Source organism: Pseudomonas sp. XP1 (assembly GCF_053557675.1).
The window spans coordinates 43,180-91,690 of the sequence record NZ_JBNRIJ010000012.1 but is presented as its reverse complement, the minus strand read 5'-3'; the positions used below and the strand labels follow the sequence as shown (position 1 = coordinate 91,690).

Genomic DNA, 48,511 nt, shown 5'->3' with positions numbered 1-48,511 from the left:
GGGGGTGGGGTTTTACCCGCGAATGGGCCGCAAAGCGGCCCCGTCCGGTGGATCAGGCTGGCTCTGCTTCCAGCTCCAGCATGGCCTCACGGTACCGCGCCAGTTCCTCGATGGTCAGCACCGGCAGATCGTACTGCCGCGCATACACCGCCACCTGCTCGCCACGGGCCATCGTGCCATCGGGGTTCATCAGTTCGCACAGCACTGCCGCCGGTCGCAACCCGGCCAGGCGTGCCAGGTCTACCGAGCCTTCGGTGTGGCCACGGCGGGTCAGCACCCCGCCATTGCGGGCGCGCAGCGGGAACACATGCCCCGGGCTGACGATATGGCGCTGGTCGGCGGTGGAGCGCAGTGCCGCGCCAATGGTGGTGATGCGGTCCTGGGCGGACACCCCTGTGGTAATGCCTTCCGCCGCCTCGATGGTGACGGTGAAGCCGGTGCCGTGGCGGGCCTGGTTGTTCTGCACCATGGGTGCCAGTTGCAGTTCGTCGACGGTGGCCTCGTCCAGGCACAGGCAGACGATGCCGCTGCAATCGCGAATCATCATGGCCATGGTCTGCAGCGAGATGTTCTCGGCGGCGGCGATGATGTCCGCTTCGTCCTCGCGGTCGTCGTCGTCGAGCAGCAGCACCGGGCGACCGGCCTGGAAGGCGGCGATGGCGGCGCTGACATTGGGGAATTGCGGGTGGTGCCTGGTGAACATGAAACGCTCCTCGTGAATGATCGATGAACGTCTCGGGGCGAACAAAATGCGCGCGCAGGGGCGCCTGGATGGCCCCTGCCTGACGCCTTCTTTCATCCGGACTATGACCGTCGGCTCTGGAGTCTCACCAGATCTGCTGACCCCCGGCATGGCCGGGGCGCTCGCGGGCTCATCTTTCGATTTACCGCCGGTGGGGACTTTCACCCCGCCCTGAAGACCCGCCAAGCATACAGCACATTGCCACCTCGCTGGCAACCCACGGCCCTACGACCTTTGGCGGTATCATGCCGGTATGCATTCGAGGAACAGCCCCATGGACATTCTCCAGGTCGCCGGCGGCAAGCCGGTCAAGTTGTGGACCGACGGCGTACCGGTCGAAGACGATGCCCGCAAGCAACTGCTCAACACGGCCAAGATGCCGTTCATCTTCAAGCACCTGGCAGTTATGCCGGACGTGCACTTGGGCAAGGGCTCTACCATCGGCAGCGTCATTCCCACGGTTGGCGCAATCATTCCCGCTGCGGTGGGTGTGGATATCGGCTGCGGCATGATCGCCGCGCGCACGTCGCTGCACGCCCGCGACCTGCCGGACAACCTGCATGGCCTGCGCAATGCCATCGAGCACGCCGTGCCGCATGGCAAGACCTTCGGCAAACGTGACCAGGGCGCCTGGGCCGATGTGCCAGCCAAGGCGGACAAGGCCTGGGCGCAGCTGGCCGGGCGCTTCAAGGCCATCACCGACAAGTACCCGCGGCTGGAGAAGACCAATAACCGTCATCACCTGGGGACGCTGGGCGGCGGCAACCATTTCATCGAGGTGTGCCTGGACGAGGCCGACCGCGTCTGGTTCATGCTGCACAGCGGCTCCCGGGGCGTGGGCAATGCCATTGGCAACCTGTTCATCGAACTGGCCCAGGCAGACATGCGCCAGCACCTGGCCAACCTGCCGGACAAGGACCTTGCGTATTTCGAGGAGGGCAGCCGCCATTTCGCCGACTACGTCGAAGCGGTGGAGTGGGCGCAGGACTACGCCAGGCAGAACCGCGAGCTGATGATGCTGGCAGTGGTCGGTGCGGCTCGCAAGGCGCTGGGCAAACCGTTTGAAGCCAGCCTGGAAGCGGTGAACTGCCACCACAACTATGTGCAGCGCGAGCAGCATTTTGGGCGAGAAGTGCTGGTGACGCGCAAAGGGGCGGTGTCGGCGCAGAAAGGGCAGTTGGGCATCATTCCCGGCTCGATGGGCGCCAAGAGCTTCATCGTGCGAGGGCTGGGCAACGAGGAATCGTTCTGTTCCTGCAGCCATGGTGCCGGCCGGGTGATGAGCCGGACCAAGGCCAAGAGCCGATTCACCGTGGAAGACCAGCGGCGGGCCACGGCTCATGTGGAATGCCGCAAAGACAAGGAGGTGATCGACGAGATCCCCATGGCCTACAAGGACATCGATGCGGTGATGCGCGCGCAGCAGGAGCTGGTGGAGGTGGTGCATACCTTGCGGCAGGTGGTGTGTGTGAAGGGCTGACGGGGAGACTGCCTGTGTCGGCCTCTTCGCGGGTAAACCCGCTCCCCAGAAATCGAGTGAACCTGTGGGGCACAGGTTGCCACGAAAAGATGAAGCCTGTGATGGCACAGGTTGCTACTGAAGGTGAAGCCTGTGGTGGCTCTGTGGGAGCGGGTTTACCCGCGAAGAGGCCAGTGCAGGTTATCGGGACATCCCTTCAATCACCCGCTTCAGCGAGGCCGGTAACATCGGCCCATGCCCCAGCCCGTCAATCCGCTCGAACCGTACCTGCAACCCCGGCACCTTGGCCAGGTCTGCCACCAGCTCCCGCGCCGGCCGTTCTTCATCCCCTTGCACCGGCATGCGCGGGTTAGCCGGCTCCTCACTCCCACGCATCAGCAACAACCTAGGCTGGCTGCTACCCAAGCGCTGGCCAAGCCCCTGCGCCTCACGCACGATCGCACCGTCATGCCACCACAGCGAAGGGCTGGCCGCCACATAGGCACTGAAAGCCCCAGGCCGTGTGAACAGCGCATGCAGCACGGCCAGCCCACCATAGGAATGCCCCCACAACGTCTGCCGCTGCAGGTCGATCGGTGCCACACCCGCCACCAGCGGCCGCATGCGCTCGCTCAGCAGATCGAGGAACTCGTCCACGCCACCGCTCGGTTGCCCGGTCAACGCGTCCAACTGCTCAGCCTGCCCAGGCAACGCCGGAGTGTAGTCATAGGTACGCCCGACCCGATCGATCCGCTGATCGGTCTGGTACCCCACGGCTACCAGCAATGGCGCCTGGCCGGCGGCAAGCTTGCTCAACAGCGGGCTGTCCAGCGCCCCCAGCGCGGCGTTGCCATCGAGCATCCACAGCACCGGGTAACCTGCTGCTGGCGCCGGGCGGTCTGGTTTGCCGACCCACAAGCGGTAATGACGCTGGCCATCGGCCGAGTCCAGGTCGAGCTGGCTGAAGCGGTACTCCAGGTCCTGGCGCTGCAGCAGCGAGGTATCCATCCTCTGTTGATGCTCGGGCTGCGCCAGGGCAGCAGGGGCCGCAAGGGCCAGCACCAAAGCCAGCGTCAGGGTCATCTTGCTCATCAGGTTTCTCATCAGGGCTTTGCAAGGAGCGCAAGGCAGGAATACCCAGATGATAATCAGTCTTGATTGAGCGTAAAGCGCATTAACTTTCTAAACAGTCCTGGGCCATCGGCAAAGTCATGTGCAGGCATAGGCCCGGGTGACCGTTGCTGGCCCACAAGCGGCCGCCTTGCAGTTCGATGGCGCGGCGGGCGATGGCCAGGCCCAGGCCGAAGCCCGCGCCGCTGTCGGCCAGCCGCTGGTAGGGTTTGAAGATGCGTTCGAGCTCGGCGTGCGGCACCCCGGGGCCTTGGTCACTCAGGCGCAGGTGCCAGCAGTCGCCCTCCAGCCAGCCATCCAGGCTGACCCGGCCCTCGGCCGGCGAGTGGCGGATGGCATTGCGCATCAGGTTTTCCAAGGCTTGGGCCAGGCTATCCAGGTGGGCTTGCACCACGCAGTCGGTGCCTAGTGAGCAGGGCAGGCGGGCGCGGTCCCAGCCGCTTTCGAAACAGATGTCCTGGCACAAGGCCTCCCACACCGAAACCATCAACACCGGTTCGGTCGGCAAGCTGGGCTGTTCGGTGTCCATCCAGGCCAGGTCCAGCGTGTCCTCCAGAAGCTTTTGCATGTCGGTGACCTCGCGGTCCAGGCGCTCGCGCAACTGGGCCGGCGGCAAGCTGCTGTCATGGGCGATGCGCAACCGCGCCAGCGGGGTGCGCAGTTCGTGAGACAGCGTGCGTAGCAGCAGGCGCTGCTGTTCCAGGCTCTGGCGCAGGCGCCCGGCCATGTGCTCGAAGGCCTGCGCCAGTTCACCAAGCTCATCGCGCCGCTCCTGCAGGGGAAGGGCCGGGCTGTCGAGGTCGTCGGCACGCAGGGCGTCGGCGCGGTCGCGCAGGCGGTTCAGTGGCACCACAAGGTGGCGGTACAGTGCCAGAACCAGCAGCAGGGCGAGCAGTGTGGGGGCAACGCCATGGGTGATCACATGGGTCCATGGGGTCAGGCCGGTAGGCAACAGGTGCTCGGGCAGTTGGATTACCAGGCGACCGTGCTCGGGATGCTGCGGGAACTCGATGCTGACGTAGGGCAGTTCATCCTGCAGGCGTCGGCTCATAGGCCAGTCGAGCTTGCGCATGAAGGTCAGGTGGCTGGCTTCCTCAGCGCTCAGTGGGGTGCTGCCAAGGCTCTGCAGATGCGGCCCGACCAGCGCCACCCAAGTGCCCTCGGCCTTTTCCAGTTGCCTGCGCCAGGCTTCGGCACCCGCCGCGCCGCCTTGCTCCCAGGCCTGTTCGGCTTGCTGTGCAAAGCGCGCCAGGTAGTCCTGGTCGGCTTGGGACAGGAAGTAGGTACTGCGCTCCACCGACAGGCCCCAGGTCCAGATCAGCCAGGTCAGCAACAGGCAGAAGCCGACCTGCAGTACGGCCAGTTTCCATAGCAAGGGATGACGGCGCATCAGGCTTGTTCCGTGTCGACCAGGATGTACCCTTGGCCGCGTATGGCCTGGATCTGCAGGTGCTGGGCCGCGATGTCGGACAGCTTGCGGCGCAGGTTGCATACATGCACATCCAGGCCGCGGTCCAGGCGGGTGTAGGCCCGGTGCAGCACGGTCTGGTAGAGAAACGGTTTGCTCAAGGCCTCGCCGGGGTGGGCCCACAGGGTGGCCAGCAAGCGGAATTCGGACGCGGTCAGGCCGGCAGCCTTGCCATTGTGGATAACGTCCTGGCGGTCGTGATCGAGCATCACCTCGCCGACGTCGGCACGCAGCACCATACCGCGATCGAACGCCACACGCCGCAGCAATGCATCGACTCGGGCGTCCAGCTCGGCCAGGCTGAAGGGCTTGGGCAGGTAATCGTCCGCGCCCCGGGTAAAGCCACTGATGCGATCCTGCTCGGCCCCCAGTGCCGACATCAGCATGACCGGCACCGCCTGCTGCCGGCGCAACTCGTCGAGCAGGCTGAGGCCATCGACGCCCGGCAGCATGATGTCCAGCAGCACCAGCTCGAACCGTGATTGCTGTATGGCAGCCAGGGCCTGGCCGCCGGTGGCGCATGCGTGCACCCGGAAACCCCGGTTGAGGAAATGGCGTTCCAGGTCCTGACGCAGGCGTGCGTCGTCTTCGGCTAGGAGGAGTGAGGTGGGCACGGCGAGCCTTGAATGAGAATTCGTATCAGTTACGAATCATCCCATTGCCGGCAGGGCGAGGGCAACGGCTGGATGTGTTAAGAAGGTTAATCCTGCTGCACCCCCGATTTCCCTTCGGTATCGTTCGCAAAAAGCAACTTGTTTCGTTTGCGAATCACTACCATTTGGGGGAAGGTGTGTCATGAGCAGTTTCAAAAGTTTGGGGGACTCGCGACGGGTTCGGGGCTGGCTGGTGCTGGGGTTGCTTGCGCCGTTTTCGTTGTCGGCACTGGCCGAATCGGTAGCGACCCAGGTGTCTGCCGATGACAGCGCACTTGACCTGCCGGCATTGACCATCGAAGGCAACCGCCTGTACGACATGCTGCCGTCGGAAGAAACCGGCGGCTACAGCGTGGACGCCGCCACCGTGGGTACCAAGACCCCCGCAGCGCTCAAGGACATCCCGCAATCGATCACCGTCTACACCCAGGACTACGTCAAGGACCGCCAGTTCGTGCACCTCGATGACCTGGCCAAGTACACCGCCGGGCTGCGAACCCTGACCAACGATAGTGGCCGATCGTCGATCTATGCCCGTGGCTACGAGTACAGCGAGTTCAATATCGACGGCCTGCCGGCACCCATGGCCAGCATCTTCGGTACAGTACCGTCGCTGGCGGCATTCGACCGTATCGAGATCATGCGTGGCCCGGCCGGGTTGTTCAGCAGTACCAGCGAACTGGGCGGCATCGTCAACATGGTGCGCAAGCGCCCGACCGCCGAGTTCCAGGGGCACGTCGAAGGCAGCTATGGCACCTGGGACACCAACCACGAAGAAATCGACCTGAGCGGGCCGCTGGATGATGCCGGCCGCGTGCGCGGGCGCTTCATCGCCTCGCGTGACGACACCAATGGCGAAGTCGACTACAACGCCAACACCAGCAACAGCTACTACGGTGCGCTGGACGTCGACCTGGACGACGCCACCACCCTGTCGTTCGGCCTGATTCATGAAGTGAAGAACATCACACCGCACAACGGCTATCCGGCAACGCTGTCCGGCGAAGTACCCGACTTCAGCCATTCGAAGTTCCTGGGTGCTGACTGGAATTACTTCGACGGCAAGACCACCGACCTGGTCGCCGAGCTGACCCACCGCTTCGATAACGGCGGCTATGGCCGTGTCGCTGCCCGTGGCTCGCACCGGGACACCAATTACCTGTACGCCTTCACCGCGACCAACGCCACCACTGGCGCCAACTCCGAGCGCGCCAGCGCCCGCGATTTCACCCAGGACACCTACTCGCTGGACGCCAGCTACAGCCAGCCGTTCGAAACCTTCGGCCAGGTCAGCGAATTCGTGGTCGGCAGCGACTACAAGAACTACGACACCGAGTACCTCAACGGCACTACCAACCTGGGCGCCATCAACGTCAACACATACTCGCCGAAGCAGTTCGCCAAGCCATCGCCCAACTACAGCACCGAGACCGGTATGCAGGAAGAGGAATACGGCCTGTACTCCAAGGTCACCTTCCGCCCGGTCGAGCGGCTGGCGCTGATCGCCGGCGGCCGCTTCAGCTGGTATCGCGGTGACTTCTACACCACCACCCTCAGCAGCGGCGCCACCACCAACGACAGCAAACGCGTGGATGGCCACTTCACCCCGTATGGCGGCCTGGTCTACGACCTGAACGAGAACCACGCGCTGTACGCTAGCTATTCGCAGGTGTTCAAGCCGCAGCCCGACACCGACAGCAATGGCCGGGTGCTCAAGCCGCGTGAGGGCGAGCAGTACGAGTTCGGCCTCAAGAGCAGCTACTTCGGCGGCGACCTGAATACTCGCTTCTCGGTGTTCCGCCTGACCGACAAGAACCGCGCGACCACCGTGTATGACGCCGACGGCGTGGCTACCACTGACTCTGTTGCATCCGGCAAGACCCGTGTGAAAGGCGCCGAAGTGGAAGTGAGCGGCAAGCTGACGCCGAACTGGGAAGTGCTGGCCGGCTACACATGGATGGAAACCGAAACCCTCAAGGGAGATGCCGAAACCACCTTCTTCATCATGCCGCGCAACCAGGCATCGCTGTGGAGCAAGTACACCATCAGCCAAGGGCCGCTGAACGGCCTGGCCATTGGTGGCGGTATTTCGGCGATGAGCAACTTCTATTCCGAGAACGGCGGTGTGCGCATCGACGCGCCAGGCTATGCGACTGTGGATGCAATGCTGTCGTATCCGGTTACTTCGAAGCTGACGGCCACCTTCAATATCAACAACCTGTTCGACCGAGACTACCTGTCGCGGGTGGGGTCAACCTCGACGTTCAACTTCTACGGGCCGTCGCGGAGCATGATGGTTGGGGCGCGGTATGACTTCTGATAATCAGATTTTTCCCGTTGCGCGTAGGCCATTTCTGAAATAGCTTCCTAGCGCCCTTGAGCCATTGCGGTGGTGCTCCTGGCGGCCTAGTGTGGCCCAGTCGTTGCCAAATCAGCGACCGGGCCTGCAAGCCTGTCCAGAGCAAAATGCCGATCACCGATGCCAATGGCATGCCATTGCGCGCGCTTAATGGTGGCTGCGTACGGGAGGTTTTCGAACCTGCCGGATTTTGCTCTCTGCCGGTCTTGCAGACCCGTACGTGGCTGCCACCCATCACACTGCAAGTCATGAGTGGCAGCTCTAGCCAACCTATAGAGAGTGTCACCATGCTTAAGATTGTCCCCGATCCACCCCACGATATTCATTCCCTTGAAGACACCCTGGCCCAGGCCACGGACTACGCGCTGTGCGCTGCGACCGTTGTGCATCAGGCCATGCAGCTGCAGCCCAAGTCGCCGGCGTCGGTTTTGATGATGACGTCGATGCATGAACTGGAGACGCTGCGGGCTTTGCTGGAATCGGCATTGATTCAGGTGCAGATGCCCACTGGGCCCAGGACTTTGCACTGAGGCTTGATTGATGTGTCGCCTGGGCCGGCCCTTTCGCGGGTAAACCCGCTCCCACAGGGTCACCACAGTACTCAAGAGTTGCACAGTACCTGTGGGAGCGGGTTCACCCGCGAAAGGGCCTGTCCAGGCAGTCGAGAATTTTCAGGGGATTCAACAATGACCACAGAAGACACCCAATTCACCGTCGGCAAAACCACCTTCTACCAGGGCGAAAACAGCACCCACCCATTGTTCCGCATCGAGTCCGGCATCCCGTGCAGAGACGCCCGCGAACAGTCCTCAGAGTTGATGGGCTATGTCCGCGAACTGACCATCACCGGCCTGATGGATGAGAAGCCGATGATGATCTGGGCTGCGCACTACCTGAGTGCGATGGCCAAGGCGCTGATGGATGATGCTGAGTTGGGCATGAAGCAGTGAGTGCTTGCCTTCAGTTCTTGTGGATGTGCGCCTTGCCATCGCGATGAGTATGCGCCTTTGAATGCCCCTCATCATGCTGGGCTGCGCCCGAGGCCTGCTCACCATGGTGGCCAGGCACGTTGCCGCGGTGCTGGCCTTCATGGTTGTGCATTTCACTCTCGCCGCCACCATGCTGGTGGCCGCCACTGGCCGCGACCATCGTTTTGTACTGCTGGGCGTTCAACTGGGGTAGCTGGTCCAGGAAGGCGACGATGCCCCAGATGTATTCATCGCCCATGCTCTTGCCCCAGGCCGGCATGCCGGAGGCCTTGATGCCGTGCTTGATGATCCAGAACGCCGCAGCGGGGTCGCCACCAATCCCGCTTTTGGCCAGGTTGGGGGGCGATGGATACAGCGCCTGGCTGAGCTCGGTCTTCTCGACGCCAGGGGCGAGGTGGCAACCGATGCACATGGCATTGTAGTTACCGGCGCCGGTACGGATCAGCGCTTCATCTTTGAGGTCTGGCACCTCGATGTCCCTGGCCCGCACTGCGATCGAGCGCTCCCGTGCCATGGCCAGAAAGGCATGCACGGCGGGGAAATGGGGATCATCGGCTCCGACGTTGACCAGACCGGAGTACGCAGCACCTAGCACGGCCACGCTGGCCACCGCGCCTGCTGCAACAAGCGTTGTTATTGTTCTTTTCATGTCTGGTTCTCAAAACCACATGCGGATACCGGCCACGAAACGCGCTTCATCCACATCACCACCCTCGTCGCGGATGAAATCGGCGGTTTTGCCGTAGGAACGGTTCCAGGTAATGCCGATGTAGGGGGCGAACTGGCGGACGATTTCATAGCGCAGGCGCAGTCCGACTTCGGTATTTGCCAGGCCCGAACCCACACCGCGCCCAGGGTCGTTCTTGCCATAGAAATTGGCTTCAGCGGTCGGCTGCAGGATCAGGCGGTTTGTCAGCAGAATGTCGTAGTCGCCTTCCAGGCGCGCGGCAGTCTGGCCGTTCTCGCCAATGAACGCGGTGGCTTCGGCTTCGAAGTCGTAAAGCGCCATGCCCTGGATACCGAACGCCGCCCAGGTCTGGGGGGATTCAGGCTTGAAATCCTGGCGCACCCCGGCAACCACATCCCACCATGGGCTGATCGAGCGGCCGTACAGCAGCTGCAATTCGGCATCCTCGGTGACACCGTTGGTGCGTTCACCTTCGGAGCGGATCCACAGCCGGTTGATATCGCCGCCTACCCAGCCAGAAGCATCCCAGGCCAGCGTGCTACCTTCATCGGCATCCTGATACTCGAGCTGGTCCAGCAGGAAAAAGCTGTTGATCGCACTGTCGTGCACCTGATGCCCACCCAATGGGGGGAAGGCTGCCTGGCGGTCGGCATCTGTCAGCACCGGGATCGGGGTACGGCTGGTTGTTGGCGTATCCGCCGAGCCGTGGTTCATTTTCGAATGGTCCATCGCTCCATGGTTCATAGTTCCATGGTTCATAGCGCCATGATCCATGGCGCCATGGTCCATGCCCTGCATGCTGCCATGATCCATCTTGCCGTGGTCCATCGTCGAATGGTCCATTTCTTCAGCGGCGAAGCTGGGCGCAGCACCCAGCACACCGAGCGAAACGGTCAATGCCAGCAGCGATGGTCGTGCCAGGCTATTGAGCATCTTTCCCTGCCTCAGCTTTATCGCCACCATGCGATTCCATCATCTTGCCGTGGTCCATGCCTTGCATCGAACCATGGTCCATTCCTTTCATGGCGTCATGGTCCATACCCTTCATCGAGCCGTGGTCCATGCCCTTCATGGCGCCATGATCCATGCCCTTCATCGAACCATGGTCCATGCCTTGAGCACCCTTGGCTTTTGCGCCATCTGCAGGTTGCTGGTTGTCGCCGGACCACGACGGCGGGGCATACACGGCAAACAGGCCGGCCATCACGGCAGAAAGGAAAAACGCGCTTCGTTTGGTTGGTTTGCTCATCTCGATTCTCCAGTTCATTCGTCCACACGGACTTCGCGGAACATGCCCATTTCCATGTGGAACAGCAGGTGACAGTGATAGGCCCAACGCCCCAGGGCATCTGCCGTGACGCGATAGCTTCGTTTTGAGCCAGGCGGCATGTCGATCGTATGTTTGCGCACCATGAAGTTGCCGTTCTCATCCTCCAGGTCGCTCCACATGCCATGCAGGTGGATGGGATGGGTCATCATGGTGTCGTTGACCAGGGTGATGCGCAGGCGCTCGCCATACTTGAGGCGTAGTGGCTCGGCATCGGAGAACTTGATGCCGTCGAAGGACCAGGCGAACTTTTCCATGTGGCCGGTGAGGTGCAGCTCGATTGTGCGACCAGGCGCGCGGCCGTCCGGGTCCGGGAAAGTGCTGCGCAGGTCGGCATAGGTCAGCACACGGCGGCCGTTGTCACGCAGGCCGATGCCCGGATCGCCCAGTTTTGGCGTCGGGGTCATCGTTTGCATGTCGACCAGGGGGTTGTTGGTCTCGGACTCTGGGTGGCTCTGCATGGGCGCGCTGGTGTCAGCCATGTCGCCATGGTCCATGCCGGCCATGCTGCCGTGGTCCATGCCAGCCATGTCGCCGTGATCCATGCCGGCCATGCTGTCGTGGTTCATGCCGCCATGGTCCATGCCCATATCGCTCATGGAAATGATCGGCCGTGGATCGACAGCTGGGACAGGGGCGTGCAAGCCTTCGCGAACAGCGAGGGTGCCCCTGGAATACCCGGTACGGTCCATGGCTTGGGCGAAGATGGTGTAAGCCTGCTCGCTTTCGGGCTCGACGATGACATCGTAGGTTTCGGCAACGGCGATGCGGAACTCGTCGACCGCAACGGGTTTGACATGTTGCCCATCCGCCGCGACAACGGTCATCTTCAGGCCGGGAATTCGTACATCGAAATACGTCATGGCCGAGCCGTTGATGAAGCGCAGGCGGATTTTCTCGCCCGGCTTGAACACGCCCGTCCAGTTACCGTCCGGGGCCTGGCCGTTCATCAGGTAGGTGTAGGTGTAGCCGCTGACATCAGCGAGATCGGTGGGGCTCATTTTCATCTCGGCCCACATCTTGCGGTCGGCTACCGCGGCGGACCAGCCCATCTCGCTCACATCGTTTACGAAATCACCCACCGTGCGCTTGTGGTAGTTGTAATAGTCGGACTGCTTCTTGAGCTTGGACAGCACCCGTGCAGGGTCTTCGTCCGTCCAGTCGCTGAGCATGACCACGTAGTCTCGGTCATAGGTGAATGGCTCAGGCTCCTTCGCATCGATGACCAAGGCGCCATAAACCCCGACCTGCTCCTGGAAACCGGAGTGGCTGTGGTACCAGTAGGTGCCGTTTTGCTGGACCTTGAATTTGTACTCATACATGCCGTCGGGGGCGATGCCATGGAAGCTCAGGCCCGGCACGCCGTCCATGTTCGCCGGCAGGATGATGCCGTGCCAGTGGATGGAGGTGTCCTGCTGCAAGCGGTTGCGCACACGTAGCGTGACGGTATCGCCTTCGCGCCAGCGCAGGATCGGCCCTGGGATGGAGCCGTTGATGGCCATCGCTGTACGCGCAGTGCCGGTAATGTTGACCGGCAGCTCACCGATGTAGAGGTCGAAGTCGGTGCCGCTCAGCACAGTCGGGTGGCCGGGGCTGGTCACGGCCCAGACCGGCGCGCGCCACATGCCCAGCCCGCCAAGCAGTCCGGTAGCGGCCAGGCCTTTGACGAAGGAGCGTCTGGTGGTTTTGCTTTGCATGCCGTTGCGTCCAGTCAGTCGAAAAGTTGCTGGTATTCAGGCGGTTGAACGCCCCAGCCGTGGGTCGAGAAGCCCCACAATCTTCCTTAACGCTAGCGGACCTGCGCTGTCAGCTGGCTGAGCTTCAGATTACTTTTCTGTCAGCTTGTGGTGGGTATGACTGATGAAGCGCATGGCATGCAGAATCTGTGGCCGCCTTGCAGCCCCATCAGGGGATTCTTTGGCCTGGCCGCTACTCGATGCGCAGCGCCGCCACCGGATGCAAGCGGGCCGCCCGCACGGCCGGGGCCAGGCCGGCGAGAATGCCGAGTACCGCCGCCAGCAGCAGCGCCAGCAACAGAAACAGCGGTTGCAGCGCCAAAGGCAGGCTCGGCATGGCCAGGTGCAATAGCCCCAGCAGCAGGCCCATCAACAGCAGGCCAAGCACGCCACCGGCCAGGGACAGCAGCGTCGCTTCAGCGAGAAACAACCCAAGTACCTGCCGCGGACTGGCGCCAATCGCCCGCAACAGGCCGATTTCTGCCGTGCGCTCGCCCACAGTGGTCGTCATGATGGTGAGAATGCCGACGGCGCCTACCAGCAGCGAAATGCCCCCCAAGGCACCAATGGCCAGGCTCAGTGTGCCAAGAACGCGGTTGAAGCTGCGCAGCATGTCGTCCTGGGTGGTCAGGCTGAAGTCCTCCGCACCGTGTCGTTCGCCGAGCACCTCGCGAATCTGCCGGCTCAATGCCCGTGAAGTGGTACCTGCGCCAAACACCACATGGGCTTTGACCACACCGGTGCGGTTGAACAGGCTTTCCGCCCAATCCACCGGGATGTAGGCGATATCGTCGAGGTTGAAGCCGAGCAACTGGCCTTTCTCCGCCATCACGCCGATCACCCGGAAACGCACGCCGCCGACACGGATCAGCTCACCCAGCGGGTTGCGAGCCCCGAACAGTTCAGTGCGCAGCTGATGGCCGAGCACCACATAGGGCGGCGAACGGCCGTGACGCGCCGGCGGCAGGAACTCGCCCAGGCTCAGTTGCATGCGCCAGGCCCGCGCCATCTGATGGCCGCCACCGAGAATGTCGCTGCGCCGGCTCAGTTGGCCGAACTGGATATTCCCGCTGCCCTGAATGATCGGCACCGCCGCCTCGACATGCGGCAAGCGCCGCAGGGCGTCGGTGTCACTGATGGTCAGTGGCCGCACGCTGCCGAGCAGGCCGCCGAGGCCGCTGGTCTGGGTCTTGCCGGGGCGCACGGTGATGATCCGTGTACCAAACTGCGAGAAGTTCTCCAGCACGTAGCCGCGCACGCCTTCGCCTATGGCAGTGAGCAGCGCCACGGCGGCTATGCCGATCGCTACCCCGAGCAGGGTCAGCAGGCTGCGCAGCGGGCGGCAGGTCAGCGCCGAGCTGGTCAGCCGGAAACCATCTTGCCAGCGCATCAGTGCGCTCCCGGCGGGTGTAGCGCCGCCACCGGCTCCAGCGCCGAGGCCCGAGCGGCCGGCAGCCAGGCGAACAGCAGCGTCGTGCCGAGTGCCAGCAGTACTGCGCCAGCCCGTGCCCACCAGGGTGCATGCAGCGGCAGATCGAATGCCAGGCGCCCCAGCCAGAGCAAGGTTTCGGCCAGTAGCAGCCCCGCCAGCGCCCCCGTCAGGGCCAGCAGCGCCGCTTCGCCGAGGAACAGCAGGCGCAGCTGCGCCGCCGTCACGCCTATGGCTTTGAGCAGGCCGATCTCGGCGCTGCGCTGGCTGACCGCAATCCAGGTCACGTTCATGATCAGGATGCCTGCCACCAATAGGCTGATCGCGGCAATCCCGGCCACCGCCAGGGTCAGCACCGCGAGTATCTGGTCGAAGGCGCTGAGCAGGCTGTCCTGGCTGACCAGGGTGACGTCTTCCTCACCCTCGTGGCGCTCCTTTAGCGCGGCGAGTATCAGCTGCTTGCCACGTTCGAGAAAGCTCGGACCATGCACCTCGACAAATACCCGCGACAACCCCTCGCTATTGAACAATGCCTGGGCACTGGCTACCGGGATGATCAACATCTCGGCGAAATCCATCCCCAGCGATTCGCCCCGCTCACCGAGAATGCCGACCACCCGGAAGCGCCGGTCGCCAGCGCGCAACCATTCACCCAAGGCCGGGCGAGCCCCGAACAGCTCGCGCCGGAGTTTGCCGCCGATCACGCAGACGGCCTCGGCCTGCTCAGGGTCCAGCGTGGGCAGGGGCTGGCCTTGTATGACCGTCAGTTGGCGAATGGCGAAGAAGTCCCGGGTGGTGCCCAGCGTCAGCACTTCACGATTGCGGTTGCCGACTATCACCTCCATCTGCCCGGCCTGCTGCGGCGCGACCCGGCGGATGCCCGGCAACCGGGTGATGGCCTGGACATCCTGCAAGGTCAACTCGTGTGGCGTCAGGCCGGTGAGTGGCGGCATTCGCCCGGTGGTCTCCTTGCGCCCCGGGAAAACGATGAGGATGTCGCGCCCGAGCAGCGAGAACTCATTCAGGACGAAGGCCCGCGCTCCCGCACCAAGACCGGTGAGAAGATTGACCGCAACCACCCCGATAGCGATGGCCAGCAGCAGCATCAAGCTGCGCGAGCGATGCCCGCGCAAGGCTCCTAGCCAGAAGCCCAGGGCATCGGCAGCGCGCATCAGGCCAGCGCCCGCTGCGGCGCAGTACTGTGGATCCGCCCGTCACGCATGTGCAACTGGCGCTGTGCGCGGGCGCCCAGGTTGGCATCATGGGTCACCACTATCAGGGTCAGGCCCTCGCCGTTGAGCTCCTCCAGCAGGCTGAAGACCTCGGCGCCAGCCTGGCTATCGAGATTGCCGGTGGGCTCGTCGGCCAACAGCAGCGCCGGTTGCATGACCATCGCCCGGGCGATCGCCACGCGCTGGCGTTGGCCACCGGACAGTTCGGCCGGGCGGTGGGCGATGCGCTCGCCCAGCCCCAGGCGGGCCACCAATTGGCTGCTGCGCTTGTGCCGTTGCGCCGCACCGATGCCGGCGAGGACCATCGGCAGCTCGATGTTTTCCAGCACCGTCAGCCGTGCGATCAGGTGGTAGGACTGGAAAACGAAGCCTATCAGTCGGCTGCGCAACTGGGCGCGGCGCGCCTCGCTCAGCGCCGCCGTGGCCTCGCCCTGCAGCCAGTATTCGCCTGCGCTGGGCGCATCGAGCAGGCCGAGGATGTTCAGCAAGGTCGACTTGCCCGAGCCCGACGGGCCCATCACCGCCATGTAGTCACCGGCGGCGATGTCCAGGTCCAGGCCATCCAGCCCCATCACCTGCTGCTCGCCCAGCTGGAAGCTGCGGCTGCCGCCGCGCAAGCGGATCATTTCTCGGTCTCCGCGGCATCCACCGGGATCACAGCCACAGTATCCTTGAGGCCTTCCTGCTCGTGGCTGGCGACTATGCGTGCGTCTTCGTCCAGCCCTGCAAGCACCTCCGTCCAGCGCCAGTTGCTCAACCCGGTTTGTACCTGCACCTCGCGCAACACCCGGGCGCTCGGGTCATATCGCAGCACACGCTGCCCCTCCAGCAGTGTCTCGGTAGGGATGCGCAAGGCACCCGCATGCTGCTCCAGGAGTATCTCGACATCGGCGCTATAGCCGGTGAGCAGGGCCAGGTCTGCCGGCGGCTGGTCGAAGTGCACCTCGACATCGACGGTGCGCGCCTGCTTCTCCAGTTCGCGCACGTAGGGCGCGATGCGGCTGACGCGGCCGGTGAAATGCTGACCACGGAAAGCATCCAGGCTGATCCGTACGGCGGTTCCTGGGTGAACCCGGGCAGCGTCCACCTCATCGATCGGTGCCTCGACATAAAGGCAGCTGTCGTCGATCAGGTCGACTGCCGGCGGCGTGGGAATACCTGGCGGCGAAGGGGTGACGAACTCGCCGAGTTCGCCGTTGATTTCTGCAACGATGCCGGCAAATGGTGCGCGCAGGGTTGTCTGTTCGAGCAGTGAACGCTGCAGCTGCAGGCTGGCGTCGGCCTTGCGGATCAGCACGGAACTGGCGCTGCACATCAGCTTCGCCAGGTTGGCCTTGGTCGCGGCCTGATCGAGGCGATCGGCGGCAATCAACTTGCGGTCGGCCAATTGGCCCAGGCGATCAAGGTCGCGTCGGTCCAGCAGAGCTTGCTGGCAGCGCTGTTCGCGGTTATTGCGCTGGGCTTCCAGCCGCGCCTCGGCCTCCTGCAGCCTGGCCTGTTGCTCGTCCTGCCGAAGGCGCATGAGCACCTGACCCGGCTGGACCCGCTGGCCCTCACTGACCAGCAGCTCGGCAACCTGGCCGCCGACATTGAAAGACAGGTGCGAGCGTCGACAGGACTTCAGCGTACCCGCGCGCGTGTTGGCCACCACCGTCTCAACCGGCCCCCGCTCAACTTCCAGCAGCCTGACCTGCACCGGCTGCGGACGACTCAACCAGCCACCCAACACCACGAGACAAGCCAGGATCGACGAGCCAATCAATAATTTGCGCATGGACTACACCTCCTCCCATATGGCTTGAGCCTAGAACAGGAGGGTGAAAGCTCCATGCAAAACGCCATTTATCCGACGATTTTCGGATGAGCGTTATCGATGTGTCAGATAAATGGCGAATGAGATTTTTTTCGCTCTCGTAGCGCCGATTCCCCGGCCATGGGAAGGCTGCAGAAAGTTTCAGAGGATGAGAATGGCGGGCATTAAAAAGCCGGCTTGTGGCCGGCTTCTCGGGGACGCTTCCGACTAATTTATGGTAAGCCGCAATCGCCTTAACTGTGTGGCCATCGAGGGCCTGAAAGAGATGGCAGATGCCCGTGTGGGATATCGCCGAGCCCTCTGGACCGCGGCTCGCGCCGGTCGGGGCTGAATGTGCGGCGTAGCATACAAGGGCGCGCGCAGGATGCCCAGCAAAAAATGGCACAGGTTGTTTCAGTCGGGCCGTTGCTGGCGGAAATGCGACCAGTGGAACACCCAGCCCAAAATCTCCAGCCCTTGAGTCTGGCGCTGAACGGTAGTGTAGCGTTCGACCGCATAGTTGCGTCGATCATGGCTGTGCAGGTACAGCGTGCCGTGCTGGCCGAGGCTGAGGTTGTTAACCCTGAGCACGCCGTTGTGCAACAGGGCATAGGTTTCGCCTTCGACCACCCGAGTCATGCCCAGGTCGATGGCCAGGGTAGCCTGCAGCGGAATCAGCGGGGTCATGTTGCTGGCGGGCATGGCCAGGCAGATGGCGTTGTCGGCATGCACTCCCAATTCTTTCACGGCTTTTGCGGGCAGGTACAGGTGCTTGCCCGCCACGGGCGACAGCAGGCCGTTGTTCAGTTCGTAAAAAGGCACCTTCAGCGCCCGGCCGCCTTGCGCCGACAGCGGCGTGTGCGGGGTGGCGGGCGCCGGCCCTGGCGGGCAGCTGCGCAGGATCGGGTTGTGGTGTTTGGGGCCTTCGCCCGTGCGCAACCAGCGACGATGCACGCAGAACAGGTCGGCCATTTCGTCCAGCCGGGCCAGGGGCACGCCGCGCTTGAGCCAGTTGTTGACGTGCTGGGGGGTGACGCTGCGCTGGGCGGCGAAATCGGAAGGGGTCAGGCCACATTCGTGGAGGAGGGCTTTGAGTCGGTCGCCAGATGTGTTCATGGCGGCGAGTGTAGCGGCGGGGTGCCAGCAAGGATATGAACCGGATGTTGATGAGGCTTGTGTGAAAGGCGCCTGTTTGTAGGGCGTTGGAGTAGGACTGCGTAGGATTTTTTACTGTCCCAAGCAAGTGCGCGGTTCCTGTGGGAGCGGGCGAGCCCGCGAAGAAGCCAACGCGGTGGCTGGCACCGGCTGCGCCGGTGTTCGCGGGCACGCCCGCTCCCACAGGGATCGCGCCAGCAATTAGAATTTGAGCAAGGCAGTTGCTTCTGCGCAGGCAAGTCATCCAGTGCCAGGGCGACCAGCCATCCATCAGGCAAAAAAAACCCCGCCTGGGCGGGGTTCTTCATGCAACCGGCATCAGCCCTTGTAGGCAGCAACCGATTTGGTGATCGCAGCACGGGCGGCGTCAGCGCCTTCCCAGCCTTCGATCTTGACCCACTTGCCCTTCTCGAGATCTTTGTAGTTGGCAAAGAAGTGCTCGATCTGCTGGATCAGCAGGGCTGGCAGGTCGGTGTATTCCTTCACGTCGACGTACAGCTGCGACAGCTTGTCGTGAGGAACAGCGATGACCTTGGCGTCGCCGCCGCCGTCGTCGGTCATGTTCAGCACGCCGACCGGACGGGCGCGGATAACCGAACCTGGGGCTACCGGGTAAGGGGTAACGACCAGCACGTCCAACGGATCACCGTCATCGGCCAGCGTGTTCGGAATGAAGCCGTAGTTGGCTGGGTAGAACATCGGGGTAGCCATGAAACGGTCGACGAACAGGGTATCGCTGTCCTTGTCGATCTCGTATTTGATCGGCGCGTGGTTGGCCGGGATCTCGATGGCGACGTAGATGTCGTTCGGCAGGTCTTTGCCCGCCGGAATCTTGCTGTAGCTCATTGGGCAGTGCCCCCGTGTTTGACCAAAAAAGTGGCGGCGATTATAGGCACATTCTGCATGGGCATGCCACGCCTGGCCTGATGTGCGGCCCCGTCAGGCGTGGCTTTCGCGGTATTCCGGGTGTTCGGCCTGCAGCTGGCGCAGGCGCGCCAGCGGGTCCTGGCGGTAGAACAGCGACAACTGGCGGTAGACCTGTGGATAAGCCTGTTGCAGCAGGTCGGGGGCACTAAAGAAGTACTCGCTGGTGACGGCAAAGAACTCTGCGGGGTTCTCTGCGGCATACGGGTCGATGGCGGTTTCGGCGTCGGGGTTGGCGTCCAGTTGGCGGTTGAGGTCGTCATAGGCCTGTTGCATGGCGGATGCCCATTCATCTACGGGCATGCCGCTGTGCAGCGGCGGCAGGCCGTTGGCATCGCCATTGAGCATGTCGAGCTTGTGCGCCAGTTCATGGATGACCAGGTTGTAGGCCTCCCAGCCACCGCTGGCCAGCACGCCGTTCCAGGCGAGGATGATCGGGCCCTGCTGCCACGCCTCGCCGCTGTGCTCGCCGTCCCATACGTGCTCCACGCCACTGGCATCGCGGTGGCGCTGAGGGCTCTTGAAGTCGTCGGGGTAGAGGATGATTTCGTGGAAACCCTGGTACCAGTTCAGCTCGCCCAGGTGCAGCAGCGGCAGTTGTGCCTGAGCGGCCAGTAACAAGCGTTGCTCGTCGTCCGGCTCGACGCCGGGCAGGCAGGTGAGATGCTTGTCGAGCAGGAACAGGATGCAGGCTTCACGCAGCCAGCGATCTTCTTCGTCCGTGATGCCGTCCAGCATCGGCAGGCGCTCGCGCACGGCTTGCCATTGCTGGGCGGTGATGGGGTAGCGCGCCAAGGTGCGCTTGCGCCGCCAGGCGCTGAACGACCACATCGGCAGGTTTCAGTGCGCCTTGGCCGCGCGGCCCAGGCGGCCACGCAGCAGGCCGAGGATCATCGGCACCAGCGACAGGATGATGATGCCCACCACCATCAGCGACAGGTGCTGCTTGATGAATGGCACGTTGCCGAAGAAGTAACCCAGGGTCACCAGGCCGCCGACCCACAGCAGCGAACCGGCGATGCTGAAGCCGAGGAAGCGAGGGTAATGCATGTGGGCGATGCCGGCGACGAAAGGCGCAAAGGTACGCAGAATGGGCAGGAAGCGCGCCATGGTCACGGTCTTGCCGCCGTGGCGTTCATAGAAGTCGTGGGTACGCTGCAGGTAGTCGCGGCGGAAGATCTTCGAGTTTGGGTTGTTGAACAACCGTTCGCCGGCCGTGCGGCCGATCACGTAGTTGGTGCTGTCGCCGAGGATCGCGGCTGCCATCAGCAGGCCGGCCAGCAGCAACGGGTCCATGCCGCCACCGGCGGCCACGGCACCGGCAATGAACAGCAGCGAATCGCCGGGCAGGAAGGGCATGACCACCAGCCCGGTTTCACAGAAGATCACGGTGAAGAGGATGGCGTAGATCCAGGGACCGTAGTTGGTGACCAGCAGATCGAGGTAGGCATCGAGATGCAGGATAAGGTCCAGCGGGTTGAAATCCATGTACAGCACCTGTGTTCTTGGGCGTAGGCTCGGTTACCTGGGAATGGGTAAATTTTCACACATGACAGGTGGGCCATTATACGGCTAAGTCAGGATCATGCCCGGGGAGTTTGTAGCGGGGGGTTACGGCAGGGGGTATTCCTGTACCGGCCCTTTCGCGGGCATGCCCGCTCCCACAGGGATATCACTGCTTGCTAAGGCTGTGCTGTACCTGTGGGAGCGGGCGAGCCCGCGAAGAGGCCGGTGCAGGTCAATCCTGGCTGATCGGCAGGATGTAGCTCTTGAACTCGTTATCCTCACGAAACCCGATGGATTCGTAAGTCTTGTGCGCTACCTCATTGTCCGCACTGGTCGACACCCGCATGCGCACGGCGTTGGTTTCCTTGGCCATTTTCTTGGCCTCGCGCATCAGGTGGTCGGCCACCAGCATGCGCCGTGAATCCTCGGCCACATAGATATCGTTGAGAATCCATACCCGCTTCAACGACAGCGATGAATAGCTTGGGTACAGCTGGCAGAAACCCAGCAGTTTGCCGTCATCATCATCGGGTAGCGCCAGGTAGATCACCGATTCATCCCGCTTCAGGCGTTTTTCCAGGAAGCTGCGCGAGCTGTCGGGGTAGGGTAGCTGCCCATAGAACTCACGGTATTTGACGAACATCGGCGTAAGCAGATCGAGGTGTTCCAGGGTTGCCTTGATGATGCGCATGTGCGGCCCTCAGAGTCCGTTAGGGGAAACAGCGGATTGCCATCAGCCTTCAAGGGCATGCTGCCCAATGCGCGGTGCAAGTGCAATCCGCCTTCCATGACGTGTTTTTTACCCTTTTCCGAGCAGGAAGTTACCTTTCTGGCTGGTGCTGTGTTCGCTCTCCAGGCTATGGACCTCGGCTTCGTCCTTCAGATTCACCCCGGAAAGCTGGCGCCGGCACGCTTCGCGCATCAGGTACAGCAAGCGGTGCGCCGCCATGCCATAACTCAGGCCCTCCAGGCGGATGTTGGAAATGCAGTTGCGGTAGGCATCGGTCAGGCCGACCTTCGGTGCATAGGTGAAGTACAGGCCAAGGCTGTCGGGCGAGCTGAGCCCCGGGCGTTCGCCGATCAGCATCACCGTCATTCGTGCGCCCAGCAGTTCACCTACCTCGTCGGCCACTGCCACGCGGCCCTGCTGCACCAGCACCACCGGGGCGCTGGTCCAGCCGTCGGCGGCGGCCTGTTCCTCGAAGCGCGCAAGGAACGGCAGGGTGTGGCGGTGCACGGCCAGTGCCGAGAGGCCGTCAGCGACGACGATGGCCAGGTCGACCCCGCCGGGGTTGGCCTGGGCGTGCTGGCGCAGCGCGGCTACCGAATCTTCGTTCAGCCGTCGCCCCAGGTCCGGGCGTTGCAGGTACTGGTTGCGGTCGCTGGCGGCGCTGTGCAGCACCAGGCTTTCGCGCCCGCGGTCACTCAGCTGGGTAGCCAGGCCGGCATGGTCGAAGGCCAGGTGCACGGCATCGCGAGCCTGGGCGTGGGCGAACTGGAAGTCCAGCTGCGCCCTGGTCGGCAGGCTGGTGCCGGTGCGGCCCAGGGCGATGCGTGCCGGGGTCAGGTTGCGCAGGGCCAACCAAGGGTTGTCGGGGGTAGGCGTGCGGTGGTCCATGGTCATCCCTATGCAAGCTGTGCCAAGGCCTGGCGGAAGGCCGGCGGCAGGTTGTCACCAAAGCGCACCCGGCCATCGGCCTGGGTGAAGATGCCGGTGCGGGCCAGCCATGCCTCGAATTCCGGCCCGGGCTTAAGGCCCAGGGTCTGGCGCGCGTACAGCGCGTCGTGAAACGAGGTGGTCTGGTAGTTGAGCATGATGTCGTCGGAGCCGGGGATGCCCATGATGAAGTTGATCCCGGCCACGCCCAGCAGGGTCAGCAGGGTGTCCATGTCGTCCTGGTCGGCTTCGGCGTGGTTGGTGTAGCAGATATCGCAACCCATCGGCACGCCCAGCAGCTTGCCGCAGAAGTGGTCTTCGAGGCCGGCGCGGATGATCTGCTTGCCGTTGTACAGGTATTCCGGGCCGATGAAACCGACCACGGTGTTGACCAGGAACGGCTTGAAGTGGCGGGCCACGGCATAGGCGCGGGTTTCACAGGTCTGCTGGTCGACACCGTGGTGGGCATTGGCCGACAACGCGCTGCCCTGGCCGGTTTCGAAGTACATCAGGTTCTGCCCGAGGGTGCCGCGTTTTAGTGAAAGGCCTGCTTCGTAGCCTTCCTGCAGTACGTTCAGGTTGATGCCGAACCCGGCGTTGGCCGCCTCGGTGCCGGCGATGGACTGGAACACCAGGTCCAGTGGTACGCCACGGTTGATCGCCTCGATCGAGGTGGTGACGTGGGTGAGCACGCAGGCCTGGGTGGGGATGTCGTAGCGCTGGATGATGGCGTCGAGCATTTCCAGCAGGGCGCAGATCGAGGCGATGCTGTCGGTGGCCGGGTTGATGCCGATCATGGCGTCGCCGTTGCCGTACAGCAGGCCGTCGAGGATGCTGGCGGCGATGCCGGCCGGCTCGTCGGTCGGGTGGTTGGGCTGCAGGCGGGTCGACAGGCGCCCGCGCAGGCCCATGGTGCCGCGGAAGCGGGTGACCACGCGGATCTTCTGTGCCACCAGCACCAGGTCCTGCACGCGCATGATCTTCGACACTGCGGCGGCCATTTCCGGCGTCAGCCCGGGTGCCAGGCTGCGCAGGCTGTCCTCGGTTGCCTCTTCGCTCAGCAGCCAGTCACGCAGGCCACCCACGGTCAGGTGGCTGACCGGGGCGAAGGCCTGTGCATCATGGGTGTCGATGATCAGGCGCGTGACTTCATCATCTTCGTAAGGGATCAGCGCTTCGTTGAGGAAATGCGTCAGCGGGATATTGGCCAGGGCCATCTGCGCGGCGACCCGTTCGCCGTCGTTGCCGGCTGCCACGCCCGCCAGGTAGTCCCCCGAGCGGGCGGGGCTGGCCTTGGCCATCACTTCCTTGAGGCTGTCGAAGCGGTAGACCAGGTGGCCGACCGTGTGTACGAAACTTGCCATACAGACTCTCCAGAGCCGCGGGTTGCCCCGCGGCGGGTGGCGGCGATCAGTGCAAGGCCTCTTCGGCCTTCTGGATCGCGGCGAATTCCTCTTCCGGTGTACCCGCTACCAGGTGGTGGCGGCTGTAGAAAGCAAAGTAGGCAATTAATACCGCATAGATCACTGCGGCGCCAATCACCACCCGTGGGTCGACCAGGAAACCGGCGACCACGGCGATGCAGGCCAGTACCAGTGCCAGGCCCGAGGTGAAGATGCCACCGGGGGTGCGGTATGGGCGCTCCATCTTTGGCCGGCGGATGCGCAGGGTGATGTGCGCGGCCATCATCAGCACGTACGACAGGGTAGCGCCGAACACCGCCACCAGGATCAGCAGGTCACCCTGGCCGGTCAGCGACAGGGCAAAGCCGATGATCCCGGGAATGACCAAGGCCAATACCGGGGCTTTGCTCTTGTTGGTTTCCGACAGCTTGCGCGGCAGGTAGCCGGCGCGGGACAGGGCGAAGATCTGCCGGGAGTAGGCGTAGATGATCGAGAAGAAGCTGGCGATCAGCCCGGCCAGGCCGACCAGGTTGACGAAGCCGCCCATCCAGGTGCTTCCGCCGTAGGCTTTGGACAAGGCTTCCACCAGTGGGTTGCCGGACGCTTTCAGTGCTTCGGAGCCTGCGCCGCCGGGGCCGACCACCAGGATCAGCAGGGCGAAGGCCAGCAGCACCAGCATGGCGCCGATCAGGCCGCGTGGCAGGTCACGCTTGGGGTTCTTGGTTTCTTCGGCAGCCAGCGGCACGCCCTCCACGGCGAGGAAGAACCAGATGGCATAGGGTATGGCCGCCCACACGCCGACATAGCCGAACGGCAGGAAACTGCTGGCGCCCACGGCGTCCGTTTTGGCGATGTCGAACAGGTTGGCTGCATCAAAATGGGGCACCATGCTCACCAGGAACACGGCCAGGGCGATGGCGGCGATGGCGGTGATGATGAACATCAGCTTCAACGCCTCACCCACGCCAAAGATGTGGATGCCGATGAACACGATGTAGAACGCCAGGTAGATCATCCAGCCGCCGATGCCGAACAGTGACTGGCAGTAGGCGCCGATGAATACCGCGATGGCGGCGGGGGCGATGGCGTACTCGATGAGGATCGCCGTCCCGGTGAGGAAACCGCCCCAGGGGCCGAAGGCGCTGCGGGCAAAGCCGTAGCCGCCGCCTGCGGTGGGGATCATCGACGACAACTCGGCCAACGAGAAGCACATGCACAGGTACATGGTGGCCATCAGCAGGGTGGCGAGGAACATGCCGCCCCAGCCGCCCTGGGCCAGGCCGAAGTTCCAGCCGGCATAGTCGCCGGAGATGACGTAGGCCACGCCCAGACCGACCAGCAGGACCCAGCCGGCGGCACCTTTTTTCAGTTCACGTTGCTGGAAATAGTCCGAGCCGACTTTTTCGAAGTCTACGGAAGAGCCTGCCGGCGAGCCGGCGGAATGATCGCTTGGCATAGATTCACCTGTTGTTTTTCTTGGTGGCCGGACGGGTTCCGGGCCGATGGTGATGGGTACTGCAGGAAGCGAGCCAGTGGCTTTGGGGCCGCTTTGCGGCCCATCGCGACACAAGGCCGCTCCTACAAGGGGACGCGGTTCCTGTAGGAGCGGCCTTGTGTCGCGATGGGCTGCACAGCAGCCCCAGATGCGCCGGTTTAGAAGAAGCCCAACGGATTGATGTCGTAGCTCACCAGCAGGTTCTTGGTCTGCTGATAGTGGTCGAGCATCATCTTGTGGGTCTCACGCCCGACCCCCGACTTCTTGTAGCCACCGAACGCGGCATGCGCCGGGTAAAGGTGGTAGCAGTTGGTCCACACGCGCCCGGCCTTGATCCCACGGCCCATGCGGTAGGCACGGTTGATATCGCGGGTCCACACGCCGGCACCCAGGCCGAACTCGGTGTCGTTGGCGATTGCCAGCGCTTCGGCTTCGTCCTTGAAGGTGGTGACGCTGACCACCGGGCCGAAGATCTCCTCCTGGAACACGCGCATCTTGTTGTTGCCCTTGAGCAGGGTCGGCTGGATGTAGTAACCGGTGGCCAGCGAGCCTTCCAGTTTCTCGACCTTGCCGCCGGTCAGCAACTCGGCGCCTTCCTTCTGGGCGATGTCGAGGTACGACAGGATCTTCTCGAACTGCTGTTGCGAGGCCTGGGCGCCGACCATGGTGTCGGTGTCCAGCGGGTCGCCGCGCTTGATCTGCAGCACCTTCTTCATCACCACTTCCATGAACTGCGGGTAGATCGATTCCTGTACCAGTGCCCGTGACGGGCAGGTGCATACCTCGCCCTGGTTGAAGAACGCCAGCACCATGCCTTCGGCCGCCTTCTCGATGAAGCTTGGCTCGGCTTGCATGATGTCTTCGAAATACACGTTCGGCGATTTGCCGCCCAGTTCGACGGTGGACGGGATGATGTTCTCGGCCGCGCACTTCATGATGTGCGAGCCCACCGGAGTCGAGCCGGTGAAGGCGATCTTGGCGATGCGCTTGCTGGTGGCCAATGCTTCACCGGCTTCGCGGCCATAGCCTTGCACCACGTTGAGCACGCCTTTTGGCAGCAGGTCACCGATCACTTCCAGCAGCACGGTGATGCCCAGCGGGGTCTGCTCGGCCGGCTTGAGCACCACGCAGTTGCCGGCGGCCAGGGCTGGGGCGAGCTTCCAGGCCGCCATCAGGATCGGGAAGTTCCACGGGATGATCTGCCCGACCACGCCCAGCGGCTCGTGGATGTGATAGGCCACTGTGCCTTCGTTGATTTCCGCGGCGCCGCCTTCCTGGGCGCGGATGCAGCCAGCGAAATAGCGGAAGTGGTCGACCGCCAGCGGAATGTCGGCATTGAGGGTTTCGCGGATCGGCTTGCCGTTATCCCAGGTTTCGGTAATGGCCAGCAGTTCGAGGTTCTGCTCGATACGGTCGGCGATCTTGAGCAGGACATTGGAGCGGTCCTGAACTGAGGTGCGACCCCAGGCGTCGGCCGCAGCGTGGGCGGCATCCAGGGCTTTCTCGATGTCTTCGGCAGTGGACCGGGGGAATTCAGCGATCAGCTTGCCATTCACCGGGGAGGTATTTTCGAAGTACTGCCCCTTTACCGGAGGAACGAACTCACCACCGATGTAGTTGCCGTAGCGGCTCTTGAAGGAAACCTTCGCGCCTTCGGTACCGGGATGTGCGTAACGCATGGTGTGTCTCCTGGCTATTGTGTTTGTTAGGGAGTTGGAAAGCGTAGAGCAAAGGTTGGGCCAGCGTTTTGAGCACCAGGCAAATCAATGACTTGGCTCGGTTCTTTGGGCCTGATTTACGGTGGCTGTACCAGCGCCGGTACGCGCGGGGGTGACACTTTGTGCCATTTGCGACACGTAACCGGAGGGTGCATTGCAAAGCCTTCCCGGGTGGAGGATGCTGGCGGGACTCTCTATCTGCGGAGAACTACAACAATGCAGAGCAATCATTTCAGTCGCCATGCCCAGCAAGTCCATACCGTCGCCCATGGTGGGGCCGGGGAGGGCGGCAGTGACCCGTCCATCGCCCGCTCCTGGCTGCGCTGCCTGGAGGACTACCACCTCGACCCGTCGGTGATCGAGGCCCCGGTGGTGCTCGAGCACGGGCGCCTGCTGGAAAGCCGCGAGCGCCTGCGCCAGGTGCTGCAGATTGCCGACCATGAAATGAACAGCCTGCACCAGCAGCTTTCCGGGGCCGGCCATGCGGTGCTGCTGACCGATGCCCGTGGGGTGATCCTCAATTGCGTCAGCGCGCCGACCGAGCGGCGCAGCTTCGAGCGCGCCGGCTTGTGGCTGGGCGCTGACTGGAGCGAGGCGCGCGAGGGCACCAACGGCATCGGCACCTGCCTGGTCGAGCGCCAGGCGCTGACCATTCACCAGAACGAGCACTTCCGCGGTCGCCACACGGGGCTGACATGCTCGGCCAGCCCGGTGTTCGACCCGCATGGCGAGTTGCTGGCAGTGCTGGATGTATCTTCGGCGCGGCCCGACGTTTCCCGGCAGAGCCAGTTCCACACCATGGCCCTGGTCAACCTGTCGGCGAAGATGATCGAAAGCTGCTACTTCCTGCGTCATTTCGAACAGCAATGGCTGCTGCGTTTTCACCTGCAGGCCGAGTCGGTCGGCCTGTTCAGCGAAGGCCTGCTGGCGTTCGACGGTGACGGGCGGATCTGCGCCGCCAACCAGAGCGCGTTGAACCTGCTGGGCACGGTGCGTGGTGGTGTGCTGGGCAAGCCGCTGGAACGCTTTTTCGCTTGCAGCCACGACGAACTGTTCAGCCGCGCCACGCCCGGCGGCAGCACGGCCTGGCCGCTGCATACCCTGGACGGGCGCCAGGTGTTCGCCAGCCTGCGTGGCCAGGCGCGTGCACCGGTGTGGTCGGTGCCAGCCGCCCAGCCGCGACCCACGCGGGAAGCGGAGCCGCTTATCTGCCTGCTCGACCCGGCCTTGCAGAACGACTTCCGCCGCAGTGTGCGGGTGTTCGAGCGCGATGTGCCGCTGTTGCTGCGCGGCGAGACCGGCTGCGGCAAGGAGGCCTTCGCCCAGGCCGTGCACCAGGCCAGCGAGCGGCGCGGCAAGCCGTTCGTTGCCGTCAACTGTGCCTCTATTCCGGAGAGCCTGATCGAGAGCGAACTGTTCGGCTACCGCGGCGGCAGCTTTACCGGTGCGCGCAAGGAAGGCATGCGCGGCAAGCTGCTGCAGGCCGACGGCGGCACCTTGCTGCTGGACGAGATTGGCGACATGCCGCTGGCCCTGCAAACCCGCCTGCTGCGTGTGCTGGAGGAGCGCCAGGTGGTGCCGATCGGTGGCGAACCGCAGGCGGTCGACGTGCGCATCGTCAGCGCTACCCACCGTGACCTGCTGGAGCGGGTGGAGCAGGGCAGTTTCCGCGAGGACCTGTATTACCGGCTCAATGGCCTGGAAGTGGCATTGCCTGCGGTGCGCGAGCGCAGTGACAAGGCGCAGTTGCTGGACTTTCTGCTGCGTCAGGAGGCACGTGGAGAACCGATCGATATCGAGCCCAGGGCGCGACAGGCACTGCTCGACTTTGCCTGGCCGGGCAACGTGCGGCAGATGCGCAATGTGCTGCGTACCTTGGTGGCGCTTTGCGAAGACTCCCGCATCGTGTTCCCGGATCTCCCCGCCATTCTCCGCAACAGCACCGTCCCTGTAGGAGCGGCCTTGTGTCGCGAAAGGGTCGCAGAGCGGCCCCAGGGTCTCAGCAGCGCCGACCAATCTGCAGGGGCTGCGTCGCAGCCCGATCGCGACACAAGGCCGCTCCTACAGGATGCGGAGCGGCAAGCATTGTTGGAGACGTTAGAGGCAAAACACTGGCACCTCACCCGTGTCGCCGAGCACTTGGGCATCAGCCGCAATACCTTGTATCGAAAACTGCGCAAACACGGCATCACCCGGGCCGGCTGAGCGAAACATCTGGTGCGATTTGTCGCGCCCTGGGCTACCCTGCCTCGATGTTTTGCGAGGTCGACCATGCATATTCACATTCTCGGTATTTGCGGCACTTTCATGGGCTCGCTGGCGGTGCTGGCCAAGGAACTTGGCCACCGCGTCACCGGCTCGGATGCCAACGTCTATCCCCCGATGAGCACCCAGCTCGAAGCCCAGGGCATCGAACTGACCCAAGGCTATGACCCGGCCCAGCTGGACCCGGCGCCAGACCTGGTGGTCATCGGCAACGCCATGTCGCGTGGCAACCCGGCGGTGGAGTACGTGCTGAACAAGGGCCTGCCCTATGTCTCCGGCCCGCAGTGGCTGGCCGACCACGTGTTGCAGGGCCGCTGGGTGCTGGCCGTTGCCGGTACCCACGGCAAGACCACGACCAGCAGCATGCTGGCCTGGGTGCTGGAGCACGCCGGCATGAGCCCGGGCTTTTTGATCGGCGGTGTGCCGCAGAACTTCTCGGTGTCGGCGCGCCTGGGCGCTACGCCGTTCTTCGTGGTCGAAGCCGACGAATACGACAGCGCCTTCTTCGACAAGCGCTCGAAGTTCGTCCACTACCACCCGCGCACGGCAATCCTCAACAACCTCGAGTTCGACCATGCGGACATCTTCCCCGACCTGGCCTCGATCGAGCGGCAGTTCCACCATCTGGTGCGCACCATTCCCAGCGAAGGCCTGGTCATCCACCCCACCACCGAGCAGGCGCTGGAACGAGTGATCGGCATGGGTTGCTGGACCCCGGTGCAGACCACCGGCGAAGGTGGCCAGTGGCAAGCCCGTCTGCTCAGCCCCGACGGTTCGCGCTTCGAAGTGCTGTTCGATGGTGAAGCGCAGGGCGTGGTGGACTGGGCGCTGACCGGCCAGCACAACGTCGCCAACGCCTTGGCCACCTTGGCAGCGGCGCGCCATGTAGGCGTGGTGCCAGCCATGGGCATCGAAGGCCTGAGCGCCTTCAAGAGCGTCAAGCGGCGCATGGAGAAGGTTGCCGAAGTGCAGGGAGTGACCATCTACGATGACTTCGCCCACCACCCGACCGCCATCGCCACCACCCTTGACGGCCTGCGCAAGCGCGTTGGCGAGGCCCCGGTGATCGCCGTGATCGAGCCACGCTCCAACTCGATGAAGCTCGGTGCCCATCGAGATGGCCTGCCGGAAAGCGTCAACGACGCCGACCAGGTGATCTGGTACGCCCCGGCCAACCTTGGCTGGGACCTGGCTGCCACCGCTGCGCAATGCAAAGTGCCTAGCGTGGTGGCCGACAGCCTGGAAGCGATCATCGAGCGGGTCAAGGGGCAGGCCCGCCCGGGTACACATGTAGTGATCATGAGCAACGGCGGCTTCGGCGGCCTGCACGGCAAGCTGGCCGAGGCACTGAAGTGAGCGGGCCGGAACGCATCACGCTGGCCATGACGGGTGCCTCTGGCGCCCAGTATGGCCTGCGCCTGCTCGACTGCCTGGTGCGTGAGGACCGCGAGGTGCACTTCCTGATCTCCAAGGCTGCGCAACTGGTGATGGCCACCGAGACGGACGTGGTGCTGCCGGCCAAACCACAGGCGATGCAGGCCTTCCTCACCGAATATACCGGCGCTGCCGACGGGCAAATTCGCGTGTATGGCAAGGAAGACTGGATGTCGCCGGTGGCCTCCGGCTCCGGCGCTCCGGCGGCGATGGTGGTGGTGCCCTGTTCCACCGGAACGTTGTCGGCGATTGCCACCGGTGCGTGCAACAACCTGATCGAACGTGCTGCCGACGTTACCCTCAAGGAGCGTCGCCAGTTGATCCTGGTGCCGCGCGAGGCGCCATTCTCCACCATCCACCTGGAGAACATGCTTAAGCTGTCGCAGATGGGCGCGGTGATCCTGCCGGCGGCGCCGGGTTTTTATCACCAGCCGCAGACTATCGACGACCTGGTCGACTTCGTGGTCGCGCGCATTCTAAACCTGCTGAACATTCCCCAGGACATGTTGCCGCGCTGGGGTGAGCACCACTTCGGGGTGGATGATTGAAGCGAGCACTGGCGGGTTTGCTGGCGCTGGTGCTGCTCGGTGGCTGCGCCACGGTGCGCACGCTGGATGCCAACAAGCCCGGGGCACCGGTGGTGTATGCCGGTACCCGGTTGGACTTGTATGTGATCAATGGTGGGTGCTGCCCACGGGATCATTACGGGGCTGATGCGCCGGCGTATCCGGGGCTGGACCTGCCGGGGAGCATGTTGCTCGATACCCTGTTGCTGCCGTTGTCGCTGCTCACGGCAGCCGGTGTAGGCTTCCAGGCCACTGGTGGCCTGTAAGGGCCCTTTCGCGGGCACGCCCGCTCCTACAGGGATCGCTGTACCTGTGGGAGCGGGCGTGCCCGCGAAGAGCCATCACAAGTGAAGCCTAATTCTTGCCCAGCCTGCGCAACTCATCCGATTCCACAATCCGCACCCCGTCTTCCTCCTCCAGCGCCAGCCGCCACAGCGCCCGGGCCAAGGTACAAGCCTCGATCCCCCGATACTTCCCGGGTATCAGCTTGGCAAATGGCGAAGCCAACTGTTCGCCGAGCCGCGGCTCGACCCGTTCGCCCAGCAGCAATGACGGCCGCACGATGGTCAGCTGCGGCCAATCCTGGGCCTTGAGTGCCTCCTCCATTTCGCCCTTGACCCGGTTGTAGAAAATCGACGATTTCGGGTCGGCGCCCAATGCACTGACCACCAGCAGATGCCGCGCGCCCAACTCCCGGGCACGCTTGCTGAATGCCACCACCATGTCCAGGTCCACCGCGCGGAAGGCCGATTCGGAACCGGCCTGCTTCAGTGTAGTGCCCAGGCAGCAATAGGCGATATCGACCCGCCCACCCAGCTGTGGGAGGAATACCGCCGGGTCGCCCACGGGGTTTTCCAGGTGCGGGTGCTCGGCCAATGGCCGGCGGGTAGGCGCCAGTACGCGAGTGATGGTGGGCTCGTTGAGGAGGCGGTCGAGCAGGTGTTCACCTGTCAGCCCCGTGGCACCGGCAAGCAGGACATGCTGAGGCGTCAAATACATGATGTCTCTCCCTTGTTACACCAAGCTTAGTGGTTGCGTGGCGTTTCCGCCTGTTCCCCCACGTTGGCCTGTGCGGCGTTACGCAATGCTTCTTCAGCCTGTTGCCGGCGCAGGCGCTGCCAGTGCTCAAGCACGTTCGGCGGCGCCCACAGCTGCGGTTCGGAGGCCTCGAAACCTTCCCTTTGTTCTCTTTCGGCAACGCTGGCGCGCGCCAGTTCAAACGCCTGTTTCAGGTCGTCGGTCTGGTTCAGCGCTTCGGCGAACAGGGCATCGCCGAAGTAGGTGAAATCGGCTTCTTCCGAGCAACCGAAGGACACGCGATCGGCCCGGGCGGCGGTCATGATCAGCGTGCGCTCATCCTTGAGTGGGGCTATGTAGCCCCCTGAATAGCACGCGGATATGACAATGACCTTGTCGCGGTTCTTCAGCGGTGCCAGGGCGCTGGCCAGTTCGTCGGCGGACAGGTCGGCCAGCTGCAGGCGCGGCTGGTCGAACACCAGCTGGTGGTCGTGGCTGCCATGGCTGGTGAGGTAGATGAACACCAGGTCTTCGGGGCCGCTGCGCTCGGCCAGGGTGCGGGCGGCGCGGGTCAGGTTTTCACGCGTGGCCATGGGGCGGGTGGTCATGTGGTCGCGGTGGTTGACCAAGGTCACCTGGCCACGGGCACCAAAGCGCACCTTGAGCATGTTGCTGACGTAGTCGGCTTCGCGCATGAACACGCTCTGCTGGCCATCGCCGCCCACCACCAGGCTGTACAGCTGGACTGATGGCGCCGAACGCGGTACCCGGGCCAGCGCTTCGTCCAGCAAACGGCCCTGGTTGAGCAAAGCCAGGTCCAGCGGGTCGGGCAACAGTTTGCCGTTCTGGTCGCGTACGCGCACGCCGTTGCTCCAGGTACCGCTTTCGACCTTGCCGTTGGCCAGGATCAGCCGGCCCTGGCCGTGGTAGGCATCGTTGAGGAAGCCGCCGATGTACTTGCTGCCGTCGGCCAGTTGCAGGCTGCCCTGGCCCGACAGGCGCCAGTCGGCGAAGGTACCCTTGTAGTGGCTGCCATCGCTGCCCAGCAGTTCGCCTTCGCCGACCAGCGAGCCGTCCTTGAATTCGCCGATCCACACATCACCATCGGCATTTTCGTAGCGGCCACGGCCTTCCAGGCGGTTGTCCTTGAACTCGCCGATGTACTGCTCGCCGTCGACGCTGTCATAGGTGCCGCTGCCTTCCAGTTGGCCGTTGATGAAGTGGCCGCTGAACTGGTTGCCGCTGGCATCGCTGCGCACCCCGGCACCGTTGGGCTTGCCCTTGGCGAACAGGCCCTGGTAACGGCTGCCGTCGGCCAGTTCCAGCTCGCCGGCGCCTTCGTACAGGTCGTCCTTGAATTGGCCGCGGTAAGTCTGGTCGGCTTGCTTGAGGGTGCCTTCGCCGTCGCGGCGGCCGTGGCTGAAGGTGCCGGCATAGTGGCTGCCCGGGGTGGTCAGCTCACCCAGCCCCTGGAACAGCCCTGCGGCGAACTGGCCGCGATACACCTCGCCGTTGCGGCCGTGCCATTCGCCCTGGCCGTGCCATTGACCGTCCTTGAAGGTACCGGCGTACCAGCTGCCGTTGGGATAGTCGATCCGGCCCTCGCCTTGCAGCAGGCCATCGACCACCTGCCCCCGGTACCGCCCACCGTCAGGCAGGCGCGCGTCCGGCGGGAGCAGCGATTCGCCATCGCCGCAGGCGGCAAGCAGCAGGACCAGGGTGATGGGGAGCAGTGAACGCATGGCGAGAACCGGGCAATAGGTCTGCCGAGTATGACGCAGAATGGGATCCTGAAACAGCGAACGCAGGTGCTGGCGCAGCTCGCGAGCCTGCACTGCATCCAAAAGCTGGCACGGAACCTGTGGGAGCGGGCGTGCCCGCGAACACCGGCGAAGCCGGTGCCAGGCACCGAGTCGCCTGCTTCGCGGGCACGCCCGCTCCCACAGGTTCCGTGTCGCCTTTGAGGTGCAATCAGCGCACGCCCGGCGAAACGATGATTTTCACGTTCTCCTCCTTGTTGTTGACCAGCTCCTCGAAGCCCAGCTCGACAATCTGCTCCAGCCCGATCCGCCCGGTCACCAGCGGGCGAATATCCAGCCTGCCGTCAGCGATGAAGGCAATGACATCGGCAAACTCGCCGTTGTAGGCCAACGCCCCCAGCACCTGCTTTTCGGTGGACACCAGTTCGAAGAAGTTGAACTCGCTGGGTTCTTCGAAAATGCCCACAAGTACGCACTTGCCCGCCTTGCGGATGGTGTCGATGGCCAGCTTGGCCGTGTGCTTGTTGCCGATGCATTCAAAGCTCACGTCCGCCCCCAGCCCAGCAGTCAGCTTGCGGATTTCCGCCAGGGCGTCGCACTGGCTGGGGTCCAGCACCACGCTGGCGCCAACTTCCTTGGCCTTGGCCTTGCGTGCCGAGGACATCTCCAGTGCGATCACCTGCGCCGCGCCAGCCGCCTTGGCACACATGATGGTGCACAAGCCGATTGTGCCGGCGCCGACCACCACCACTGTCTGGCCAAGCAGGCTATCGGCCTTCTTTACCGCATGCATGCCCACCGCCAGCGGCTCGATCAGTGCCCCGGCCTCTGCCGGGAAACCCTGCGGCAGCCGGTACAGCAGGTTGGCGGGCACGTTGACCAGTTCGGCAAAGGCGCCGTTGTTCATCAGGCCGGTGAAGGCCAGGCGCTCGCAGATGTTGTACAGGCCGTGGGTGCAGTAGTAGCAGGTGCCGCAATGCTGGCAGGCGTCCGCAGCCACCGGGTCACCGACGGCAAAACCTTCCACCCCTTCACCCAGCTTGGCGATCTGGCCGCAGAATTCGTGGCCGAGGATGCACTGACCCTGTATGCCGGTCAGCGGGTGTGGTGCTTCCACGGGGATGAATACCGGACCGGCGACGTATTCGTGCAGGTCGGAGCCGCAGATACCGCACCAGTCCACCTTGATCTGCACCCATCCTGGCGCAGGGTCGGCCGGCAGGGGCACCTGTTCGACGCGAATATCATTGCGGCCATGCCAGACGGCAGCACGCATGTGGGTGTGGCTCAGGTCGTTCATTGCTTTTCTCCAGGCTCACGGAAAGGGCTTAGTGCTTGCGCAGGAACGCGAGCAGTTGCTGGTTGACCTGTTCGGCCGCCTCCATCTGCACCATGTGGCCGGCCTCAGGCAGCACCAGCACTTCAGCCTCCAGCCCTTCGGCATGGCTGGCCGGAATGATCGCGTCCTTGCCACCCCACACCACCAGTGCCGGGTGCTGCCCCAGCACCCCGCGCAGGTCATGGCGCTGTCGGTCGCCGTCGGCGATGGCCGATGCCAACAGGCGCAGCGCCTCGTCCACACCTTCCAGGCGCTTGAACTTGAGCATGTCCTCCAGCATCTGCCGGGTGACGAGTGCCGGGTCGGCAAACAGCTGCACCATCTGCGGCTTGAGGGCATTGCGATTGGCGGCAGCGACGAAGCCTTGCAGGTACTGCCCGTTGATTGCCTCGCCCAGCCCGGCACTGGCCACCAGGCTCAGGCTGGCAACCCGCTGCGGCGCCAGGCGCGCCACGTTCAGGCTGACCGCGCCGCCCATGGAGTGGCCGGCCAGGTGGGCCTTGGCGATGTCCAGGTGGTCGAGCAGGGCCAGCACTGTTTCGCTCAACTCGTCCAGGTCGCCCCGTTGCAGGGCCTTGGTCGACTCGCCATGGCCAGGCAGGTCGAGGGCGATCACACGTCGCTCGGCAGCCAGCGCCGGGTGGTTGAACAGCCAGTTGTTGAGATCGCCACCAAAGCCGTGCACCAAAACCAGTGGCGTGCCACCTTCGCCCAGCTCGAACCAGCGCAGCAGACGGCCCCCCACTTGCGCCTTCTGAGGGGCCGGCCCCTGAGCCTGGTCGGCGCCACCCTCGGCGACGAACTCGGCCTGGAAGCGCTGCACCACGGCATCGATTTCAGCCTCTTCGGCTTCGCCTTCCACCACTACTGCCAGCAGGGCACCGACCGGCAGGGTTTCATCAGGCCTGGCCACCTGGCGGCGCAACACACCGCTGAACGGGGCTTCGACACTGCTGCTGATCTTGTCGGTCTCGACATCCAGCACCTCGTCACCCTTGTTGATTTCGTCACCTTCCTGTTTCAGCCAGGTATCCACCCGGCCCTCGGTCATCGACAGGCCCCACTTGGGCATGGTCAGGGTATGGATCTGGCTCATGCGGCACTCCTTGCGGCTTCGATCACTTTGCGTACCGCAGCCTCGATCTTCGCCGCGTCAGGGATGTACAGGTCTTCCAAGGCATCGGAGAACGGCACAGGAGTATGCGGGGCGGTGACCATTTCTATCGGGCCCTTGAGCGCGCCGAAGGCCTTCTGTGCCACCAGCGCGCTGATGTCGGTGGCCATGGAGCAACGCGGGTTGGCTTCGTCGATAACCACCAGGCGGCCGGTCTTTTCCACGCTTTCCAGGATGCTGTCCTCGTCCAGCGGGCTGGTGGTGCGCAGGTCCAGCACCTCGCAGTCGATACCCTGGCGGGCCAGGTTGTTGGCTGCTTCCAGCGCCACATGCACCATGCGGCCATAGGTGACCAGAGTCACGTCGTCACCATCACGCAGGAAGTTGGCTTCGCCGAACGGCACGGTGTAAACCTCTTCCGGCACCTCGCCTTGCATGCTGTACAGCAGCTTGTGCTCGCAGAAGATCACCGGGTCGTTGTCGCGAATCGCCTGTATCAACAGGCCCTTGGCATCGTACGGCGAGGACGGGCAGACCACCTTCAGGCCAGGAATGTGTGTCCACAGCGAGGTGAGCATCTGCGAGTGCTGGGCCGCCGCACGCAGGCCAGCGCCGTACATGGTGCGCATCACCAACGGGGTGACCGCCTTGCCGCCGAACATGTAGCGGAACTTGGCGGCCTGGTTGAGGATCTGGTCCAGGCAGCAGCCGGCGAAGTCGACGAACATCAGCTCGCACACCGGGCGCAGGCCCTGGGTGGCAGCACCAACGGCGGCGCCGACGTAGCCGATTTCCGATAGCGGAGCGTCGAGCACGCGCCCCGGGAACTGGTGGTAAAGGCCCTTGGTTACGCCCAGCACGCCACCCCAGGCGTCATCCTCGCCGGGGGCACCGGCGCCGCCAGCAACGTCTTCGCCAATGATGAACACCGTGTTGTCGCGGCGCATTTCCTGGGCCAGGGCTTCGTTGATGGCCTGCTGGTAGCTGATCTTTCTTGCCATGGTGATTCTCCTGTTGTTCTTGTAATCCGCGGCTCAGGGGTAGGCGACGTAGACGTCGGTGAGCAGGTCGGCGGGCTGTGGCTTGGGATCGGACTTGGCGCGGCGCACGGCGTCTTCGATCAGGTCTTCGACGCGGGCGTCGATGGCATCCAGTTGCGCAGCCGTGAGCAGGCCGGCGCGGGTGGTCTTGTTGCGGAACTGCATCAGGCAGTCGCGGGATTCGCGCAGGTTCTTCACTTCGTCCGGGGCGCGGTAGGTTTGTGCATCGCCTTCGAAATGGCCGTAGTAGCGGCTGAGCTTGACCTCGATCAGCGATGGGCCTTGCCCGGAACGTGCTCGTTCGATGGCAGCGCCGGCGGCCTCGTATACGGCAAAGAAGTCGAAACCGTCGATGGTGACACCGGGCATGCCGAACCCGGCCGCGCGGTCGGCGATATGGTCGCAGGCAACCGACCAGGTCGAGGCGGTAGCTTCGGCGTAGCCGTTGTTCTCGGCCACGAAGATGCATGGCAGGTTCATGATCGAGGCCATGTTCATGGCTTCGAACACGGCGCCTTCGTTGGAAGCGCCATCGCCGAAGAAGGCCACCGACACATCGTCGCTGCCCTTGATCTTGGCCGCCAGCCCGGCCCCGGCCACCAGCGGTGCACCGGCACCGACGATGCCATTGGCGCCGAGCATGCCTTTTTCCAGGTCGGCGATATGCATCGAGCCGCCCTTGCCACCGCACACGCCGGTCCTTTTGCCGTAGATCTCGGCCATCATGCCGTACACGTCCACTCCCTTGGCGATGCAGTGGCCATGACCGCGGTGGGTCGAGGCGATGCAGTCGCTGTCGCGCAGGTGGGCCATGACCCCGGCAGCGGAAGCCTCTTCGCCGGCATACAGGTGGACGAAGCCGGGGATCTCGCCGGTGGCGAACTCCACGTGCAGGCGTTCTTCGAAGGCGCGGATGGTGCGCATCACTTCATAGGCATGCAGCAATTGTTCGTTACTGAGTTGATTGGACATCTTGTTGTTCTCCAGGGTTGTCTCAACACGGGTTTGCAGGGTGCAACCGGTGGCCGCGCGGTACGGCCAGCAGGTGATGGCGGGCGGCATGCGCCAGCACGGCCTCGACATCCACGCTCAACGGGCCTTGGTGATCGAGGGTGATGGTGGGGGTGTCGTGTTCGGCGAATTCGATTTCGCGCTCGCCGTCCAGCGCCAGGGTGCCGCTGGCCAGGCTCAGGCGATGGGCTACGCCGGGCGTCAGCCGGCCACTGGCGGTGATGCCGCAGCCTTGCAGCAGGCCGGGTGCCAGGGGTGCGAGCAGGGCTTGTTCGGCCCCGGGGTTCAGGCGTACCCAGGCGCCGTGCGGGTCCTGGCGCGAGACCGGGCACCACAGGCCGCACAGGGCCGACAGGCCAATGGCATGGGGTTCGGCGAAACAGGCGAAGACTTCACAAAGGTCCTCGCTGCGGCTCAGTGCCCGAGCGCCGATGAAACGCTGGGGCGACACCGCCACCTCCACCAGGGCCCATTCGGCAAGCTGTTGTTCGGGCACCTTCACCAGCAGGCGCTTGTTGCGGCGCAGGCCGATGCTGGCCGGTACGCGGCCGCTGGCAAGCAGGCCACCGGCCAGGCCGGCGCTGGTGGCCTCGCGCAGTTCGGGGAAGGCATTGTTGGTGCCGGTGGACAAGGTCAGCAGCGGTACGTCACCGGCCTCGGCGGCCACTGCCTTGTGGGTGCCGTCGCCGCCGAGCACGGCGATCATCGCCACGCCTCGCTCGACCATGCGGCGGGTGGCCAGGCGGGTATCGGCAACGGTCTGGGTCAGCGGCAGGTCGATTATTTCGATGGCCGGCCAGTGCTGGTCACGGGCTACTGGGCCCTGGCTGGCCTTGAGCACCGCGGCGGCAATGCCGGTCATGTCACTGGGCAGCAGCACCTGGCCGATGCCGGTGGCACCAAAGGCAGCGAGCAAGCGCTGGATCGCCGAGGCCTTGTCGGTGCTCGAATAGAGCCCGGCGTTGGCAGTCAGGCGGCGCAGGTCGCGGCCAGAGGCAGGGTTGGCAATGATCCCGACGGTCGGGGCGGGTAGCGGCATGGCGCACCTCGTATTCTTGTTTGCCATGGCAGGAGCAAGCGCGGTGCCAGCTTCTTCTGAATTGGCTGAAGTGCCCGCAATAGAGAGGTTTTCTTGTGCTTCGGCGGAGGCTGATGGTTGGGCTGGCGAGACGCCCGGTGCCAGCCTGGGGCCTACGTTGCCGAGACGCTGAGACGCTGCGTCTCAAGCCGGCCGGTAATCACGCAGTGCTTGTCGGGGCCTGCCCGGAAGCGCTTAATGGCCGGACAACGATAAAAACAGCAACGAGAACCGGAGGGCCTGAATGCTTGCCGCGAACTCCCGAGCCCATGTCGACTGCGTCAGCAGGGTGCTGAAGAATGCCGACCGCCTGCCGCAGGCGCCGGTGCCAACGCTGATCCTCGATTCATGGCGCCGCTCCATGGAGCTGTACCGCCTCGACCCCGGGTCCCAGCAGGGGCCGCGCATCCTGTCCCAAAGCCTGCTCAACGAATGCCGCGAGCGCGCCGAACTGTTCCTGCGTATCGCCAGCGATGCAGTGGCCCGCCTGCATGAGCGGGTGCGCGGTGCCGACTACTGCGTGCTGCTCACCGATGCCTTGGGGCGCACCATCGATTACCGGGTCGAGTCGGCCATCCGCAACGACTGCCGCAAGGCCGGGCTGTATCTGGGCACCTGCTGGTCGGAGGGCGAGGAGGGCACCTGCGGCGTGGCGGCAGTGTTGACCAGCAAGGCCCCGGTCACGGTGCACAAGCGCGACCACTTCCGCGCTGCGTTCATTGGCCTGACCTGTACGGCGGCTCCGGTGTTCGACCCGTTGGGCGAGTTGCTGGGCGTGGTGGATGTCTCGGCCTTGCAGTCGCCGGATGACCGCCGCAGCCAGCACCTGATCCGCCAATTGGTCGAGCAGACCGCCCGCGAGATCGAGAACGCCTTCTTCATGCACAGTGCCCAGGGCCATTGGGTGATGCGTGCCCATGGCACGCCGGGCTATGTGGAAAGCCAGCCCGACTACCTGCTGGCCTGGGATGGCGATGGCCGCCTGCAGGCGATCAACAGCCTGGCGCGCCAGCGGCTGGTGGAGCAACTGGGGCGTTTGCCCGAGCACATTGGCGAGCTTTTCGACATGGACCAGCTGCGCCGCGTGAATGCATCGTCCGCTCAACGGCTGCCGGGCCTGGGTGGGCTGTACGGCCGGGTCAGCGCACCCCGCCAGCGCCAGCGTGCGCAGCCGTTGCGCCAGGCCCAGGACGCCCGCATCGAGCAGCATCTGCGCCTGGCCACGCGGGTCAAGGACTGCAACCTGGCGGTGCTTGTGCAAGGCGAGACGGGGGCTGGCAAAGAGGTGTTCGCCCGCCAGCTGCATCAGCAAAGCCAGCGTCGCGATGGCCCGTTCGTCACCCTGAACTGCGCGGCCATTCCGGAGAGCCTGATCGAGAGCGAGCTGTTCGGTTATGTGGCCGGGGCCTTCACCGGGGCTTCCAGCAAAGGCATGCAGGGGCTGTTGCAGCAGGCCGATGGCGGCACGCTGTTCCTCGACGAAATCGGTGACATGCCGCTGAACCTGCAAACCCGGTTGCTGCGCGTACTGGCCGAAGGTGAAGTGGCGCCGCTGGGCGCGGCGCGGCGGGAGCGGGTGGATATCCAGGTGATTTGCGCGACCCACCGTGATTTGGCAGCGATGGTGGAGGATGGGCGTTTTCGTGAGGACCTGTACTTCCGCCTGGCCAATGCCCGCTTCGAGTTGCCGCCACTGCGCGAGCGTGAGGACCGCTTGGGGTTGATTCACCAGTTGCTGGCCGAGGAGGCCGAGGCCTGCGGGGTCGAGGCGGTGTTGGCGGATGATGCGCTGCAGGCGCTGCTGGTTTACCGCTGGCCTGGGAACTTGCGCCAGCTGCGGCAGGTGCTGCGCTATGCCTGTGCGGTGAGCGAGGGCGGGCGGGTGCAGGTGCAGGACCTGCCGCAGGAAGTGCGCGGCGAGATAGTCGCGTCGGCTGAAAGCAGCATGTCTTGTCCTGCCCGGCAGTTGCTGCTGGATGCGCTGATCCGCCATCGCTGGAAGCCGGCCGATGCGGCGCGGGCTCTGGGGATATCGCGGGCGACCTTGTACCGGCGGGTGCATGAGCACCACATCGAGATGCCGCGGATGAAGGGGTAGGGCCCAGGGGGCGCGTTGCGCCCCTTTCGCGACACAAGGCCGCTCCCACAGGTACAGCGTCAACCTCGAGGCCTTGCAAAACCCTGTGGGAGCGGCCTTGTGTCGCGATGGGCCGCAAAGCGGCCCCAGGATCCCCCAGGCAATAAAAAACCCCGGAACAAGTCCGGGGTTTTCGGTACATCACACTACACGATCACTCCTGGCTAGCCAGTTTGTGCTCGAGGTAGTGAATGTTGACGCCGCCTTTGCAGAAACCTTCATCACGCACCAGGTCGCGGTGCAGCGGGATGTTGGTCTTGATGCCGTCGACGACGATCTCGTCCAGGGCATTGCGCATGCGCGCCATGGCTTCGTCGCGGTCCTTGCCGTAGGTGATCAGCTTGCCAATCAGCGAGTCGTAGTTCGGCGGAACCGAGTAACCGCTGTACAGGTGCGAATCCACACGCACGCCGTTGCCGCCCGGGGCGTGGAAGTGCTTCACCTTGCCTGGGCTCGGGATGAACTTCTTCGGGTCTTCGGCGTTGATACGGCATTCTAGCGCATGGCCACGAATGACCACGTCTTCCTGGCGGAACGACAGCTTGTTGCCAGCGGCGATGCTCAGCATCTCCTTGACGATGTCGATACCGGTAACCATCTCCGACACCGGGTGCTCAACCTGCACGCGGGTGTTCATCTCGATGAAGTAGAAGCGGCCGTTTTCGTACAGGAACTCGAAAGTACCCGCACCACGGTAGCCGATCTCGATGCACGCATCGACGCAGCGCTTGAACACTTCCTGACGGGCTTTTTCGTCGATGCCCGGGGCTGGCGCTTCTTCCAGTACCTTCTGGTGTCGGCGCTGCAGCGAGCAGTCACGGTCACCCAGGTGGATGGCGTTGCCTTGGCCGTCGGACAGTACCTGTACTTCCACGTGGCGTGGGTTGGTCAGGAACTTCTCCAGGTAGACCATCGGGTTGCCGAAGGCTGCACCGGCTTCGGTACGGGTGAGCTTGGCCGAGGCAATCAGGTCCTCTTCCTTGTGCACCACGCGCATGCCGCGACCACCACCGCCACCGGCGGCCTTGATGATCACTGGGTAGCCGACGTCACGAGCAATCGCCAGGGCGACTTCTTCATCTTCCGGCAGTGGGCCATCGGAGCCCGGCACGGTCGGTACGCCCGACTTGATCATCGCGTCCTTGGCCGAAACCTTGTCGCCCATCAGGCGAATGGTGTCGGCTTTCGGGCCGATGAAGGCGAAACCGGATTTTTCCACCTGCTCGGCGAAATCGGCGTTTTCCGCCAGGAAGCCGTAGCCCGGGTGGATCGCGGTGGCGCCGGTCACTTCGGCGGCAGCGATGATCGCCGGGATATGCAGGTAGGAATCCTTGGACGATGCAGGGCCGATGCAGACCGACTCGTCTGCCAGGCCCAGGTGCATCAGTTCACGGTCGGCAGTGGAGTGCACTGCGACGGTCTTGATGCCCAGCTCTTTGCAGGCACGCAGGATCCGCAGGGCAATTTCCCCGCGGTTGGCGATCAGGACTTTTTCGAGCTTCCCAGACATCGTTGGCTCTCCGCGATTCAAACGACGGTGAACAGCGGCTGGTCGAACTCAACCGGCTGGCCGTCTTCTACCAGGATGGCGTCGATGACACCGCCAACATCGGCTTCGATGTGGTTCATCATCTTCATGGCTTCGACGATGCACAGGGTGTCGCCTTTCTTCACGGTCTGGCCAACTTCAGCGAAGTTCGGCGAGGTCGGCGAAGGCTTGCGGTAGAAGGTACCTACCATCGGCGAGCGGATCACGGTGCCTTTCAGGGCCGGGGCAGCGGCAGCGGCTTCGGCGGCCGGAGCGGCAGCGGCGACTGGGGCAGCAACAGGGGCAGCGGCTACCGGAGCCGGTGCGAAGTACTGCTGGGCAGCTGGGGTCTTGCTGTGACGGCTAATACGGACCGACTCTTCGCCTTCCTTGATCTCCAGTTCGTCGATGCCAGACTCTTCCAGCAGCTCGATCAGTTTCTTGACTTTACGGATATCCATTAATCATCAACTCCCAAAGGTTCGGTCAGGGGGCGAAATACAAAAAACGTATCTGAAACGTTTCTCTCGAACCCTGGCCCACCGAGGCCAGGGTTTTCATCATTTGGGCTGTGCGTTGGCAGCCAGTTGTTCCAGCGCGGACTCCAGGGCCAAGCGATAACCGCTGGCGCCCAGACCGCAAATCACCCCTACGGCAACATCGGAAAAGTAGGAGTGGTGGCGGAACGGTTCGCGTTTGTGCACGTTGGACAGGTGCACTTCGATGAATGGGATGCTCACCGCAAGCAATGCGTCACGTAATGCGACGCTTGTGTGGGTGAAAGCAGCCGGATTGATCAGGATGAAGTCCACACCCTCGTTGCGTGCGGCGTGAATGCGGTCGATCAGTTCGTATTCGGCGTTGCTCTGCAGGTACTGCAGATGGTGGCCTGCGGCGCGGGCACGTTGCTCCAGGTCCTGGTTGATCTGGGCCAGGGTCACGGCGCCGTAATGGCCAGGCTCGCGGGTACCGAGCAGGTTGAGGTTGGGGCCGTGGAGCACCAGTAGCGTTGCCATCTGCGGATTCCTTGGATTTGTAGGGCAATTCGACACAGCGCGGCGAGTGTGCCGTAAAGCGACGGCAAGTGTCCAGTTCCCGGCAATAGCCAGCACGATGTCCGAGGTTCGCGCGAAGTATGTGACCGGATAATTAAATTCGGTCACTGATTTCAGGATTTTTCACAGCTCGCGGGAAGTTATAGACCGACTTTGCCGCGCACGCGTGTCAGAATTTGTGCAAATTCGCCGGCATTTATCTCGCCAATGACCCGATCAGCGGTTATTTCGCTACCGTTCGCGGCAAAGAACAACAAGGCGGGAGGGCCGAACAGCTGGTAGCGGTCCAGCAGGCTGCGTTGTTCGGCATTGCTTTCGGTGATGTCGAAACGCAGCAGCTTGAAGCCAGCCAGTTGTGCTTGCACCTGCGGGGCGGTGAGCACCTCGCGCTCGATCACCTTGCAGCTGATGCACCAGTCGGCGTACCAGTCCAGCAGTACCGGCTGGCCGGCCTCCTTGGCCTGCTCCAGTGCTGCGTCCAGTGCGGCGGGTGTAGTGATGGTCTGCCAGCTCTGCGCCTGCACCGCCGGCCCGTTGCCGGTGGCGACAAGGGTTGCCGGCGGTAGCGGGCGTAGCGGGTCGCCTTGGCCGCTGAGGGCGCCATACCAGCAGGCCAGGGCATACACCAGCAAGGCCAGACCGAGCAGTTGGGCCAGGCGCTGGCGTGCGGTCTTGACGACAAATTCGAGAGCACCGAGGAACAGCGCCACGCCAGCGGCAAGGAAACCGACCAGCAGCAAGGTCAGCGAGCCTGGCAGCACACGGCTGAGCAAACCGATGGCCAAGCCCAGCAGCAGAACGCCGATGGCGTTCTTCACCGTGTTCAGCCAAGGGCCGCTTTTCGGTAGCCAGGCCGCGCCACCGGTGGCCACCAGCAGCAATGGTGCGCCCATGCCCAGGCCAAGGGCGAACAGCTTGAGTGCACCGCCCAGGGCATCGCCGCTGGCGCTGATGTACAGCAACGCACCGGCCAGCGGCGCCGACACACAGGGCGAAACCAGCAGGCTGGAGAGTACGCCCAGTATTGCCGCGCCCAGCAGCGAGCCGCCCCGGGTGTGGTTGGCGACATTGTTCAGGCGGTTGCTCAGGGCTTGCGGCAGTTTCAGTTCGAACAGGCCGAACATGGCCAGGGCGAACACCACGAAGAACAGCGCGAAGGGCACCAGCACCCAGGCCGACTGCAGGCGCGCCTGCAGGTTCAGGCCGGCGCCGAACAGCCCCATCAGGGCACCGAGTACAGCGAAGCTGGCTGCCATCGGCAGCACGTAGGCCAGCGACAGCGCCAGCCCGCGCAGGCCGCCGGCCTGGCCACGCAGCACCACGCCGGAAAGGATCGGCAGCATCGGCAGCACGCAGGGGGTGAACGTCAGGCCTACTCCGGCGAGGAAGAACAGCGCCAGCGACTTCCAGGTCCAGGCGTGTTCAGCGCTGGCCGGGGTGCTTGCGCCGCCTTCGCCATCGATGCTCAGGCGTGCGGTTTCCGGCGGGTAGCACAGGCCTTTGTCGGCGCAGCCCTGGTAGCCCACCAACAGGGTGAAGGCACGCGGGTCGTTGCGCGGCAGCTCGATATCGAGCACGCCGTGGTACACCTCGACATCACCGAAGAACTCATCGTGCTTGGCCTCGCCCTTGGGGATGCTTGGTGTGCCCAGGGCAATGTCGGCCGGTTCGGTGCGGAACTGGAAGCGGTGGCGGTAGAGGTAGTAGCCGTCGGTAGCGACGAAGCGCAGCTTGATGGTTTGCGCATCGGCCTGGACCAGGCTGAGCTTGAAGGCCTCGTGTACCGGCAGAAAGTCGGCATTATTGGTCAGCGAAGCTGCGCCGAGGGTGGCGCTGGGGCGGTTGTCGAGCAGGCCTGTGGCGAAGGCAGGGCTGGCCAGCAGCAGGAACAGCAGGAAAAACAGGCGGCGCATGGCGGACTCGCGAGGTGAAACGTGCTGGGCATGATAGCGGAGTTGGTGCAGGTTGGGGCCATGCTGGTGGCGGGGGCGACACATGGCCGCTGGCTGATGTGCTGCCTGTGCCGGCCTCTTCGCGGGTAAACCCGCTCCCACAGGGCCTGCTCCAACCTCGAGGCATATGCTGTACCTATGGGAGCGGCCTTGTGTCGCGAAAGGGCCGCAACGCGGCCCCGGCAATATCAGCTGTGATGCACAGATACTGGGGGCGCTTCGCACCCCTTTCGCGACACAAGGCCGCTCCCACAAAGGTACAGCGTATGCCTTTTCAGACTCTGAAGGCCCGCACCGCCCGGTTCAGTTCACCGCCCAGGCTCAGCAACTGCTCGCCTTGCTCGCGCCCCTCGCCAATGCGCTGCAGGTTGTCCTCACCCAGCTCGTGAATCCGCTCGCTGTGGTCGCGAATCTCACTCACGGCACCACTCTGTTGCGCCGTGACATCGGCAATCCGCACCGCTGTATCCGAAATGGTGCGAATGGCACAGACAATCTCGTCCAGCGCCCCATCCGCCGCCTGGGCCTGGTTGGCCGTGGCCTCGGCATGCTCAAGCTGCGCACGCATCCCGGTCACCGAACTTCTGGCTGCCTGCTGCAAGCGGTCGATCAGTACCTGAATCTCGCCAGTCGCCCCGGTAGTGCGTTGTGCCAGCGAACGCACCTCATCGGCCACCACGGCAAAACCACGGCCCATCTCACCGGCGCGGGCCGCTTCGATCGCGGCATTGAGCGCCAGCAGGTTGGTCTGCTCGGCAATAGAGCGGATCACCGTCAGCACGCCGCCGATGGTGGCCGACTCCTCCGCCAGTTGTTCGATCATGCGAGCGTTGCCCTGCACCTCGTCGACCAACTCACGCAGGCCCGTCAGGCTCTGGCCGATCACCGCCTGACCCTGCTCCACTGCACGTCCGGCATCGCGACTGGCGTCGGCTGCGGCGCTGGCGTCGCCGGCCACTTGCTGGATGGTCGCTTCCAGTTCACCCAGGGCATCGCGGATCTGCCCGGTGTCGCCGGCCTGGCGTTCGGCGCCGTCATGCAGGGCGGCGCTCATGCCGGCCAGGGCGTGGCTGCTACCTGCCACCTGCTCGGCGTTGTGCCGGATGGTGCCGACCAGTTCCACCAGATACTGGCGCAGGCGGTTGAGCGATTCCTGGATGTCGCGCAGTTCACGGTTGGTCCTGCCCAGGGCGATGGCCTCGGCGAAGTCACCCTCGGCCCAGCGCGACAGGGCCGGGGCCAGGCCGGTCAAGGTGCGCGCCAAGCGGCGTTGCAAAGTGTCGATGAGCAAGGCGATAAGCAGGATCAGGCCGATCATCAGGCCCTGGATGATGCGCACTTCGGCGGCAATTTTCGCATGCTGGCCGCGTACCTCGGGTTCCAGCGCCGCAATGGCCTGCTGCACGGCCTCCAGGCGCTGGCCGGTGCTGGCAGCCAGGGCGACGCGGCGCTCGATCTGTTCGCGGGTGCGCTGCAGTTCGGCCGGGTAACGGCCGAGCAGGCTCTGCAGTTCTCGCTTGAGGCCGACGGCAATGTCTTCCTGCTGGGCGCTGGCCTGGGTTTCCAGGCCCATCATCGCGGCGAAGTCGTCGGCACCGGATTCGGCGCTACGGGTTACGCCCAGCAAGGGCAAGGCGTCGATCGCCTGGGCCTGGGCACGGATCAGTTGCAGCTCGCGCTCCACTTCGTCGGCCAGCTCCGGGCGGCCGCTGCTGACCAGCTTGTCCCGGGCCAGCGACAGGCGACCGAGGTGCACGGTGGCGCCGAGCAGTGGCATCAGATAGCGGTTGGCGTCGGCGCTGCCGCTGTCGCGGGCGTAGCCGGCCAGTTGTTCGAAGTTGGCGCCCAATTCCCGCTCGGCTTGCAGCAGCAGGGCTTGCGGGTCGCCGGCCAGTTTGCCGGCGGCCAGCAGCTCCTCGGCGGTAAAGGCTTGCAGGCTGTCCAGGCTGGGGCGCAGTTTGTCGGCCAGTTCGCTGGGCCATTCGGCCAGCGCGGCCTGCAGGTGCTGGTTGGCCTCCATCGCTGCGGCGTGGCGCAGGGCATCACCGCTGCTCAGGTACGCCTGGATATTGCGCGCCGCCTGGTTCTGGAACTGCTGGGACAGGCCCAGGTAGCGCTCCATCAACTGGTAGGGGCGCTCAAGGGCCCGCTGCGACCACCAAAGGGTGGCGCCCAGGGCGATACACACGGTTACCAGCAACAAGGTGTTGAAATTGGTCAGCCACTTCAGGCGCATAGCCGCGAGCTTCCTGCGGGGAGGAGGGGAGGTCGGTGGCTGAAGTTATTGCGATCTTGTGACGGCGTGATGACGGCAGGGGGTTGGCACCATAAAAAAGTGGCACAGTGCCTCTA

The 48,511-nt window shown here is 64.0% G+C and carries 42 protein-coding genes and 1 riboswitch; of the genes, 9 read left to right on the top strand and 33 right to left on the bottom strand.

All coding sequences use genetic code 11. The features are described from left to right. Positions 1-52: 52 nt before the first annotated feature. A complete protein-coding gene (ribB, locus tag ACK1U9_RS13345) occupies positions 53-703 on the bottom strand; it encodes a 3,4-dihydroxy-2-butanone-4-phosphate synthase (RefSeq protein ID WP_449109944.1) in 651 nt (216 codons plus the stop codon). Between the two features lie 80 nt (positions 704-783). Continuing rightward, a riboswitch (FMN riboswitch) is annotated at positions 784-925 on the bottom strand. Between the two features lie 91 nt (positions 926-1,016). Here ribB and ACK1U9_RS13340 point away from each other — a divergent pair. Further along, positions 1,017-2,222 (top strand): RtcB family protein, encoded by a 1,206-nt coding sequence (locus ACK1U9_RS13340; RefSeq protein ID WP_108481568.1) that lies wholly within the window; start codon positions 1,017-1,019, stop codon positions 2,220-2,222. 180 nt (positions 2,223-2,402) lie between these two features. Here the strand turns inward: ACK1U9_RS13340 and ACK1U9_RS13335 are convergent, their stop codons facing one another. From ACK1U9_RS13335 to ACK1U9_RS13325, 3 genes are all read right to left on the bottom strand, one after another. Continuing rightward, a complete protein-coding gene (locus ACK1U9_RS13335; RefSeq protein WP_046615964.1) occupies positions 2,403-3,293 on the bottom strand; it encodes an alpha/beta hydrolase in 891 nt (296 codons plus the stop codon). Between the two features lie 82 nt (positions 3,294-3,375). Then, positions 3,376-4,722: a HAMP domain-containing sensor histidine kinase gene (locus tag ACK1U9_RS13330; protein ID WP_046615965.1), complete on the bottom strand. Its 1,347-nt coding sequence runs from the start codon at positions 4,720-4,722 to the stop codon at positions 3,376-3,378. Then, complete coding sequence (locus ACK1U9_RS13325; protein ID WP_108481567.1) at positions 4,722-5,414, bottom strand: response regulator transcription factor; 693 nt, start codon at positions 5,412-5,414, stop codon at positions 4,722-4,724. The genes ACK1U9_RS13330 and ACK1U9_RS13325 overlap by 1 nt, the downstream gene beginning before the upstream one ends. Before the next feature lie 181 nt (positions 5,415-5,595). On the opposite strand from ACK1U9_RS13325, the gene ACK1U9_RS13320 reads away from it, so the two are divergent. The 3 genes from ACK1U9_RS13320 (at position 5,596) to ACK1U9_RS13310 (ending at position 8,762) form a co-directional block, all read left to right on the top strand. Continuing rightward, positions 5,596-7,773, top strand: a complete 2,178-nt coding sequence (locus tag ACK1U9_RS13320) for a TonB-dependent siderophore receptor (RefSeq protein WP_108481566.1) — start codon at positions 5,596-5,598, stop codon at positions 7,771-7,773. A 326-nt stretch (positions 7,774-8,099) separates the two neighbouring features. Continuing rightward, on the top strand, positions 8,100-8,342 hold the full coding sequence (locus ACK1U9_RS13315) for a hypothetical protein (RefSeq protein ID WP_046615968.1): 243 nt from the start codon (positions 8,100-8,102) through the stop codon (positions 8,340-8,342). Between the two features lie 156 nt (positions 8,343-8,498). Next, positions 8,499-8,762 (top strand): DUF3077 domain-containing protein, encoded by a 264-nt coding sequence (locus ACK1U9_RS13310; protein WP_108481565.1) that lies wholly within the window; start codon positions 8,499-8,501, stop codon positions 8,760-8,762. 10 nt (positions 8,763-8,772) lie between these two features. Here ACK1U9_RS13310 and ACK1U9_RS13305 read toward each other — a convergent pair whose 3' ends face one another. From ACK1U9_RS13305 to exaC, 17 genes are all read right to left on the bottom strand, one after another. Then, on the bottom strand, positions 8,773-9,450 hold the full coding sequence (locus ACK1U9_RS13305; protein ID WP_108481564.1) for a c-type cytochrome: 678 nt from the start codon (positions 9,448-9,450) through the stop codon (positions 8,773-8,775). Positions 9,451-9,459: 9 nt separating this feature from the next. Then, positions 9,460-10,422, bottom strand: coding sequence for a copper resistance protein B (locus ACK1U9_RS13300; RefSeq protein WP_108481563.1), 963 nt, complete (start codon positions 10,420-10,422; stop codon positions 9,460-9,462). Then, positions 10,412-10,756, bottom strand: coding sequence for a hypothetical protein (locus ACK1U9_RS13295; RefSeq protein ID WP_046615972.1), 345 nt, complete (start codon positions 10,754-10,756; stop codon positions 10,412-10,414). The genes ACK1U9_RS13300 and ACK1U9_RS13295 overlap by 11 nt, the downstream gene beginning before the upstream one ends. Then, entirely contained in the window at positions 10,753-12,513 is a 1,761-nt protein-coding gene (locus ACK1U9_RS13290) for a copper resistance system multicopper oxidase (RefSeq protein WP_108481562.1), read from the bottom strand. Before ACK1U9_RS13290 ends, ACK1U9_RS13295 begins: the two co-directional genes overlap by 4 nt. 232 nt (positions 12,514-12,745) lie before the next feature. After that, complete coding sequence (locus ACK1U9_RS13285; RefSeq protein WP_046615974.1) at positions 12,746-13,942, bottom strand: ABC transporter permease; 1,197 nt, start codon at positions 13,940-13,942, stop codon at positions 12,746-12,748. Continuing rightward, a complete protein-coding gene (locus ACK1U9_RS13280; RefSeq protein ID WP_108481561.1) occupies positions 13,942-15,153 on the bottom strand; it encodes an ABC transporter permease in 1,212 nt (403 codons plus the stop codon). The genes ACK1U9_RS13285 and ACK1U9_RS13280 overlap by 1 nt, the downstream gene beginning before the upstream one ends. Continuing rightward, a complete protein-coding gene (locus ACK1U9_RS13275) occupies positions 15,153-15,839 on the bottom strand; it encodes an ABC transporter ATP-binding protein (protein WP_085601426.1) in 687 nt (228 codons plus the stop codon). Before ACK1U9_RS13275 ends, ACK1U9_RS13280 begins: the two co-directional genes overlap by 1 nt. Further along, positions 15,836-16,987, bottom strand: a complete 1,152-nt coding sequence (locus ACK1U9_RS13270) for an efflux RND transporter periplasmic adaptor subunit (protein WP_108481560.1) — start codon at positions 16,985-16,987, stop codon at positions 15,836-15,838. The genes ACK1U9_RS13275 and ACK1U9_RS13270 overlap by 4 nt, the downstream gene beginning before the upstream one ends. Before the next feature lie 432 nt (positions 16,988-17,419). Then, on the bottom strand, positions 17,420-18,121 hold the full coding sequence (locus tag ACK1U9_RS13265; RefSeq protein WP_153670952.1) for an XRE family transcriptional regulator: 702 nt from the start codon (positions 18,119-18,121) through the stop codon (positions 17,420-17,422). 357 nt (positions 18,122-18,478) lie between these two features. Then, on the bottom strand, positions 18,479-19,006 hold the full coding sequence (gene ppa, locus ACK1U9_RS13260) for an inorganic diphosphatase (protein WP_003255365.1): 528 nt from the start codon (positions 19,004-19,006) through the stop codon (positions 18,479-18,481). A 93-nt stretch (positions 19,007-19,099) separates the two neighbouring features. Then, the gene (locus tag ACK1U9_RS13255) at positions 19,100-19,915 is read right to left on the bottom strand and encodes a M90 family metallopeptidase (protein WP_153670953.1); all 816 of its coding nucleotides are present in this window, start codon (positions 19,913-19,915) and stop codon (positions 19,100-19,102) included. A gap of 9 nt (positions 19,916-19,924) precedes the next feature. Further along, positions 19,925-20,572 (bottom strand): DedA family protein, encoded by a 648-nt coding sequence (locus ACK1U9_RS13250; RefSeq protein ID WP_046615981.1) that lies wholly within the window; start codon positions 20,570-20,572, stop codon positions 19,925-19,927. A gap of 250 nt (positions 20,573-20,822) precedes the next feature. Further along, positions 20,823-21,281: a GNAT family N-acetyltransferase gene (locus tag ACK1U9_RS13245; protein ID WP_003257044.1), complete on the bottom strand. Its 459-nt coding sequence runs from the start codon at positions 21,279-21,281 to the stop codon at positions 20,823-20,825. Positions 21,282-21,389: 108 nt separating this feature from the next. Then, on the bottom strand, positions 21,390-22,208 hold the full coding sequence (gene eutC, locus ACK1U9_RS13240) for an ethanolamine ammonia-lyase subunit EutC (RefSeq protein ID WP_046615999.1): 819 nt from the start codon (positions 22,206-22,208) through the stop codon (positions 21,390-21,392). Between the two features lie 8 nt (positions 22,209-22,216). Next, the gene (locus ACK1U9_RS13235) at positions 22,217-23,611 is read right to left on the bottom strand and encodes an ethanolamine ammonia-lyase subunit EutB (protein ID WP_046615982.1); all 1,395 of its coding nucleotides are present in this window, start codon (positions 23,609-23,611) and stop codon (positions 22,217-22,219) included. A gap of 46 nt (positions 23,612-23,657) precedes the next feature. Then, positions 23,658-25,106 carry an ethanolamine permease gene (eat, locus tag ACK1U9_RS13230; RefSeq protein WP_025337550.1) on the bottom strand — a complete coding sequence of 483 codons (1,449 nt, stop codon included), beginning with the start codon at positions 25,104-25,106 and terminating at the stop codon, positions 23,658-23,660. A 197-nt stretch (positions 25,107-25,303) separates the two neighbouring features. Continuing rightward, a complete protein-coding gene (exaC, locus tag ACK1U9_RS13225; RefSeq protein ID WP_046615983.1) occupies positions 25,304-26,824 on the bottom strand; it encodes an acetaldehyde dehydrogenase ExaC in 1,521 nt (506 codons plus the stop codon). A gap of 255 nt (positions 26,825-27,079) precedes the next feature. Between exaC and ACK1U9_RS13220 the strand changes: the two genes are divergently transcribed. From ACK1U9_RS13220 to ACK1U9_RS13205, 4 genes are all read left to right on the top strand, one after another. Then, entirely contained in the window at positions 27,080-29,068 is a 1,989-nt protein-coding gene (locus ACK1U9_RS13220; protein WP_449109943.1) for a sigma-54-dependent Fis family transcriptional regulator, read from the top strand. 66 nt (positions 29,069-29,134) lie between these two features. Beyond that, positions 29,135-30,484 carry a UDP-N-acetylmuramate:L-alanyl-gamma-D-glutamyl-meso-diaminopimelate ligase gene (gene mpl / locus ACK1U9_RS13215; protein ID WP_046615985.1) on the top strand — a complete coding sequence of 450 codons (1,350 nt, stop codon included), beginning with the start codon at positions 29,135-29,137 and terminating at the stop codon, positions 30,482-30,484. Continuing rightward, complete coding sequence (ubiX, locus tag ACK1U9_RS13210) at positions 30,481-31,110, top strand: flavin prenyltransferase UbiX (RefSeq protein WP_013970698.1); 630 nt, start codon at positions 30,481-30,483, stop codon at positions 31,108-31,110. Before mpl ends, ubiX begins: the two co-directional genes overlap by 4 nt. Then, on the top strand, positions 31,107-31,394 hold the full coding sequence (locus tag ACK1U9_RS13205; RefSeq protein ID WP_025337554.1) for a YceK/YidQ family lipoprotein: 288 nt from the start codon (positions 31,107-31,109) through the stop codon (positions 31,392-31,394). The genes ubiX and ACK1U9_RS13205 overlap by 4 nt, the downstream gene beginning before the upstream one ends. Before the next feature lie 88 nt (positions 31,395-31,482). Here ACK1U9_RS13205 and ACK1U9_RS13200 read toward each other — a convergent pair whose 3' ends face one another. The 7 genes from ACK1U9_RS13200 to ACK1U9_RS13170 form a co-directional block, all read right to left on the bottom strand. Then, positions 31,483-32,127, bottom strand: a complete 645-nt coding sequence (locus ACK1U9_RS13200; RefSeq protein WP_196174101.1) for an oxidoreductase — start codon at positions 32,125-32,127, stop codon at positions 31,483-31,485. Positions 32,128-32,153: 26 nt separating this feature from the next. Continuing rightward, on the bottom strand, positions 32,154-33,887 hold the full coding sequence (locus ACK1U9_RS13195; protein WP_449109942.1) for a C13 family peptidase: 1,734 nt from the start codon (positions 33,885-33,887) through the stop codon (positions 32,154-32,156). A 229-nt stretch (positions 33,888-34,116) separates the two neighbouring features. Continuing rightward, positions 34,117-35,181, bottom strand: coding sequence for a 2,3-butanediol dehydrogenase (locus ACK1U9_RS13190; protein WP_449109949.1), 1,065 nt, complete (start codon positions 35,179-35,181; stop codon positions 34,117-34,119). A 52-nt stretch (positions 35,182-35,233) separates the two neighbouring features. After that, entirely contained in the window at positions 35,234-36,340 is a 1,107-nt protein-coding gene (locus ACK1U9_RS13185) for an acetoin dehydrogenase dihydrolipoyllysine-residue acetyltransferase subunit (RefSeq protein ID WP_449109941.1), read from the bottom strand. Next, positions 36,337-37,359: an alpha-ketoacid dehydrogenase subunit beta gene (locus tag ACK1U9_RS13180; RefSeq protein WP_013970705.1), complete on the bottom strand. Its 1,023-nt coding sequence runs from the start codon at positions 37,357-37,359 to the stop codon at positions 36,337-36,339. Before ACK1U9_RS13180 ends, ACK1U9_RS13185 begins: the two co-directional genes overlap by 4 nt. 33 nt (positions 37,360-37,392) lie before the next feature. Then, positions 37,393-38,370 carry a thiamine pyrophosphate-dependent dehydrogenase E1 component subunit alpha gene (locus tag ACK1U9_RS13175; RefSeq protein ID WP_046616001.1) on the bottom strand — a complete coding sequence of 326 codons (978 nt, stop codon included), beginning with the start codon at positions 38,368-38,370 and terminating at the stop codon, positions 37,393-37,395. Positions 38,371-38,392: 22 nt separating this feature from the next. After that, entirely contained in the window at positions 38,393-39,448 is a 1,056-nt protein-coding gene (locus tag ACK1U9_RS13170) for an ATP-NAD kinase family protein (RefSeq protein ID WP_108481555.1), read from the bottom strand. Positions 39,449-39,731: 283 nt separating this feature from the next. Here ACK1U9_RS13170 and ACK1U9_RS13165 point away from each other — a divergent pair, with 283 nt between their 5' ends. Then, entirely contained in the window at positions 39,732-41,585 is a 1,854-nt protein-coding gene (locus tag ACK1U9_RS13165) for a sigma-54-dependent Fis family transcriptional regulator (RefSeq protein WP_108481554.1), read from the top strand. 193 nt (positions 41,586-41,778) lie between these two features. Here the strand turns inward: ACK1U9_RS13165 and accC are convergent, their stop codons facing one another. The 5 genes from accC to ACK1U9_RS13140 form a co-directional block, all read right to left on the bottom strand. Then, positions 41,779-43,134, bottom strand: a complete 1,356-nt coding sequence (accC, locus tag ACK1U9_RS13160; RefSeq protein ID WP_046615992.1) for an acetyl-CoA carboxylase biotin carboxylase subunit — start codon at positions 43,132-43,134, stop codon at positions 41,779-41,781. A 17-nt stretch (positions 43,135-43,151) separates the two neighbouring features. Then, positions 43,152-43,613, bottom strand: a complete 462-nt coding sequence (accB, locus tag ACK1U9_RS13155) for an acetyl-CoA carboxylase biotin carboxyl carrier protein (protein WP_015268813.1) — start codon at positions 43,611-43,613, stop codon at positions 43,152-43,154. Between the two features lie 99 nt (positions 43,614-43,712). After that, complete coding sequence (gene aroQ / locus ACK1U9_RS13150) at positions 43,713-44,168, bottom strand: type II 3-dehydroquinate dehydratase (protein ID WP_003255330.1); 456 nt, start codon at positions 44,166-44,168, stop codon at positions 43,713-43,715. Positions 44,169-44,347: 179 nt separating this feature from the next. Continuing rightward, positions 44,348-46,120, bottom strand: a complete 1,773-nt coding sequence (locus ACK1U9_RS13145; RefSeq protein WP_449109940.1) for a protein-disulfide reductase DsbD — start codon at positions 46,118-46,120, stop codon at positions 44,348-44,350. A 313-nt stretch (positions 46,121-46,433) separates the two neighbouring features. Then, on the bottom strand, positions 46,434-48,395 hold the full coding sequence (locus tag ACK1U9_RS13140) for a methyl-accepting chemotaxis protein (RefSeq protein ID WP_108481552.1): 1,962 nt from the start codon (positions 48,393-48,395) through the stop codon (positions 46,434-46,436). Between the last annotated feature and the right edge of the window lie 116 nt (positions 48,396-48,511).

Coding starts and splice junctions, on each gene's coding strand:
- aroQ (WP_003255330.1), bottom strand. CDS start 44,168: ATGGCAACGCTACTGGTGCTCCACGGCCCCAACCTCAACCTGCTCGGT.
- ACK1U9_RS13245 (WP_003257044.1), bottom strand. CDS start 21,281: ATGCGCATCATCAAGGCAACCCTGGAACACCTCGATCTGCTTACGCCG.
- ACK1U9_RS13285 (WP_046615974.1), bottom strand. CDS start 13,942: ATGCGCTGGCAAGATGGTTTCCGGCTGACCAGCTCGGCGCTGACCTGC.
- ACK1U9_RS13145 (WP_449109940.1), bottom strand. CDS start 46,120: ATGCGCCGCCTGTTTTTCCTGCTGTTCCTGCTGCTGGCCAGCCCTGCC.
- ACK1U9_RS13180 (WP_013970705.1), bottom strand. CDS start 37,359: ATGGCAAGAAAGATCAGCTACCAGCAGGCCATCAACGAAGCCCTGGCC.
- ACK1U9_RS13300 (WP_108481563.1), bottom strand. CDS start 10,422: ATGCTCAATAGCCTGGCACGACCATCGCTGCTGGCATTGACCGTTTCG.
- ACK1U9_RS13290 (WP_108481562.1), bottom strand. CDS start 12,513: ATGCAAAGCAAAACCACCAGACGCTCCTTCGTCAAAGGCCTGGCCGCT.
- accC (WP_046615992.1), bottom strand. CDS start 43,134: ATGTCTGGGAAGCTCGAAAAAGTCCTGATCGCCAACCGCGGGGAAATT.
- eutC (WP_046615999.1), bottom strand. CDS start 22,208: ATGGACCACCGCACGCCTACCCCCGACAACCCTTGGTTGGCCCTGCGC.
- ACK1U9_RS13185 (WP_449109941.1), bottom strand. CDS start 36,340: ATGAGCCAGATCCATACCCTGACCATGCCCAAGTGGGGCCTGTCGATG.
- ACK1U9_RS13250 (WP_046615981.1), bottom strand. CDS start 20,572: ATGGATTTCAACCCGCTGGACCTTATCCTGCATCTCGATGCCTACCTC.
- exaC (WP_046615983.1), bottom strand. CDS start 26,824: ATGCGTTACGCACATCCCGGTACCGAAGGCGCGAAGGTTTCCTTCAAG.
- ACK1U9_RS13330 (WP_046615965.1), bottom strand. CDS start 4,722: ATGCGCCGTCATCCCTTGCTATGGAAACTGGCCGTACTGCAGGTCGGC.
- ACK1U9_RS13165 (WP_108481554.1), top strand. CDS start 39,732: ATGCTTGCCGCGAACTCCCGAGCCCATGTCGACTGCGTCAGCAGGGTG.
- ACK1U9_RS13255 (WP_153670953.1), bottom strand. CDS start 19,915: ATGTGGTCGTTCAGCGCCTGGCGGCGCAAGCGCACCTTGGCGCGCTAC.
- ACK1U9_RS13140 (WP_108481552.1), bottom strand. CDS start 48,395: ATGCGCCTGAAGTGGCTGACCAATTTCAACACCTTGTTGCTGGTAACC.
- mpl (WP_046615985.1), top strand. CDS start 29,135: ATGCATATTCACATTCTCGGTATTTGCGGCACTTTCATGGGCTCGCTG.
- ribB (WP_449109944.1), bottom strand. CDS start 703: ATGTTCACCAGGCACCACCCGCAATTCCCCAATGTCAGCGCCGCCATC.
- ACK1U9_RS13310 (WP_108481565.1), top strand. CDS start 8,499: ATGACCACAGAAGACACCCAATTCACCGTCGGCAAAACCACCTTCTAC.
- ACK1U9_RS13275 (WP_085601426.1), bottom strand. CDS start 15,839: ATGATCCGCTTGCGCGGCGGCAGCCGCAGCTTCCAGCTGGGCGAGCAG.
- eat (WP_025337550.1), bottom strand. CDS start 25,106: ATGCCAAGCGATCATTCCGCCGGCTCGCCGGCAGGCTCTTCCGTAGAC.
- accB (WP_015268813.1), bottom strand. CDS start 43,613: ATGGATATCCGTAAAGTCAAGAAACTGATCGAGCTGCTGGAAGAGTCT.
- ACK1U9_RS13190 (WP_449109949.1), bottom strand. CDS start 35,181: ATGCGTGCTGCCGTCTGGCATGGCCGCAATGATATTCGCGTCGAACAG.
- ACK1U9_RS13220 (WP_449109943.1), top strand. CDS start 27,080: ATGCAGAGCAATCATTTCAGTCGCCATGCCCAGCAAGTCCATACCGTC.
- ACK1U9_RS13200 (WP_196174101.1), bottom strand. CDS start 32,127: ATGTATTTGACGCCTCAGCATGTCCTGCTTGCCGGTGCCACGGGGCTG.
- ACK1U9_RS13305 (WP_108481564.1), bottom strand. CDS start 9,450: ATGAAAAGAACAATAACAACGCTTGTTGCAGCAGGCGCGGTGGCCAGC.
- ppa (WP_003255365.1), bottom strand. CDS start 19,006: ATGAGCTACAGCAAGATTCCGGCGGGCAAAGACCTGCCGAACGACATC.
- ACK1U9_RS13265 (WP_153670952.1), bottom strand. CDS start 18,121: ATGAACACATCTGGCGACCGACTCAAAGCCCTCCTCCACGAATGTGGC.
- ACK1U9_RS13280 (WP_108481561.1), bottom strand. CDS start 15,153: ATGCGCGCTGCCGATGCCCTGGGCTTCTGGCTAGGAGCCTTGCGCGGG.
- ACK1U9_RS13320 (WP_108481566.1), top strand. CDS start 5,596: ATGAGCAGTTTCAAAAGTTTGGGGGACTCGCGACGGGTTCGGGGCTGG.
- ACK1U9_RS13195 (WP_449109942.1), bottom strand. CDS start 33,887: ATGCGTTCACTGCTCCCCATCACCCTGGTCCTGCTGCTTGCCGCCTGC.
- ACK1U9_RS13315 (WP_046615968.1), top strand. CDS start 8,100: ATGCTTAAGATTGTCCCCGATCCACCCCACGATATTCATTCCCTTGAA.
- ACK1U9_RS13335 (WP_046615964.1), bottom strand. CDS start 3,293: ATGAGCAAGATGACCCTGACGCTGGCTTTGGTGCTGGCCCTTGCGGCC.
- ACK1U9_RS13235 (WP_046615982.1), bottom strand. CDS start 23,611: ATGGCAAGTTTCGTACACACGGTCGGCCACCTGGTCTACCGCTTCGAC.
- ACK1U9_RS13340 (WP_108481568.1), top strand. CDS start 1,017: ATGGACATTCTCCAGGTCGCCGGCGGCAAGCCGGTCAAGTTGTGGACC.
- ACK1U9_RS13170 (WP_108481555.1), bottom strand. CDS start 39,448: ATGCCGCTACCCGCCCCGACCGTCGGGATCATTGCCAACCCTGCCTCT.
- ACK1U9_RS13175 (WP_046616001.1), bottom strand. CDS start 38,370: ATGTCCAATCAACTCAGTAACGAACAATTGCTGCATGCCTATGAAGTG.
- ACK1U9_RS13270 (WP_108481560.1), bottom strand. CDS start 16,987: ATGCGCAAATTATTGATTGGCTCGTCGATCCTGGCTTGTCTCGTGGTG.
- ACK1U9_RS13295 (WP_046615972.1), bottom strand. CDS start 10,756: ATGAACTGGAGAATCGAGATGAGCAAACCAACCAAACGAAGCGCGTTT.